Genomic DNA, 56,347 nt, shown 5'->3' with positions numbered 1-56,347 from the left:
AGCGCATGTCGCTGATCGGATAGTTCTGCCGCTCCTCGCCGTTCAATACGGTGCGCACCACCAGCGTGGCGGGATCGAGGCCGGTGGCGATGGCCGGGCCCATGGGGCAGAAGGTGTCGAAGCCCTTGGCGCGCACCCACTGCGCGAACGAGGCGTCGCGGTTGAGGATGTCGGCCACGGTGACGTCGTTGGCGCAGGTGTAGCCGAACACGTGCTCGAGCGCGCGCTCCTCGGAGACGGCGGTGGCGGTCTTGCCGATGACGATGCCAAGCTCTCCCTCGAACACGACCTTGCCGTCGCACAGCGGCTTGCGGATCGGCGCCTCGTGCGCCGAGAAGGAGTTCGGTGCCTTCAGCAGGTACAACGGCTCCTCGGGCACGGCGAGCTTGAGCTTCTCGCCGAGCGCGTGGAAGTTGTTCCACAGCGCGATGACCTTGGTCGGCTCGCTCGGCGACAGCAGGCGCAGGCCGGCCAGCGCGAACACGCGGCCGGTGGGCTCGGGCGTGCCGTACATGTCGCCGCGGTACTCGCGCACGGCGTCGTCCTCCAGGGTGCCGAAGGCGGCTTCTCCGGCGTGTTCGAAACGGACCCAACGTTGTGGCATGTTGTGCTTTCTTTTGATGCTGTGAATGCGGGTGGGTCGACAGGCGCTGCGCGGGTGCGAGGCCTAGTCGAACGGCAGGTAGTCGGGGACGACCAGCGAGGCCAGCAGCTTCCCCATCTCGGCCGGGTTGTCGGTCACGTGGATGCCGCAGGCCTTCATGACGGCGAGCTTCTCCTGCGCCGTGCCCTTGCCGCCGGAAATGATGGCGCCCGCATGGCCCATGCGCTTGCCGGGCGGCGCGCTGGCGCCAGCGATGAAGCCGACCACGGGCTTGCGCATGTGGGCATGGATCCAGCGCGCGCACTCTTCCTCGGCATCGCCGCCGATCTCGCCGACCATGATGACGGCGTCGGTGCGCGGGTCGTCGTTGAACATCTTCAGCACGTCGATGTGCCGCAGCCCGCCGACCGGATCGCCGCCGATGCCGACCACCGTCGACTGGCCAATGCCGAAGCGCCCGAGCTGGCTCGCGGCCTCGTAGGTCAGCGTGCCCGAGCGCGAGACCACGCCGATGCGGCCGCGCTGGTGGATGTGGCCCGGCATGATGCCGATCTTGATCTCGTCGGGCACGATGAGGCCGGGACAGTTGGGCCCGAGCAGCAGGGTCTTGCGCCCTTCCATGCGGCGGCGGGTACGGATCATGTCGCGCACCGGAATGCCCTCGGTGATGCAGATCACGAGGTCGAGCTCGGCATCCACCGCTTCATCGATGGCGGCGGCGGCGAAGGCCGGGGGCACGTAGATGACCGACACGGTGGCGCCTGTGCGGGCCTTGGCTTCCTTGACGGTGCCGTAGATGGGAATGCCGGCCATGGCCTGGCCGGCCTTCATGGGATTGACGCCGGCGACGAAGCAGTGGCGACCGTGGCCGTACTCGAGGCAGGCCTGGGTGTGGAACTGGGCGGTCTTGCCGGTGATGCCCTGCGTGATGACGCGGGTGTGGCGGTTGATGAGGATCGACATCTTGTTGTTCCTTTACCGCTCTGTTGGGTACGTTCTCGATGCGTTGGGGGCGCGTGCACAGGACAGCGGGTACTTCCCTCCGCGAATGTCCCCCGCCTTCGGCTCCTCCTTTATTTCGCTGCGGGAAGCACCCACTGCCCTGTGCACGGAGGCGCTCGGGTCGTGCCGGCCGATCAAGCGCAGCGCGTCTGGCGCGCGCCGATGGGGTGCTCCCCGCAGCGAAATAAAGGAGGAGCCCGAAGGGCGGGGGACATTCGCGGAGGGGAGTACCCCGTCGGCGCGAGCCCGCAACGAACGACAAAAAGCCCGTTGAAAAAAGCAGCAGCAATTCATCGCTGCCCCTTAGGAACCCGAGCCACGACAACCGCCTGCCGAGCCGCCTCGCCGATATCCTCGGCCCCGATGATCTGAAGCTCCGACTGCGCGAGGATGGTCCGCCCCAGGTCCTCGTTCGTGCCCTTCATGCGCACCACCAGCGGCACCGACAGGGCCGTTTCGCGTGCCGCTGCGACGATGCCGTGGGCGATCACGTCGCAGCGCATGATGCCGCCGAAGATGTTGACCAGCACCGCCTTCAGCCGCGGATTGCGCAGCATCAGCTGGAAGGCCGCAGTGACCTTCTCCACGCTCGCGCCGCCGCCCACGTCGAGGAAATTGGCCGGCGATCCACCATAGAGCTTGATCGCGTCCATCGTCGCCATCGCGAGGCCCGCGCCGTTCACCAGGCAACCGATGTCGCCGTCGAGCGAGATGTACGACAGGTCGAACTTCGAGGCTTCGATCTCCGTCGGATCCTCCTCGTCGAGGTCGCGCATCGCTGCGATCTCGGGCTGGCGGAACAGCGCGTTCGGATCGAAGCTGAGCTTGGCGTCGAGCGCCATCAACCGACCGTCGCGCGTGCGCACCAGCGGGTTGATCTCGGCCAGCGAAGCGTCGCTCGCATCGAAGGCCTGGTAGAGCTTCTGCATGAACTCGCGCGCCTGCACCACGTCGCGGCCCGCGAGCCCGATCGAGCGTGCGAGCGCATCGGCCTCGGTCGCCTTGATCCCCGTCTCGGGGTCGATGAACAGCGTGTGGATCTTCTCGGGCGAGCGCGCGGCCACCTCCTCGATGTCCATCCCGCCTTCGCTCGATGCCATCAGCGCCACGCGCCGCGCACCGCGGTCGACCACCATGCCGAGGTAGAACTCCTGGTCGATCTCCACCCCCTCCTCGACCAGCAACTGTCTCACCACCCGGCCCTCGGGTCCCGTCTGGTGCGTGCGCAGCGTCATGCCGAGCAGCGCCTGCGCATGGCGGCGCACCTCCGCGCCCGACCAGGCCAGTTTCACCCCGCCGCCCTTGCCGCGGCCGCCCGCATGGATCTGCGCCTTCACCACCCACGAACGCCCGCCGAGCCGGGCCGCGGCGTCGGCCGCCTCGTCGCTCGTGCGGCAGACGAAACCGCGCGGCGTCGCCACGCCATGGCGGCGCAGCACTTCCTTGCCCTGGTATTCGTGGATGTTCATCGAATCAGCCGTCGGTTTAATTGTTCAATTGCAATTCAGGCGCCGAGTTCGGCACCGCGGCATTCGGCCCAATTGAAATGGCGCTTCGACAGCGGCGCGGAACCTTCGCCTTCGCGGCGCTTGTAGGCTTCCTTCTTCTGTTCGATCGCATCGGCCAGGAATGCCGCGTCGTAGGCGCGCAGCAGATGCGGATGATTCGCCTCGAGATAATGGCCAATGCGCTTTTCGGGTTCCTGCGCCGTGCCCATCAGGTCGCAATAAGTTTGACGGTCCCAGTGCCAGCGCAGCCCCAATTCGTAGAAGGCGGCGTTGTAGGCATTGCGTTCGGTTTCATCGAGCCAGTATTGAACGGGCGTGAGGTTCTGCATGGTCTGCTCCTTTCGAATGACTGCCGTGCGGTGAATTGAATGACTTGCCGGCATGTTCAAACTGTAGAAGTGCAGAACGATAAATAACAGTCAAACTATTTTATTGAGAGCATTCATTTGGAGTTATGCATGACTCCAATTCAATTCAAAGAAAGAAGACGAACGAATCCCTTCGCCGCCGGCCATGCCATTGGCAAATCGATTACGGATTCGTTCGAATTGGCGCGGAATTACCGCGCCGCGTTCTTCGTTGTCAGATCACGCGTTCGGCGCGCAGCGCCGCCACGTCTTCCAGGCCGTAGCCCAGCTGCATCAGCACTTCCTCGGTGTGCTCGCCCAGGAGCGGCGAGCGCTTCACCTCGGTGGGGCTGTCCGACAGCTTGATCGGATTGCCCACCGTCAGGTACTTGCCGCGCGTGGGATGGTCGACCTCGACGATGGTCCCGGTCTCGCGCAGCGATTCGTCGGCGGCGATCTCCTTCATCGAGAGGATCGGCCCGCACGGAATGTCGTACTGGTTCAGGATCTCCATGGCCTCGAACTTGTCCTTGGTCATGGTCCATTGCTCGATGCGCGCGAAGATCGGCTTCAGGTGCAGCAGGCGCGCGGCCGGCGTGGCGTAGGCCTCGTCGGTGATCCAGCCTTCCTCGCCGATCACCTTGCACACCGCCGGCCACACGGCCGCCTGCGTGATGAAGTAGATGTAGGCGTTGGGGTCGGTCTCCCAGCCCTTGCACTTGAGGATCGAGCCGGGCTGGCCGCCGCCCGAGGCATTGCCCGCGCGCGGCACCGCGTCGCCGAACTTGCCGTCGGGATATTGCGGGTATTCGTGCATGGTGCCCGTGCGTTCCAGCCGCTGCTGGTCGCGCATCTTCACGCGGCACAGGTTGAGCACCGCGTCCTGCATCGGCGCCAGCACCTTCTGGCCGCGGCCGGTGCTGTTGCGCTGGAACAGCGCCGCCAGGATGCCGAGCGCGAGATGCAGGCCGGTGCCGCTGTCGCCGATCTGGGCGCCCGTCACCATCGGCGGGCCGTCCTCGAAGCCGGTGGTCGACGCCGCGCCGCCAGCGCACTGCGCCACGTTCTCGTAGACCTTGCAGTCGGCGTACTTGCCGGGGCCGAAGCCCTTGACCGAGGCCACGATCATGCGCGGGTTGAGCTTCTGGATGTGTTCCCAGGTGATGCCCATGCGGTCGAGCGCGCCGGGCGCGAAGTTCTCGACCAGCACGTCGCAGGTCTTGATCAGCTCGTCGAGCACCTGGCGCCCCTTGGGGTTCTTGGTGTCGAGCGTGATCGAGCGCTTGTTGTGGTTCAGCATCGTGAAGTAGAGGCTGTCCACACCGGGAATGTCGCGCAGCTGGCCACGCGTGGCATCGCCTTCGCCGGCGCGCTCGACCTTGATGACGTCGGCGCCGAACCAGGCCAGCAGCTGCGTGCAGGTGGGGCCGGATTGCACGTGGGTGAAATCGAGGATGCGGACACCCTCCAGCGCTTGACTCATCGACTGTCTCCTTCTTTGATCGTGGTTTCCGCTTCTAGCAGACGAGCGCGCAGTTTGCGCTCTTCCGCAAATCGGGCTGTCTCGTCGCGGACGATGGCGACGATGCCCGAGACCTCGCGTTGTGGCGAAAACAGCATCGACACCGTGAAGGCGATCGACAAGGTGCGGCCGTCCTTGTGCAGGGCCGGCACGCGCAGCAGATCGGCACCGTATTTGGTGATGCCGGTGTCCATGGTCTTGTGGTAGCCGTCCCAGTGGCGCTGCCGCTGGCGCTCGGGAATGATGAGGTCGAGCGAGCGACCCAGCGCCTCGGCTTCGGTGAAGCCGAAGATGCGTTCGGCCGCGGGGTTCCACAGAACGATGGCCCCGGCCGCATCGCACACCATGATGGCATCGCCCGCCCCTTCGACGAGCTGCCTGAAATCCACTGAAGCTTGCATGCTGGCCTCCCGCCTCGACGCATCCGAAATACCGCGCCCCCCGGCGCTTCGTGGACTGGAAAAGCCCCGGGGGAACGCCTGGGTCAGACTGCCTTCGCTTCGTGCAGCGCGGCGATCTGCTGTTGGCTGTAGCCGAGTTCGGCCAGCACGTCGTCGGTGTGTTCGCCCAGCAGCGGCGAACCGGTGATCTCGGGCTTGAGGTCCGAGAACTTGATCGGGCTGCCCACGGTGAAGTAGGTGCCGCGCTCCTTGTGCGGCACTTCCACGATCGAGCCGCTCTTGCGCAGCGATTCGTCGTTGAGCAGTTCCTTCATCGTCAGCACCGGCGCGCAGGGGATGTCGAACTTGCGCAGGATGTCGACCGCCTCGAACTTGGTCTTGTCCTGCAGCCAGCCCTCGATGGTTGCGAAGATGTCGGTGATGTGCGGCTGGCGTGCCTTGGCGGTCATGTAGTCGGGATCGGTCTTCCACTCGGGCTTGCCGATGGCGTCGCAGATCGGTGCCCAGGCATGGCCCTGCACGGTGAAGTAGATGTAGGCGTTCGGGTCGGTCTCCCAGCCCTTGCACTTGAGCACCCAGCCCGGCTGGCCGCCGCCGCCGGCATTGCCGCCGCGCGGCACCACGTCGCTGAAGGTGCCGTGCGGGTACTGCGGGTATTCCTCGAGGTAGCCCAGGCGATCGAGGCGCTGCTGGTCGCGCATCTTCACGCGGCACAGGTTGAGCACGGCGTCCTGCATCGAGCAGGCCACGCGCTGGCCCTTGCCGGTCTGCTCGCGGCCGATGATGGCCGTGAGGATGCCGATCGCCAGGTGCATGCCGGTGTTGCTGTCGCCCAGCGCCGCGGCGCTCACGGTCGGCGGGCCGTCCCAGAAGCCGGTGGTGGAGGCGGCGCCGCCCGCGCACTGCGCGACGTTCTCATACACCTTCAGGTCGTCGTAGTGGTGGCCGTCGCTGAAGCCCTTGACCGAGGCGACGATCATCTTCGGGTTCAGTTCCTGGATGCGTTCCCAGCTGAAGCCCATGCGGTCGAGCGCACCGGGGCCGAAGTTCTCGACCAGCACGTCCGATTCCTTGATCAGCTTCTCGAGCACCACCTTGCCCTCGGGCTGCTTGGTGTCCAGCGTCAGCGAGCGCTTGTTGCTGTTGAGCATGGTGAAGTACAGCGCGTCCACGTCGGGGATGTCGCGCAGCTGCGAGCGCGTGACGTCGCCGGCGCCGGGGCGCTCGACCTTGATCACGTCGGCGCCGAACCAGGCCAGCAGCTGGGTGCAGGCCGGACCGGCTTGCACGTGCGTGAAGTCGATGATCTTGATGCCGTTGAGAGGTTTGTTGCTCATGTCGAATCTCCTGGAATGAAAGGAATCACTTCTTCTTGGCCGTGGCCGGATTGAGACTGGTGATGCGGCCGCTCTCGGTGCCCGCGGTCTCGTCGATGACGGCATTGATCAGGGTCGGGCGGCCCGTGGCGACGGCCTCGGTCAGCGCCGCCTGCAGCTCGTCCGCGGTGGTCGCATGCACGCCCACGCCGCCGAAGGCTTCCATCAGCTTGTCGTAGCGCGCGTTCTTCACGAACACGGTGGGCGCCACGTCGGGCGTGCCGCTCGGGTTCACGTCGGTGCCACGGTAGACGCCGTTGTTGTTGAACACGATCACGCAGATCGGCAGGTTGTAGCGGCAGATGGTCTCGACCTCCATGCCGCTGAAGCCGAAGGCGCTGTCGCCCTCGATCGCGATCACCGGCTTGCCCGTGACCACGGCCGCGGCCACCGCGAAGCCCATGCCGATGCCCATGATCCCCCAGGTGCCCACGTCGAGGCGCTTGCGCGGCTCGTACATGTCGACGATGCTGCGCGCGAAGTCCAGCGTGTTGGCGCCCTCGTTGACGACGATCGCATCGGGCCGGGCCTTGACCTGGTCGCGGATCACGCTGAGCGCGCTCTGGAAGTTCATCGGCGAGGGACGCGCGGCGAGCGTGGCGGCCATCTTCGACAGGTTCTTGTCCTTGCGCTCGGCGATCGCGCCGGTCCACTCGGTCGGCGGCTTGGCCCACTTGGCGTCGATGCCCGCGAGCAGCGCGGCCACGCAGGAGCCGATGTCGCCGATCACCGGCGCGGCGATCGCCACGTTGCTGTCGATCTCGGTCGGCGCGATGTCGATCTGGATGAACTGCTTGGCGCCCTTGTCCTGGCCCCAGGTCTTGCCCTTGCCATGCGAGAGCAGCCAGTTCAGGCGCGCGCCCACCAGCAGCACCACGTCGGCCTCCTGCAGCACGTAGGAGCGTGCGGCGGCGGCCGATTGCGCATGCGTGTCGGGCAACAGGCCCTTGGCCATCGACATCGGCAGGTAGGGAATGCCGGTCTTCTCGACCAGCGCGCGGATGTCGGCATCGGCCTGGGCGTAGGCGGCGCCCTTGCCCAGCAGGATCAGCGGGCGCTTCGCGCCCTTGAGCAGATCGAGCGCGCGCTGCACGGCATCGGCGGCCGGGATCTGGCGCGGCGCGGGGTCGATGACCTTGATCAGCGAGTTCTTGCCCTTGATGGCGTCCATCGTCTGCGCGAACAGCTTGGCCGGCAGGTCGAGGTACACGCCGCCGGGGCGGCCCGAGACGGCCGAGCGGATGGCGCGCGCGATGCCCACGCCGATGTCCTCGGCGTGCAGCACGCGGAACGCGGCCTTGCACAGCGGCTTGGCGATCGCCAGCTGGTCCATCTCCTCGTAGTCGCCCTGTTGCAGGTCGACGATCTCGCGCTCGCTGGAGCCGCTGATCAGGATCATCGGGAAGCAGTTGGTGGTGGCGTTGGCCAGCGCGGTCAGGCCGTTGAGGAAGCCGGGCGCCGACACCGTGAGGCAGATGCCGGGCTTCTGCGTGAGGAAGCCGGCGGCAGCGGCGGCATTGCCGGCGTGCTGCTCGTGGCGGAACGAGATCACGCGCATGCCCTCGGCCTGCGCCATGCGGGTCAGGTCGGTGATCGGGATGCCCGGCAGCGCGAAGATGGTGTCGATGTCGTTCAGCTTCAGCGCATCGATCACCAGGTGGAAACCATCGGTGGTTTCCGCTTCCGGCGCTTCCTGCGTCATCTGCTGGAGGGCGCGCGCGACGAGTTGCTGATCGTCGGCGGCGCCGTTGGCTGGCCGACTCTTGGGCTTGATCGCCTCATCGAGCGTCGTGGCCGCCTCTTTGGCTGTGCTAACTGAAGACATGTCTCTCCTTCTGCTGGGGTGAATGGCCGAGGCCCGAGCCGCGACTATGATTCGGGCCATCCTTTCGGCCGTTGACCTCGGTCAACTTTCCCGAAAACGGCGCCGACCCCCGATGAAGCGGCGCCGCAGGCGACGAAATCGAGCAAGACGGTGACCATGACGTTGTTGGAAAACCACCCGGAGAAGAACATCATTCGCGCCCAGCTCCGGCAGAACATCCTGCTCAAGGACCTGAACGAGGGCGAGCGCGCGGAGCTCGAGGCTCACCTGGTGATCGTCGACGGCAACAAGGGCGATTTCCTGCTGCACCAGGGGGTGCGGGAGATGGAGCAGTACTTCATCCTCGACGGCATCCTCAAGCGGGTGGTGAGCAACCCGGAGGGCAAGGAGATGATCCTGCGCTTCGCCGACGAGAACGACATGGAGACCAGCTACGCGGCCATGCGCCTGGGCACGCCCACGCCCTACGGCATCGTCTGCGTCACCAAGGCCCGCGTGGCGAGCCTGCCGCTGAAGGAATGGACCGCCTTCCTGGCGAGCCATCCCCAGACCAAGGAACTGTTCGAGTTCCTCGTGATGCGCGGCATGAGCGAGATCATGGCGCACACCATCACGCTGCACCTGCTGGACGCGCCGGGCCGGGTGCACCGTTTCCTGCGCAAGCACCCCGAGCTCGTGGACCGCATCCCGAGCAAGGAGCTCGCGTCCTACCTCAATCTCTCCGCAGAAACCCTGAGTCGGCTGCGCAAGCGCGGGAAGATCTGAGGCCGTCCAAGACCCCCTAGGTCTGCTTCGCCGACGCGAAGCGCCGGGTGGTCGCCATCAGCCGCAGCTGGTTGTCCACCGCGCCCACGCCCTCCACCGCCGCCGTGACGGCCTCGGTCTGCGCGCGCTCGTCCGCGTCGAGCACGATGCCGCGCAAGCTCACGCGGCCGTGGTCGGCCTCCACCGTGACCCGGATGTCGGCCGTGGCTGCGCCGTCCTTGAGCGCCGCCTTCACGCGCGCCGCCAGCGCCATGTTGGCCAGCAGCGCACGCGAACGCGCGGTCTCGGCAAACTCGGGCCGCGCCGCCAGCGCGCGGATCTGCGCCACGCAGCTGTCGACCGTGAGCCGGTCGGTGTTGAGCACCAGGTCGTAGAGCACCGGGTCGCCCCAGGTCACGCCGAACTGCGCATGCATGCGCGCGGCGTGCGCCTCGTCGCTGCGCCGGATCTCGGCCTCGGCGAACTCGGCGTCGTCGGTCTCCAGGTGCGTCATCAGCCAGTCGATGCGCTTCTTCAGCGAGCGCGTGATGCGCACGCACACCACGTGCGGCACCGGCCGCAGCAGGCAGGTGGCGCCCCAGCCGCGCAGCACCACGTTGCCGCGGTCGGCCAGCGCGAACAGTTCCTCGGCCGTGTAGAGCGCGAGGCTGCGCCGGTCGGCGGTGAGCCGCTCGACGAAACCGGCCTTGCCGCCGCGCAGGCGGCCGATCAGGCTGGTCGAGACCTGCATGCGGTCGGCGACGCGCTCGATGACCTCGTGGCGCATCGATTCCAGCCCCATCTCCTCGGCGAGCTGAACCGACACGTCCTTGGCGAGCGATCCCATTTCCTGGGTCAGTGCGATGACGGGCATGGCGTGGCCTCCGGGTTCAATCGACCGGCCGCTCGACGGCGAACTCGTCGGGCTTCTTCGGCTTGAAGAGCGCCAGCAGCTTGGAGATCAGCGGCCAGAACAGCAGCGTGAGCGCCAGGGTGGTGATGCCGCCGACCAGCGGGTTCGAGAACATGATCATCACGTCGCCCTGCGACACCAGCATGGCCTGGCGGAACGAGTCCTCGGCCTTGTCGCCGAGCACCAGCGCCAGCACCAGCGGCGCGAGCGGGAAGTCGAGCTTCTTGAACAGGTAGCCGATGACGCCGAAGCCCAGCATGAACCAGATGTCGAGCATCGCGTTGTGCACGGTGTAGGCACCGATCGCGCAGATCACGATGATCACCGGCGCGATGATCGAGAACGGGATGCGCAGGATCGAGGCGAACAGCGGCACCGTGCTCAGCACCACGATCAGGCCGACGATGTTGCCCAGGTACATGCTGGCGATCAGGCCCCAGACGAAGTCCTTCTGCTCGACGAACAGCAGCGGCCCGGGCTGCAGGCCCCAGATCAAGAGGCCGCCCAGCAGCACCGCCGCGGTCGGCGAGCCCGGGATGCCGAGCGCCAGCATCGGCAGCAGCGCGCTGGTGCCGGCCGCGTGCGCCGCGGTCTCGGGCGCGACCACGCCCTCGGCCTCGCCGGTGCCGAACTTCGAGCCGCGCTTGGACATCTTCTTGGCCAGGCCGTAGGCCATGAACGAGGCGGGCGTGGCGCCGCCCGGGGTGATGCCCATCCAGATGCCGATCAGCGAGCTGCGCAGCGAGGTCATCCAGTACTGCGGCAGCTGCTTCCAGGTCTGCAGCACCACCTTCGGATCGATCTTCGCGCTCTTGCCCGAGAACTTCAGGCCCTCTTCCATCGACAGCAGGATCTCGCCGATGCCGAACAGGCCGATCACCGCGATCAGGAAGTCGAAGCCGCGCATCAGCTCGGGCTGGCCGAAGGTCAGGCGCAGCTGGCCCGTGACCGTGTCCATGCCCACGCTGGCGAGCGCGAAGCCCAGCGCCATCGAGGCCAGGATCTTGAACGGCGAGCCCTTGCCCATGCCCACGAAGCTGCAGAAGGTCAGCAGGTAGACCGCGAAGAATTCGGGCGAGCCGAACTTCAACGCGAACTTGGCCACCAGCGGCGCGAGGAAGGTGATCATCACCACCGCGAGGAAGGCGCCCACGAACGACGAGGTGAAGGCCGTGGTGAGCGCCGCGCCCGCGCGGCCCTGCTGCGCCATCGGATAGCCGTCGAAGGTGGTGGCCACCGACCACGGCTCGCCCGGGATGTTGAACAGCACCGAGGTGATGGCGCCGCCGAACAGCGCCCCCCAGTAGATGCACGACAGCATGATGATCGCCGAGGTCGGCGACATCGTGAACGTGAGCGGCAGCAGGATCGCGACGCCGTTGGCGCCGCCCAGTCCGGGCAGCACGCCGATCAGCACGCCCAGGATGATCCCGACGAACATCAGGCCGATGTTGGTCGGTGTCAGGATCACCGAAAAGCCCTGCATCAGGGCACCGATTTCTTCCATTTCGCTTGTGCTCCGTGAGGTGTCAGTAGCCGAGGAACGAGAGCGGATCCAGGGCGCCCTTGAACAGCGGCACCTTGAACCAGACCTCGAACATGAAGAAGAACAGCGTGTTCACGGCCAGCGCCGCGATCGCGGCCTTGACCCAGGAGTACTTGCCCAGGATCACCATGAACAGCGCGATGTAGACCGCCGAGGCCACATACAGGCCGAGCAGCGCGATGCCCAGCACGTAGACCACCGCCGGCAGCAGCACCGAGAGCACGCGCTTGAGCTGCTCGCGGTCGACGAAGACCTCGGTATTGCGGTTCTTGCCCAGCAGCGACTGGTAGAGGATGCCGATGCCCGAGATCGTGATGATCAGGCCGATGAAGAACGGGAAGTAGCCCGCGCCCGGGCCGTCGCTGGTCCAGCCCGCGCCGAGCCGGCGGCTTTCGAAGATCACCACCAGGCCGATCGCCAGCAGCAGCAGTGCCACCACCGCCTCGACCTTGTTCGTGGCCACGCCCGTGCGCGCGGCCGGGTCGGATACGTTGTCGTCGTGCTCCATGGAGCCCCCATCGTGTTGTTGTCGAGAGAGAAAACCGGGCGCGACGCCACGCGCCCGCGCGGGCGCATGCTCACGTCGTCCGATGCATCGCGGCGGCGCGCCCGGCCGCCGGTGCCTTCTTGCCTGTTACTTGCTGGCGGCCAGGAAGCCGGCTTCGGTCATCAGCGTCTTGTGCGTGATTTCCGCGCTGGCGAGCCACTTCTCGAAATCGGGGCCGGTCATGAAGGTCGGGTTGAAGGCGCCCTTCTCCATGTATTCCTTCCACTCGGGCGTGGCGATCACCTTGGTCAGCAGGTCCTTGTAGAAGGCCAGCTGTTCGGGCTTGACGCCCGGTGCCATGAAGATGCCGCGCAGCATCGTGTACTTGGCCGGCACGCCCGCTTCCTTGCAGGTGGGCACGTCGTTCCACGACTGCGTGTCGGTGACCTTGGCCTTGAACGGCATGCGCTCGTCGTCGAACACGCACAGCGCGCGCAGCTTGCCCGCGCGCCACTGCGCCACCGCCTCGATCGGGTTGTTCACGGTGGAGTTCACGTGGCCGCCCACCAGCTGCACCGCGACTTCGCCGCCGCCCTTGAAGGGCACGTAGATGAACTTGGTGCCCGTGGCCTTCTCGAGCGCGACCGTGATGATCTGGTCTTCCTGCTTCGAGCCGGTGCCGGCCATCTTGAACTTGTTCGGGCCCGCCGCCTTCACCGCGGCCACGTACTCGCCCGCGGTCTTGTAGGGCTGCTCGGCGTTGGTCCACAGCACGAACTGGTCGAGCGCCAGCATCGCCACCGGCGTCATGTCCTTCCAGTTGAAGGGCACGCCCGTGGCCATCGGCGTGGTGAAGAGGTTCGACAGCGAGATGATGATCTTGTGCGGATCGCCCTTGGCTTCCTTCACCGAAAGAAAACCTTCGGCGCCCGCGCCGCCCGACTTGTTGACCACGATCAGCGGCTCCTTCATCAGCTTGTACTTGATGACGATGCCTTGCAGCAACCGACCCATCTGGTCGGCGCCGCCGCCGGTGCCGGCGGGGATCACGAACTCGACGGGCTTGGCGGGTTCCCAGGCCCATGCGGGGGTGGCGGCTGCCATCACCGCGGCGGCGGCGGTGGCGACCAGGACTCGTGCGCGACACGCGCCGAGGCGCGGAATGAAATGCTTCATCTGTTGTCTCCTGCTGTAGAGGGTGCGCTCTTTTTTTTCGTGAGTCTGAGCCGGATCCGAACAGCGCAGATGGTGCGCGTGCGCGAAACGCGCCGGCTTGATCGCGGTCAATTTTTTGAAGATTCCGTATCGGGGTAAGCCCACCCCGCGATCGGTCGCGGCGATGCGCGCGCGGGCCCTGCGCAGCGCCTCGCGCGCCGCTCGCGCGATGCGTTCGGCGCGCTGGCGAGAGGCGGTTTCGCAGGCCCGACCCCGCCTTCTCAGGGGGTTCGGGTTAACCCTATAAAATCGACGCCCCCCTTCACTTTCCATGCCCAGGAGCTTCCCGCCATGCCCAGCCTCGACCGATCGTCCGCCCCCGCGAAGCTGCTGCGTCGCGCCACGGTCGTCCTCAAGAGGCTGGCCTTCGAGGCCGACATGCTGCTGGGCACCCTGCTGAGCCCCAACAAGGTCATCGCCGAGGTCGAGCAGATGCGCGCCCTGCAACGCCGCGCCGACCGCATCGAAGCCACCGACCCGGCCCGCGCCGCCGCCCTGCGCTGGCACGCCTCGCGCGTGGGCCTGCGCTGAACCAGGCTCCATCGTCATAGGAAGGAGCGGCCGAACTGGTAAAGTCCAGCCGCCCAGCGTCTTCGTAGTTCAATGGATAGAACGGGGTCCTCCTAAGACTCAGATACAGGTTCGATTCCTGTCGAAGGCACCAGCAAGCCGTTGATGTTCAACGGCTTTTTTTTGGCTGGGACCCGCTGGGACCAGGGTGGGACAGGACGCCCGCGCCGCGGCGGCCCGTCTCCCGGACGCCGCTCACTTCAATTCGCCGAGCGAACTGGACGCGGCCTGGCCGCGGCCGCGGCCGCGGCCGCTTCTGAACGGTGCAATGAAGGGCCCCGCCCACTGCGGCCAGAGGCGATTGGATTCGACACCCTCCACGCCCGTCGGCTGGTCGCAAGGACCCGGGCAGTAGTGCGTGCCGAACAGGCGGTCGAACACCGAGAACACCGATGCGAAGTTCGTCCCGACGCCCGGCCCTTCCTTGACGTGATGCCAGCGATGCATCGCCGGCGAAACGAGGACCCAGCCGAGCGGCCCCAGGGTCCAGGGAACGTTGGCATGCACGAAGATGCCGTACACGTGACGCACCACGGAACTGGTGAGCACGACGGAGGCCGGAAACCCGATCGCGAACAGCGCCGCCATGTCGATCGCCACCGTCGAGAGCCGGTTGATCGGATGGAAGCGCAGGGTCGTCAGCACGTTCATCGACTCGTCGCTGTGATGCAGCGAGTGGCTGGGCCACAGCCAAGCCGCGTGCTCGAGCCGGTGCCGGAAGTAGGCGATGCCGTCGCCGACGAAGACCGCCAGCGCGATCACGGCCCACAACGGCCAGGCCGCGAACCACTCCGAGGGGAACAGCGTCCACGCGTGGCGTTCGATGAGCGTTCGGCAACTCACGATCAACAGCGACAAGGGGCCGACGACGATGAGCAGATCGATGGCATAGGTCTGCAGATTGACCCGGGTGCTGGGCTGAAAAACACGCCGGAGGACGGCGGCAAATTCGCCGCGGTTTCTCAGGAGCTCGATCAACAGGATCGGCAGACCGACCAGCGCAATCGTCGTGGCTTGCGTCGACGCTCGATCGATCAATGCCCAGAGGTAGTCCATGGTGTCCGGAATCCAGAAGAACCTGGATTGTGACCAGATGCTTCGGGTTCGGAAAGAGAGGGTTGGGTGTTTGGCGACTTCAAATCTCTCCAACCCAATCCGGACGAACACCGGATGCAAGCGATCGACGCTTCACCTCCGGTGAGCGTCCCAGCCCCGCATGCGCTCCCACGCCCCCCGCATGCCGTCAACCAGCGCATCCATCTGCTCGCCCACCGTGGTCTCCCGCTCGATGCCGAACACGCTCTGGCCGGCTGCCTCGTAGATCAGCCGCGCGTCGTCGAACTCGTGCATCGAGGCGAACACGTCGCCCGTGAGCGCCTGCTGCAACGGCATGCCCAGCGGCGCCGGCGCGCCGGGCTCGTTCCAGGCGTCGATCCAGTCGCTGCGCACCACGCGGCAGGGCTTGCCGCTGTGGGCCCGCGTGATCAGGGTGTCCTCGCTGCCGCTGGCGATGAGCCGTTGCAGCAGCGCGGGCGGCGTGTGGTTCTCCTTCGCGCCCATCCACAAGGTGCCGAGCCACGCGCCCTGCGCGCCCATGCTCAGCACACCGAGCACCTGCGCGCCGGTGGCGATGCCGCCGGCCGCCAGCACCGGCACCTCGCCCGCTTCGGCGATGACCTGCGGCAGCAGCGACAGCGTGCCGACCGTGCCGGTGTGGCCGCCCGCGTCGTAGCCCTGCGCCACCAGCACTTCCACGCCCATGTCGAGCGCCTTGCGCGCATGCCGCACCGAGCCGACCAGAGAGAAGGTGAGCTTGCCGCGCGCCTTCGCGCGTTCGATGAGGTCGGCGCGCAGGCCGATGGCCGTGGCCACGCCGCGCGCATCGGAGTCGAGCACGGCCTCGATCTGCGCGTCGAACAGCGCCCGGGTGCGCACCTGGCTCGTGAAGAAGCTGGGCCGCTGCGGCGGCTTCACCTGGAAGCGGTCGCGCAGGCCGTCGACGAAAGCCACGTGCGGCGCAGGCAGTTGCGCGCGCACGCTCTCGATGCTCGCGGCCTCGTCGGGCACCTGCGAGGGCAGCATCAGGTCGATGCCGTAGGGCAGGCCCGCCATGCGTTCGCTCGCCTCGGCCAGGATGTGCGGAATCTCGTGCGGCAGCTCGCGCGCGAGCCCCAGCACCGGAAAGCCGCCCGCCCGCGCGATGGCCGCGCACACGTCCACCGAGTGCGAGAAGCCGAAGATCGGATGGCGGATGCCCAGCCTGTCGCACAACGGCGGCCGCACGGGCGATTCGCTTGCGATGTTCATTGCGCCTCGATGCCCGCCGTCTTGATGACCTTGCTCCACTTGTCGTATTCGCTCGCGATGAAGGCGTCGAACTGCTTGGGGCCCTGCGGCGCCACCTCGAGGCCGAGCACGTCGAGCTTGGGCTTCATCGCAGGGTCGGCCAGGATCTCGGCCACGTCGGCCGACAGCCTGGCGACGATGGCATCGGGCGTCTTCACCGGCGCGACGAGGCCGAACCACGTGCCCACGTCGTAGCCCTTCAGGCCCGCGGCCTCCGCCACGGTGGGCGTGTCGGGCAAGGCGCTGGAGCGCTTGCTCGTGGTCACGGCCAGCGGCCGCAGCTTGCCGGCCTTGATGTGCGGCACGGCCAGCGCGACGGTGAGCGGCATCATCGTCACGCGGCCCGCGAGCAGATCGCCGAGCGCATCGGGCTGGCCGCGATAGGGCACGTGCGTGAGCTTGATCTCCGCGCTCTGCGCCAGCAGCTCGCCCGACAGATGGTTGGAGGTGCCCACGCCGGCCGTCGCGTAGGTCAGCGGCGGATTGGCCTTCTTCGCCATCGCGACCAGCTCCGCCATGGTCTTGGCGGGCACCTCGGTCGGCACCACGAACACGTTGGGGATCACGCCGAAGCCCTCGATGGCGCGGAAGTCGCGCACGGGATTCCACGCCACGCCCTTGATGAGGCTCGGCGTGACCGCGTGGCCGGGGCTCACGCACAGCAGCGTGTAGCCGTCGGGCGCGGCCTTGGCCACGTAGTCGGTGCCGATCGAGCCGCCGGCACCGGTCCTGTTCTCGACGATGACGGGCTGGCCGTACTTGGCCGACAGCCGCTCGCCCACCAGCCGCGCGATCGAGTCGACCACGCCCCCGGCGGTGAACGGCACGATGATGCGGATCGGCTTGCTCGGGTAGTTGCCCTGTGCGAATGCGGGCGCGGTCATTGCGAGGGACTGGACGGCGAAGAGCGCGGCCAGCAGGGTGCCTTTGAGGGTCATGTGTTGTCTCCGTTGATGATGGCTGGCGCGCGCCGCCGGCTCAGGTCTGGTGCCCGGCTCGTGCCATGGTGCGGCGCGCGATGTTGGTGAGGTGGATCTGGCTCGTGCCTTCGTAGAGGCGGAACAGCCGCACGTCGCGGTAGAAGCGCTCGGCCACGTTGTCGTTGATGTAGCCGCCGCCGCCGAAGACCTGCACCGCGCGGTCGGCCACGCGACCGCACATCTCGGAGGCGAACAGCTTGCACATCGAGGCCTCCATGGTCACGTCGGCGCCGTCGTCGCGCTTGCGCGCCGTCTCCAGCAGCAGCGCGCGGGCGGCGTGCACTTCGGTGTTGCTCTCGGCGATCATCTGCTGCACCAGCTGGAACTCGCCGATGGCCTGGCCGAACTGCCGGCGCGATGCGGCGCGTGCCACCATCTCGTCGACCAGCCGGATGGCCGGCCCGATGCACAGCCCCGCGAGGTTGATGCGCTGCTTGTTCAGCGCCTTCATCGCCGTCTTGAAGCCCAGGCCCGGCACGCCACCGACGATGGCCGATGCGTGCACGCGGCAGCCTTCGAGGATCACCTCGCCGACCGGCGAGCCGTGCTGGCCCATCTTGCGATAGCCCGCGGGCGCCGAGAGGCCGGGCGTGTCGCGCTCGACCAGGAAGGCCGTGATGCCGGCCGCGCCCCTGGCCTGCGGATCGGTGCGCGCAAACACGGTGAACAGGCCGGCAATGGGCGCATTGGTGATGAAGCACTTGCGGCCCGTGATGCGGTAGTGGTCGCCATCGCGCACGGCCACGGTCTGCTGCGCGGTGGCGTCGGAACCGGCTTCGGGCTCGGTGAGCGCGAAGCAGCCCGTGAGGCGGCCGCTGGCCAGCTCGGGCAGCCAGCGCTGCTTCTGCTCGGGTGTGCCGTCGACCACCAGCGACTCGGACGCGATGCCCGTGTTGCCGCCGAAGCGCGCGCGGAAGGTGGTGGCAGCCTGCGAGACCTCCATGTTCACCAGCGACAGCTCCTCGCTCGTGAGACCCGCGCCGCCGTACTGCTCGGGAATGCTGTGGCCGAACAGGCCCAGCGCGCGCATGCGCTCGACCACGGGCTCGGGGATGAGGTCGTCGCGGTCGACCTCGGCCTCGATGGGCATGCATTCGTTGCGGATGAAGTCGCGGACTTCGACGAGCAGGGCATTGAATTTTTCGGGGCTGCGGATCATGGGTTCGGGCTTCTGGTTTTCCGGTTCAGCGCAGGCCCTGCGCGGTTTCGAGCTGGCGCACGGCATCGAGCAGCAGCGGCGCGACCTTGCGTTCCATGCGCTCGCCGGGCGAGCGGTAGGTGGCGAGCGTGCAGTTCATCGCCAGCGGCGTTTCGCGCGGCGGCACGCGCACGGGCACGGCGACGGCGTGGATGTCCTTCTTCCAGTCGCCGCGCGAGTGGCAGAAGCCGCGCGCGGCGAAGAGCTTCTGGTCGGCTTCCCACGCGGGCCGCAACTGCTGGAACAGGGCCGCGTCCTGCAGCCGCAGCCGGTTGAGGATGGCCGAGCGTTCCGGCGCGGTGCAGGCCAGCATCAGCGCGCGGCCGATCGCCGCGGCCAGCAGCGGGCGCGTGCTGCCGATGTCGGGCATGTGGGTGTTGGTGTTGTCGGTGCGGATGGTGTCGACATAGACCACGTCGGAGCGGTCGCGCATGCCCAGGTTCACCGAGCAGCCCGTCTCGCGCGCCAGCCTTTCCATGATGGGTCGCGCGACCTGGCGCACCTGCATGCTGGCCAGCAGCGGGTAGCCCAGCGACAGCACGCCGGGCCCGAGCCTGTATTTCTGCGTGGCGCCGTCGCGGCTCAGGTAGCCGAGCAAGGTGAGCGTATAGGTGATGCGCGAGACCGTGGGCTTGGGCAGGCCGCTGCGGTCCGAGATCTCGCGGTTGCCGAGCACCGGGTCGGCGCTGGTGAACACGCGCAGCACTTCCATGCCGCGCGCCAGGTTCATCGAGAACTGGCGGTCGGCGGTGAGGTCGTGTGGATCGACGAGACCCGGGAGCGCGATGCTTGTCATGCGTGAGGAGGAGCGCGGTGGTGTGGGCATGATTGGCCGTTCGAAATGGGGCGTCAATGAAACGCGGAGGGTGTTTCGCTGTGCGAAACAGCGATTGTTGGCCCGCGTGGCGTCTGGCAAAACCGGCTCGTACCCGGAGCCCTTCGCCCCGGCTTGGAGCCACGTTTGCATTCCCCCGACGACACCCCACGACGACCCGCGCGCGGCGCCCTTTCGGGCGTGCGCATCCTCGACATGGCCACCGTGCTGGCCGCGCCCCTGGGCGCCACGCTGTGCGCCGACCAGGGCGCCGAGGTGGTGAAGCTCGAGCTGCCCGGCGGCGGCGACGCACTGCGTGGCCTGCAGCCCGTGAAGGACGGCAAGGCGCTGTGGTGGAAGATCGCCAACCGCGGCAAGCGCGGCATCACGCTCGATGTGCGCCAGCCTGCAGGCCGCGCGCTGCTGCTTCGGCTGGTGACGCAGTTCGACGTGCTGGTGGAGAACTTCCGCACCGGCACGCTCGACCGCTGGGGGCTGGACCTGGCCACGCTGCATCGCGCCAACCCGCGGCTCGTGGTGGTGCGGCTCACGGGCTTCGGCCAGACCGGGCCCTACAAGTCACGGCCGGGCTTCGCGCGCATCTTCGAGGCCATGAGCGGCTTCACCAACCTCACGGGCGAAGCGGGCGGCTCGCCGCTGCACAGCAATTTCCCGGTGGGCGATGCGGTGGCGGGGTTGTTCTGCGCCTTCTCCATCGCCTCGGAAATGGCGCGGCTGCGCGGCGACCCGCAGGCGCTCGGCTGCGAAGTGGACCTGGCCGCCACCGAGGCGCTGTTCCGCCTGCTCGACCCGCTGCCCGTGGAGCATGAGCAGCTCGGCACGGTCCGCATGCCCGCAGGCAACTGCGCGAGCTACACCGCGCCCTCGAACATGTACCGCAGCCGCGACGGCCTCTACTTCTCGGTGGTCGCGTCGTCGGACCCGATCTTCCAGCGGCTGTGCGCGGCCGTCGACAAACCCGAGTGGGCGAACGACCCGCGCTTTGCCAGCAACCCCGCGCGCGTGCTGAACCTCGTGGCGCTCGACGAAGGGCTCGGCGCGTGGTTCGCCGCGCACGACTACGACACCATCGAGCGCCGGCTCGAGGACGCCGGGATTCCCTTCAGCAAGATCTTCACCATCGCCGACATCGAGCAGGACCCGCACTATCGCGCGCGCGAGGCGATCATCCGGCTGCCCGACCCCGACTACGGCAGCCTGCCCGCGCCCTGCGTGGTGCCGCGCGTGCCGGGCCGTGAACTGCCGATCCCGCGCACGGGGCCCGACACCGGCGAGCACAACGCCGAGGTCTATGGCGAGTTCGGCCTCGACGCCGCAGCGCTGGCCGCGCTGCGTGCGGAAAAGGTGATCTGAGCCTTCAGTAGTCGGTGAGCGGCCCGTCGCGCAGGCAGGGGTTGCGCTCGGCCAGCGGCGCGCGGCGCATCAGGTCGCGGCCGATGACGGTCTTGTGCACCTCGCTCGCGCCCTCCCCGATCTGGTTGAGCTTGGCATCGCGGAAGAAGCGCTCGAGCGGAAAGTCGCGCAGGTAGCCGCGCCCGCCCGTGAGTTGCAGCGCATCGGTCACGACCTTCATGCACAGGTCGGTGGCCTGCAGCTTGGCCATGGACGCGAAGATCGACACGTCGCTCGCGCCCGCGTCGTACTTGTCGGCCGTGAGCGCGAGCAGGGCACGGCTGGCCTCGATCTGCGTGACCATGTCGGCCAGCATCCACTGCACGCCTTGATGTTCGCCCTCGCGCTTGCCGAACACGGTGCGGTCGCTGGCATAGCGGCTCGCGATCTCGACCGCGCCGATGGCACGGCCCAGCGCCATCGCGGCGTGCCCGATGCGCGCGCGCAGCAGCGCGTCCTGCGCGAGCGAGAAGCCATCGCCCTCCGCGCCGAGGCGGTGCGAGGCGGGCACCTCGACCGCATCGAATTCGAGCGAAGAGATCGGCACGCCGAACCAGCCGAGCTTGCCGGCCTCCGCGCCGATGTGGAAGCCCCGGGCGTCGCGCGGCATCAGCACCGCGATGAACACCGAGGGATCGTCCTCGGCGCGCCCCACCACCGCGAACCAGTCGGCCGTGCTCGCGCGCGTGATGAACTTCTTGCGGCCCGTGACGAGGTAGCGCCCGCCCTCGCGGCGGATCGTCGTCGAGAGGCCGCGCACGTCGGAGCCCGCGCCAGGCTCGGTCAGCGCGAAGGCCGCCTGCAGCTCGCCGGTGCACAGCCGCGGCACGATCTCGCGGCGCAGCGCCTCGCTCGCGCCCGCGACGATGGCGCGGCTCGACAGGTCGGTGCCCGTGATCATCGAGGCCGAGGTGCTGCACACGCGGCCCAGCTCCTCGATGAGGCGGATGCGCAGCGCCTGGCGCGCATCGGTGCCGCCGTACTCGCGCGGGAATGCGGTGGCGATCACGCCTTCGCGCGCGAGCGTGCGGAAGGTATCCCAGGCGAACAGGTCCTCGCGCGAGACGGCGTCGGCCTGCGGCCCGAGCGTGTCGCGGCACAGGTCGCGCACGTGTTGAACGGTGGCCTGCTCGTCAGGCTGCAGGCGTTCGAGAAAGTGATCGCCGAACAGTCGGGTGGCGCGGGTGCCTGTGGTCATCGGGTGGGTCTCCTGTTGAGGGCAGGCATGGTGGCGCCGCGCGGCGCGCGCGGTCGAGCCGTGTTTCGACAGGCGAAACACCGGCTTGCGGATGCGGTCCGGGGCTGGTCAGATGGCCCCATGCCCATTCCCCAGACATTCGAAGCCCTTCGCACGCACCAGAGCGCCGAAGGCCAGGTCCAGAGCCGGCTGGAGACCCTGCGGCTCGACGACCTGTCGGCCGGCGAGGTCGTGGTGCGCACGCGCTATGCGGGCGTGAACTACAAGGACTGCCTCTCGCTGCACGGCCGCGCGAAGATCATCGCGTCGTACCCGCGCGTGGCGGGCATCGAGCTGGTCGGCGAGGTGCTCGCATCATCGGTGGCGTCCTTCGAGCCCGGCCAGGCCGTGCTCGTGCACGGCTTCCAGACCGGCATCGCGTTCGACGGCGGCTTCTCCGCCTGCGTGCGCGTGCCCGCCGCACATGTGCAGGCCGTGCCGCAGGGGCTCACGCCGCACGAGGCGGCCGTCATCGGCGTGCCCGGCTTCACGGCCGCGATGGCGCTCGAGCGCTTCATCGAGCTCGGCATCGCCCCCGGCACGGGCAGCGTGGCGATGAGCGGCGCGGGCGGTGCGGTCGGCCTGCTGGGCACGGCCATCCTCGCGCGCGCCGGCTATCGCGTGGCGGCCATCACGCGTCGCATGGCGCAGGAGGAGCGGCTGCGCGCCATCGGCGCGCACGAGGTGATCGATGCCGCCGTGCTCGACGCGCCCCAACGCCCGCTGGAGAAGCCGCGCTTCGCCGCCGCCATCGACAACGTCGGCGGACCGATGCTGTCGTGGCTGCTGCGCTCGATGGCCGACGGCGGCGCCGTGGCGTCGGTGGGCAATGCGGCCGGCAACAGCTACGAAGGCAGCGTGCTGCCCTTCATCATGCGGCGCGCGCAACTGTTCGGCATCGTGGCGAATGCGCCCGTGGAGCAGCGGCGGCGCCTGTGGACGAAGCTCGCGGCCGAATGGAAACCCGACATGGCGGCCGTGCTGCCGCACGTGCAGCACATCCCGCTGGGCGCGTTGATGGCACACAGCGCGCGGCAGCTCGACGGCGCGACATCGGGCCGCGTGCTCGTCGATTTCTCGCGCTGAGGGAGCCCGGCCATGGGACCGCTGCACGGTCTTCGCGTGCTGGAGTTCGACGCCATCGGCCCGGTGCCCTGGGCCGCGATGATGCTCGCGGACATGGGCGCCGACGTGCTGCGCATCGCGCGGCCCGTGCCGGCCGGCATGAGCATCGCGCGCGACGCGCGGCACGAGACGGTGCTGCGCGGCCGGCGCAGCGTGACGGCCGACCTCAAGGACCCGGCCGCGCGCGATGCCGTGCTCGCGCTGGCGCGCAACGCGCACGTGCTGCTCGAAGGCCACCGCCCCGGCGTGATGGAACGACTGGGCCTCGGGCCCGAGGCCTGCCTCGCGGCATCGCCCACGCTGGTCTACGGGCGCATGACGGGCTGGGGGCAGCACGGGCCGCTCGCGCGGGCCGTGGGTCACGACATCAACTACATCGGCCTCACGGGTGCGCTGCATGCCACCGGCACGGCCGACAGGCCGATGCCCCCGCTCAACCTCGTCGGCGACTTCGGCGGCGGTGCGATGCTGCTGGCGCTCGGTGTCATGGCCGCCGTGCTGGAGGCGCGCAGCAGCGGCCAGGGACAGGTCGTCGACGCGGCGATGGTCGACGGTTCGCTGCTGCTGATGGCGCCGATCCTGGGCCGCGTGGCCACGGGCGAATGGCTGGACCGGCGCGAGGCCAACCTGCTCGACGGCGGCGCCCCGTTCTACGGCGTGTACGAGACCAGCGACGGCCGGCACCTGGCGGTCGGGGCCATCGAACCCGCGTTCTACGCGGCGCTGCTCGCGGGACTGGGCCTGGCGCCCGATGCGCTGCCGCCGCAGCACGACCGCGCTGCCTGGCCCGAAACGCGGCGCCGGTTCGCCGCCCTCTTCGCCACGCGCACGCGCGATGCATGGTGCGCGGTCTTCGACGACACCGAGGCCTGCGTGACACCCGTGCTGTCGCTCGGCGAAGTGCCGGGCCATGCGCACCACGTGGCGCGCGAGAACTTCGTGCCGGTCGGTGGCGTGCAGCAGCCCGCGCCGGCGCCGCGCTTCTCGCGCACGCCGAGCGTCACGGGCCGCGCGCCGGCCGACGCGCACGGCGGTGGCGACGAGGCCTTGCGCGACTGGGGTTTCGATCCCGAAGATCCGCGCCTGTCGGCCCTCGGCCGCGACGGCCTCACACCACCCGCCACTCCTCCACCACGAACGCCGTGATCTCCGCCAGGAAACTCTTCGCATGCGCCATCGTGCGCTGCCCCTGCGCCGAGCCGAAGGCGGCGTCCAGGGTGTCGGTGCTCTCGAACCAGAGCTCGACGATGCCGTCGATCGGCAGCGTCTCGTAGCCGCAGGGCGTGCCCTTGTCGAACTCGCGCGCGGTCACGACGTTCTGGCGGTAGCCGCCCACGCCGGGCATCCGGCGCACGTGGTCGGCGTGCACCTTCCACTCGCGGCGGAAGTCGTCCTCGGAGATGTCGGTGCGGCGGCGCAGGGTGGAGATGCGCTTGAGCAGGCGGTGCGGTTCGGCCGGCGGCGCGATGACGGTGCTCTGCGCGACGCTCACGATGTGCAGGCCGCCGAGGAAATGCCGCTCGTCCTCGCGGATGCGCGCGGCGAGCTCGCCGTCGGTGAAAGTGGCGTTCGCCTGCGCCGCGACATCGAAACCCAGTTGCGAGAAGCCGTCGAAGTCCCACGGGCCGCGCGCGAAGTCGATGCCGCGCTGCAGCCGGTCGGTCACGAGGTTCTGGCGATAGCCACGCAAGGTGGGCAGTTGCGCGACCAGCGGGCCGTGGCTGTGGCGCCAGTGATGGCGGAAGGCCTCGTCGGTCCAGTCGGGCTTCTTGCGGATCAGGCCCATGCGCAGGGGAAGGCTGGCGTCGGTCATGGTGCGGGTGTCTCCTTGTCGTTGGATGCGGCGGCCGCTTCGGCCCGCGCGCGTGCGAGGCCCGGCGCGCGCTTGGCGAGCCACACGCCGTGGCGCACGGGCCAGCGCCGGTAGGCGGGGTCGACGCCGAGCTCGGCGGCGGCGTGGTGGGCCCAGTAGGGATCGAACAGCGCCTCGCGGCCCAGCGCGATCAGGTCGGCATCGCCGGCGGCGAGCACGGCCTCGGCCTGGCGCGCGTCGACGATCATTCCCACGGCCTGCGTGGTCACGCCGGCCTCGCGGCGGATGCGTGCCGAGAACGGCACCTGGAAGCCCAGGCCGCGCGGCACGGGCAAGGCGCGCGTCTCCTCGGTGAGGCCGCCCGACGAGCAGTCGATGACGTCGACGCCGCAGTCACTGAGCGCGCGCGACAGCACCACCGAGTCGTCGAGGTTCCAGCCGTCGAGCGTGCCGTCGACCGCCGACAGCCGGCAGAACAGCGGCTTGTGCTCGGGCCAGGCGGCGCGCACGCGGCGCGCGATCTCGAGCGCGAGCGCCATGCGCTTGTCGCGGCTGCCGCCATAGGCATCGTCGCGCCGGTTGGCGTTGGGCGAGAGAAAGCTCGCGACCAGGTAGCCATGGCCGAAGTGCAGCTCGACCACGTCGAAGCCCGCTTCGTCGGCGCGCCGCGCGGCATCGACGAAGCGCTGCACCACGGCCTCGATCTCGTCGAGGCCGAGCGCGCGCGGCGCCGACCAGCCCGGGCCGGCCGCGAGCGCGCTCGGGCCCAGGCGCTCCCAGGGCTCGTCGTCGGCCGCTATGGTCTGCGCGCTCAAGGCCGCGCCGCCCTCCCACAGCGGCTCGCTGCCCGACTTGCGGCCCGCATGCGCGAGCTGCACGCCGATGGCGCCGCCCTGCGCGTGCACGAAATCGACCACGGCCTTCAGCGGCGCGACCTGGCTGTCCTTCCACAGGCCGAGGTCGGCGGTGCCGATGCGCCCGCGCGGATCGACCGCGGTGCTCTCGGTGAGGATCAGCGCGGCGCCGCCGAGCGCGAACTTGCCCAGGTGCACCAGGTGCCAGGGCGTGGCATGGCCGCGCTCGGCCGCGTGCTGGCACATGGGCGAGATCACGACACGGTTGGACAGCTCGAGCCCGCGCAGACGCAGCGGCTGGAACAGCAGGGGAAGCGGATCGGACATGGGTGACTCAGGAAGAAGGCTTGGCCGGCCGCGTGCCGAGCCAGGTGCCGCCCATCACGGCGGCGAAGCCGAACAGGTGCCAGACGGTCAGCGTCTCGCCCAGCAGCAGCGCCGCGAAGCCGACGCCGAACACCGGCACCCAGTAGAGGAACACGGCGGTGCGCGCGATGCCGATGACGGAGATCGACCGGTTCCAGATCAGGTTGCCGGCCGCGGTGGCGGCCACGCCCGAGAACAGCACCAGCACCCAGGGCCACGCGCCCGGAAAGAGTTGCGCCGCGCCCAGCGGCGAGGGCCCGAGCGCGGCATGCACGATCAGCATCGCGGTGCCGATCAGGTAGATGACCCAGCTCATCGACAGCGGATCGAGCTGCCGCGAGAGCCGCTGCACGCCGACGCCGCCGACCGCGAAGCTGATGACCGACAGCGCGAGCATCAGGTCGCCGAGGCCGGCATGCGAGAGCGTGGCACCCGGATGGCTCAGCACCACGGCCGCCACGCCCGCGAAGCCCAGCGCCACGCCGAGCAGGCGGCGCGGCGTGAGCGGCTCGCGGAACACCAGCGCGGCCATCAGCGCCGACACCAGCGGGCTCAGCGCCATGATCAGCGCGCCGTTGGTGGCGGTGGAGCGCTGCAGCCCATGCGCGAACAGGATCTGGTTGGCGTACACCATGAGGAAGGCGCAGCCGGCCATCGCCGCCAGCTGGCGCGCCCCGAGCAGCGGCAGCCCGCCGCGCCGCCACAGCACGACGGCGCTGAGCGCGACGCAGGCCACCGCCATGCGCAGCGCCGCCAGCGGCAGCGCCTCGAAGGAGGCGGTGAGCGCCTTCACGGCCGAGACGTTGACGCCCCACAGCACCATGGCCAGCAGCATCCAGCCCTGCACCGAGGCCGGCGTGGCGACCGGCGCGGCCGCGCTGCGCTTCACCTCAGCTTTCCAGCGCGTTCCACATCTCGATGTCGCGCTCCGCGGTCCAGATGCGCGGATGCACGTGGCCGGTGGCCTCGTCGTAGGCACGCGTCACGTCGAAGGGCATGCAGTGGTCGAAGATCACCCAGTGGCCATAGGTCGGGCGCAGCGCGGCCACGGTCTCCTTGTAGATGACGTTGAGCGTCTTGCCCTGCGCCACGCCGTTGTTGACCAGCGTGTAGACGTCGGAGATGAAGGCGCGCGTGGAGGCGATGGCCTTGCGCACGTCGGTGGCGTTCTCGAGCGCGGCGCCGCGGCCCGGCACCAGCTTCTCGAAGCCGAAGCCGGCCAGGCGGTCGAGCGTGGTGGGCCAGTCGCGGAAGTAGCAGTCGCCCGCGTAGGCGGTGCTCTGGTATTCGACCAGGTCGCCCGCGAAGCAGATCTTCTGGTCTTCCAGGTAGGCGATGGTGTCGCCCTTGGTGTGGCCGCGGCCGACCTGCGCGATCTTCACCTCGAGCTTCTTGCCGAGCCACACGCTCATGGTGCCGTCGAAGGTCATGGTGGGCCAGGTCAGGCCCGGCGGCACCGACTCGACGTTGCGGAACAGGCGCGGGAAGCGGCCGATCTCGCTGGCCTTGTCCTGCTCGCCGCGCTCGACGATCAGGTCGTAGGTGTCGCGGCTGGCGATGATCTGCTCGGCGCCTTCCTTGAAATAGGCCGAGGCGCCGAGCACGCGCACCGCGTGGTAGTGCGACAGCAGCACGTACTTGATCGGCAGCGGCGTGACCTCGCGGATGCGGCGGATCACGTCCTGTGCCATCGCGGGCGTGGCCTGGGTGTCGACCACCATCACGGCCTCGTCGCCGATGAAGATGCCGGTGTTCGGGTCGCCCTCGGCCGTGTAGGCATAGGCGTTCTCCGAGAGGCGCGTGAACGAGACCTTCTTCTCCTCGAGGTCGGCCTGGCTGGCGAATTTCTTGGTGGCGGGTGCGGTCATTGGTTTTCCTTGGGAAGGGTTGGACGTTGGGGTCAGTGCGTGCCGAGATAGGCCGACTTCACCTTGGGGTTGTCGAGCAGCTCGCGGCCGGAGCCCTCGAGCGTGATGCAGCCGGTCTCGAGCACGTAGGCGCGGTCGGCCACGCCGAGCGCCTGCTTGGCCATCTGCTCCACCAGCAGGATGGTGAGGCCCGAGCTGCGCAGCTGGCGGATGGCGTCGAAGATGTCCTTGATGATCAGCGGCGCGAGGCCCAGCGAGGGCTCGTCGAGCAGCAGCAGCCGCGGATCGCTCATCAGCGCGCGCGCGATCGCGAGCATCTGCTGTTCGCCGCCCGACAGGGTGCCCGCGGGCTGGTGCTGGCGTTCCTTCAGGCGCGGGAAGCGCGCGAACTCGCGCTCGATGGCGTTGTCGACGAAGGCCTTGTCGGCGCGGCGCGAGTAAGCGCCGAGCATCAGGTTCTCGCGCACGGTCTGGTCGGGGAACACGCCGCGGCCCTCGGGCGACAGCGCCACGCCCAGGCCCACGCGCTGGTGCGGCGGCACCTGCGTGCAGTCCTTGCCGTCGATCAGCACGCGGCCCTGGGCCACGGGCTCCAGGCCGACGATGCTCTTGAGCAGGGTGCTCTTGCCGGCGCCGTTGGCGCCGATGATGGTGACGACCTCGCCCGCGCGCACTTCGAGGCTCACGCCCTTGACGGCCTCGATGGCGCCGTACGAGACCTTCACCGATTCGATCTTCAACATGATGGTGGGGGTCCTTTCGCTCAGGCGGGCTGCGGCTGCAGGCCGTGCGGCGCGCGATCGGCCTCGTCGTCGTCGACGCCCAGGTAGGCCTCGACCACGCGCGGATTGGCCTGCACCTCGGCCGGCCGGCCCTCGGCGATCTTGATGCCGTAGTCGAGCACGATGACGTGGTCCGAGATCGACATCACCAGGTCCATGTGGTGCTCGACCATCAGGATCGAGACGCCGCACTTGCCGATGCGCAGCAGCAGCTCGCCGAGCTCGGCGGTCTCCTGCGGATTGAGGCCGGCGGCCGGTTCGTCGAGCAGCAGCAGCTGCGGCTCGGTGGCCAGCGCGCGCGCCAGCTCCACGCGCCGCTGCAGGCCGTAGGGCAGGCTGCCCGCGGGCCAGTGCGCGAGATGGCCGAGGCCGACCAGGTCGAGCAGCTGCAGCGCGCGCTCGCGCGTCTCGCGTTCCTGCTTGCCGGCCGTGGGCCAGGCCACGAGCGACGACAGGAAGCCGTTGCTCATGCGGCTGTGCCGACCGAGCATCACGTTGTCGAGCACCGAGAGCTCGGCGAACAGCCGCAGGTTCTGGAAGGTGCGGCCCATGCCGAGGCAGCAGATGGTGTGCGCGGGCCGGCCCACGATGTTCTCGCCGAGGAAGCGGATCGCGCCGGCATCGGGCTGGATCACGCCCGTGAGCATGTTGATCATGGTGCTCTTGCCCGCGCCGTTGGGCCCGATCAGCGCATGGATGTGGCCGCGCTGCAGGCTGAACGACACGTCCTGCGCCGGCTTCACGCCGCCATAGGACTTGGTCACGCCCTGCACCACCAGCAGCTCGCCCTCGCCGCCCGGGCCGATCTGCCCCGGCACGCCCTGGCCGCCGGCGCCTTCGCCGCGGTGGCGCGAGCGGCTCACCCACTTGTCGACCAGCCCCACCACGCCGCCGGGCATCACGTAGAGCGCGAACAGCAGCAGGAAGCCATAAAGGAAGTGCTGCGCCGAGGGCCAGCGCGCGAGCAGCGCGTCGGTCAGCGTGAGCAGCACCGCGCCCACGATCGGTCCGTACATCGAGCCCGCGCCGCCGAACAGCACCAGCAGCAGGATGAAGATCGACAGGTGGAAGGTGATGAAGTCGGAATTGATGTACTGGTTCTGCTGCGCCACCAGCGCGCCCGCGATGCCGCAGGTGACGGCCGCGACCACGAAGGCCATGACCTTGGCGCGGTACACGCGCACGCCCACCGACGACGACGCGATCTCGTCGGCCTGCAGCGACAGCAGCGCGCGGCCGAAGCGGCCCTGCAGCAGGTTGCGCAAGAGCAGGTGCAGCGCGGCGCTCAGCACGATGCCCAGCACCACCCACTGCGTGGTGTCGAGCGGCGCGCCCTTCCAGGTCAGCGGGCGGATGCCGTAGATGCCCTGCGCGCCGCCGAACACCTCGGTCCATTCGCCGACCAGCTTCTCGACCACGATGCCGAAGGCCAGCGTGACCATCGCGAGGTAGGGACCCTTCACGCGCAGCGAGGGCAGCGCGATCAGCACGCCGCACAGGCCCGAGATCACGGCCGCGAGCAGCAGCGCGAGCCAGGGGTCCATGTCGGTGCGCGAGGTCAGCAGCGCGACGCCGTAGGCGCCGGCCGCGAACAGGCCGGCCTGGCCCAGCGATTTCTGCCCCGCGTAGCCCACCAGCACGTTCATGCCGGCCGCGCACAGGTAGTAGACGCACATCATGAAGGCGATGCGCAGGTAGTAGTCGTTGCCGAACAGCGAGACGATGCCGATCAGCGCCGCGGCGACCGCCACCACGGCCAGGGGATGGACCAGCCGCTTCATACCTTCTCCACCGCGCGGCTGCCGAACAGGCCCGTGGGCCGGAAGGCCAGCACCAGGATCACGAGCGCGAACACCGCCACCTCGCGCCACTGCGCCTGCCAGAGATTGACCATCGACTCGAGCACGCCGAGCAGGAAGCCGCCGATGACGCAGCCGCGCGGGTTGCTGAGGCCGCCGATCATCGCGCCCGAGAAGCCCTTGAGGCCGACCGTGAGCCCCATGAACAGCGAGGCCTGCGCGATCGGCGCGAGCAGGAAGCCCGACAGGCCCGCCAGCGCCGAGCTGACGACGAAGGCGCCGATCATCATGGCGTTGGTGTTGATGCCCATGAGGCTGGCCACGTTGCCGTTCTGCGCCACCGCGCGCATGGCCTTGCCGACCATGGTGCGGTTCATCACGCGGTCGAAGCCGAGCATCACGACCACGGCCACGCCCAGGGTCAGCAGTTCCTGCGGCCGCACGCCGACGCCGAACATGCGGATCACGGTGTCGCCCACGGGCGCGGGCACCACCACCGGCTTCGGGCCCCAGATCGCGAGCCCCACGCTCTGCAGGATCACGCCGAAGCCCAGCGTGCTCATCACCCAGGCCATGCCGGGGCGGCCCGCGAACGGGCGCACGCCGAGCACGTAGAGCAGCCAGCCCAAGAGGCCCATCACGCCGAGCGCCGCCAGCAGCGCGAACAGCTGCGCGCCAGCGCCGGGCACGGCGTCGCCGAAGGTGGTGGAGGCCAGCGGCTTGCCCAGGACCAGGAACAGGGCGCTCATGCCGATGAAGGCGCCGGCCGAGACGAACTCGCCGTGCGAGAAGTTCAGCGTCTTGGTGGTGGTGAACGTGATGCTGAATCCCAGTGCCACCAGCGCATAGGCACCGCCGACGGCGAGCCCGCTGATGAGCGCCTGCAGGAGCGCTTCAACCATGTGTGTATCTCCGTTGCGAGGCGAGGCCGGGCACCGCGCGGGCGCGCCGGCCTCGCTTCCTTTTTTGCTCTTACTGCTTGAAGTCGGCCGGGTTCAGGCCCTGGATCAGCGCGTCGCTGTAGGGCAGCAGCTTGCCGTCCTTCCAGCGGATCCAGACCAGGTCCTTGGCGGTCAGTGCCTCGTGGTTGGTCTTGCTGAAGGGCTTCTCGTAGGTCTTGAGCACGCCCTGCACCGGGGTCTTGAGGTCTTCCAGCGCGGCGCGCACGGCGGCGCCGTCGGTGCCGTTGGCCTGCTTCATCGCCTGCGCGAGCAGCAGCACCGAGTCGTAGCCGTGCAGCGCGAACGAGAACGAACCCGGCGCCTTGAGCTTGCTGCCGATGCGGTCGAAGAGCTTCTGCTGCGCGGGCGTGCGGGTCTCGCTCACGGTGCGCATGAAGATCGGCTTCTCGGCCAGCGCCTTGCCGGCCGCGTCGTAGAAGGTGATGTTGTCGGCGGCCCAGGAGGTCAGCGTCAGCGGGAAGTAGTTGATCTTCTCCATGCTGCGCACCAGCTGCGCGATCGGCGTGCCCTGCGCCCACACCACCACGGTGTCGACGTTGGCGGCCTTCATCTTCGACAGCTGCGAGGTCATGTCGGTGTCGCCGACGCCGAAGCGCTCGGTGGCCGCGATCTTGATGTCCTGCAGCTTGGCGATCTCCTCCATGTCCTTGAGGCCGCCCTGGCCGTAGCCGGTGGTCTCCGCCATCAGGCCCACCACCTTCGAGGCGGCGGTGTTCTTCTTCACGTAGGCCATCAGCGCCGCGACCTGCTCGCGGTCGACCATCGAGACGCGGAACATGTAGTTGTCGGCGCCCGCGCTCATCGGCTTGGTGATGTCGGTGCCCGAGCCCACGTTGCCCAGCACCGGGATCTTCTTCTGGTTGGCGATGTGCTTCCAGGCCATGGCGTTGCCCGAGTTGGTGGGGCCGAACACCGCCACCACCTTCTCGTTGTCGATCAGGTCGCTCATGTTCTGGATCGACTTGGGCGGTGCCGACACGTCGTCGCGCGTGACCAGCGTGAACTTGCGGCCGAGCACGCCGCCGGCGGCGTTGAGGTCGGCGATCGCGGCTTCCATGCCGAGCACCGCGGCCTGGCCGCTCTGCGCCGAGGGCGAGGCCGAGAGGTCGCCGTTGTAGCCGAGCTTGATGTCCTGCGCCGAGGCACCGGCGGCGAACGCGCAGAAGGCGGCGCTCGCGAGCAAGGTCTTGTACAGACGGAAGGTCTTCATTCTTTGTCTCCTGGAGGATTGACGGTCGGGAAAGCGAAAAGCGGCGGAAGGCTCAGACCGCGAGGAAGCCGCCGTCCACCGGCAGCGTGATGCCGGTGACGTAGCGCGACATGTCGCTCGCGAGGAAGATCACCGGGCCCACGAGGTCCTCGGTCTGGCCGACGCGGCCCATCGGGATGCGCGTCATGAAGGATTCGAGGCGCTGCGGGTTCTCGCGCGTGGCGGCGGTCATCGGCGTCTCGATCACGCCGGGCGCGAGCGCGTTGACGCGCACGCCGAAGGGCGCGAGCTCCTGCGCGAGCGACTGCGTGAACATCTTGATCGCGCCCTTCGAGGGCGAATAGCCGAGGCTCGCGCCCTGCCCCGCGTAGGCGGCGATCGAGGCGATGTTGATCACCGCGCCCTGGGTCGACTTGATCGCGCCGAGCCAGGCGTGGGTGACGTTGAAGGTGCCGTGCACGTTGACGTCGAGCGTCTTCTTCCAGTTGGCCGCGGCATTGGGGCTGGCCGTGCCCTCGCGGATGATGATGCCGGCGTTGTTCACCAGCAGGTCGATGGCGCCGATCTCGTCGCCCACGCGTACCGCCAGCGCATGGCAGGCCTCGGGCGAGGTCACGTCGAGCACGAAGGACCAGGCCTGGCCGCCTTCGTCGCGCACCAGCTGCGCGGTCTCGCCCACGGTGGCCTCGTTCATGTCGGTGACGACGACGCGCGCGCCGGCCTGCGCCAGGCCCAGCGCGAGCGCGCGGCCGTTGCCCTGGCCGGCGCCGGTGATCAGCGCGAGGCGGCCTTCGAGCAGGCGCGGCGCGACGTGGGGAGGAAAGGCCATCGGAAAGGTTCCTTCTGATGAATGTGGGTGGTTGAAGGGAGGAGGTCTCAGGCGGTGTGGCGAACGGGCACCGCCTCGCGCTGCGCCACCTGCAGCGTGGCGGCGGCCGTGGCGCCCTGCGCCACCTGCAGGCCCGCGACGTAGCCGAAGGTCAGTGCCGGACCGAGCGTGATGCCGGCGCCCGGGTAGTTGCCGCCCATCACGCTGGCCGCGTCGTTGCCGACCGCGTAGAGGCCCTTGATCGGCTGGCGGTTGACGTCGAGCACGCGGGTCTTCTCGTCGACCACCAGGCCGGCGAAGGTGCCGATGTCGCCGACCACGAGCCTGATCGCGTAGTAGGGGCCATGCTCCAGCGGCGCGACGCAGGGGTTGGGCGTGACGTTGGCGTCGCCCTGGTAGCGGTTGTAGGCCTTGCTGCCCTTGCCGAACAGCGGGTCCTCGCCGGTGCGCGCGCCGTCGTTGAACTCCTTCACCGTGGCCTCGAGCACCGCGGGCGCGATGCCGATCTGCTTCGCGAGCTCGCCGATGCTGGCGCCGTGCTTGAGGTAGCCGCTCTTCAGGTGCCGGCCGATCGGCAGCGGCGCCGGTGCCACGCAGCCCAGGCCGTAGTCGCGCAGCGCCTTGTGGTCGCACAGCAGCCAGGCCGTGACCTCGGGCTCGCCGGCGCAGGCCTTGACCATGGCCTGCACGAAGTCGTGGTACGAGTTGCCTTCGTTGGCGAAGCGCCGGCCCTTGGGCGTGACCGCGATCACGCCGGGCTTGGCGCGGTCGATGAAATGCGGCATCACGCCCTTGGTGCCGTCGGGGCGCGTGGTGACCGAGGCCGGCACCCAGGCCGCGGCATGCGGGATGGTGCCGTCGACGCGGCCGCCGACCGCCTCGGCCAGCCGCAGGCCGTCGCCGGTGTTGGTCGAGGGCGAGGGCGAGTAGTGCTCCTGGCCCGTGGGCGCATGCGGGAACAGCTGCTTGCGCCGCTCGACGTCGTAGGGGAAACCGCCGCAGGCCAGCACCACGCCGCGCTTGGCGACCACGCGCACGGCCTTGCCTTCGTGCTGCACCACCGCGCCCGAGACGCCGTCGTACTCGACCACGAGCTTCTTCACGGGCGAGGAGAGCCACACGGGAATGTTCTGGTCCATCGCGGCCTTGGCGAGCCGGCCCGCGAGCGCGTTGCCGTTGGTCAGGGTCATGCCGCGGCCATGGCGCAGCACGTCGAGGAAGTGCCGGCTCAGCCGCCTGGTCACGTACCAGAACGAGGTCGGCGACTTGAAGGCCCGCATGAAGTGTTTGATCTCGGGGCCCGAGCCCAACATCATCCCGAACACCGTGAGCTCGGGCAGCGGCGGCGCGAGCTGCTTGATGCGCGGACCGAGCTCGCGGCCGTCGAAGGGGCGCGTGACCATCGAGCGCCCGCCCGGCTGGCCGCCGGGTGCCTCGGCGTGGTAGTCGGGGAACACCGGCGGCATGTCGAACTGCACGCAGGTGTTGCGCGTGAAGAAGTCGATCGCCTTCGGGCCCATCTCGAGGAAGGCGCTCACGCGCGCCGCGTCGAAGTGGGTGGTGGTCTCGTGCTTCATGTAGTCGAGCGCGGCGCCGGCCGGCTCGTGGATGCCCTGCTCCGTGGCCAGGCGCGTGCCCGGGATCCACAGCCAGCCGCCCGAACGCGCGGTGGTGCCGCCGAAGCGCGGTTCCTTCTCGACCACCAGCACCTTCAAACCCTGCGACGCCGCCGTGATCGCGGTCGCCATGCCCGAGGCGCCGCTGCCGACGACGAGCACATCGCATTCCAACGTGTTCTGTTCCATCTCTGCCTGTCTGCCTTGTTTCTGTAGGACTTAAGTTGCCGCGAAGTTTAGGCAGCGACATTGATATGGTCAAGTCGTTTAGTTACTATCAGATGATCAGTCATCGTCGATTGAACACGACAATATCAGTAGAAACCCTGATGGCTATACTCGCCCCCACTCTCAACCCCCACGCCGGGCGCCCCATGGAAAAGCCGAGACGTGGCATCCAATCCGTCGAAATAGGAACGCAGCTGCTCGTGGCTCTCGGGCGGCATGTCGCGCCCATGGCCTTGCGCGACCTCGGCAAGGCCGCCGGCGTGCCGGTGGGCAAGGCCCACCCGTACCTGGTGAGCTTTCTCAAGGTCGGCTTCGTGGTGCAGGACAGCGCGGGCCGCTACGAACTGGGCCCGCTGGCGCTGCAGCTCGGGCTGGCCAAGCTGCAGCGGCTCGATCCGATCAAGGAAGCCTCGCCGCTGATCGAGGCGCTGGCCTCGGAAACCGAGCAGAGCATCGCAGTCGCGGTCTGGGGCAACTTCGGGCCGACCGTGGTGCGGCTCGAGGAACCGATCCATCCGCTGCACGTGAACCTGCGCACCGGCACCGTGATGTCGCTGGCCTACACGGCCACGGGCCGGCTGTTCGCGGCCTACCTGCCGCCCAAGGTGGTCGAGAAGATGATGGTGGACGACCTCGCGCGCCTGCGCGGCCCGGCCGGCGGCCGCGGCACCGAGGAGCTGTCGCAGTCGCAGCTCGAGGCGCTGCTGGTGGAGACGCGCATGCACGGCATGTCGCGCACCCTGGGCCAGCCGATCCCGGGCATCGACGCCTTCTGCGCGCCAGTGTTCGACTCGACCCACAACATCGTGCTGGGCATCACCGCGATGGGCCCCGAGGCCACCTTCGACAGCGACTGGGAAGGCCGCGTGGCGGTGCCGCTGCGCGCCTGCGCGCTCGAGATCTCGCGCCGGCTCGGCTACGTGCCGCCCGAAGCGCCTGCCGCGCGCGGCTGAAGATGTAGGCACCTGCCCACGCACGGTGCCTCGGTTCTCTTGCAGGGTGTGGCCGCAGCCGCATGCGAATCTGCAAGCCACTCACAACACAGGAGAACCTTCATGAAAAGCCTCATCCTCTGGGCCTGCGGCGTGCCGATCACCGTGATCATCGGTCTCAAGATCTTCGGGATTCTCTGACCCGCGCTCGTCTCTTTTACGTTTGCTCTTCCTCTACTCCTCCGGTGCCTCGTGCACCGATGCGCGTCCCTCGGGGCGCGCTTTTTTTTGGGAGAGTGCACGGCGCATCCGTCAATCTGGCAAAGGCCGTGCGGGTACTGAGCGGGTGCCGGCCGCATCCGGCCTAGACTCCGCCGCATGCACGCTCACTCGCTGTTCCACACCCCGGCGTTCCGCTTCGGCGGCTGCACGCTGGCGCGTGCGTGGATGACGGCGGCGGCTCGGCCAACGCCCGCACATTCCTGAGCCCGGCGGCCCACCTCCTTCCCTTCACCTTCAACGCAAACCATCGACCGCCGGGCCCTCGCCCTGCGTGACTGCGCCCCCGTCATCAGGGGCGCATTCGAATGGAGTGCGTCATGCATCACCCCCAGGTTCAGCGGGAGCACGTGCGTCCCGACGGCAACGCCGCATCCGGCACGCCTTGCTTTCAATCCATCCTCGCCCTCACCGATCTGTCGGCACGCAGCCAGCACGCAGTCGAACGCGCCGCCCGGCTCGCGGCGGACCACGGCGCGCTGCTCAAGCTCATGTACGCGCCCGCGAGCCTCGCACCGCTCGCGCACGCCGAAGCGGCCACCGCGCTCGCGGCCCTGGCCCGCGCCATGGGCGCGCGCTTCGATGTGCTGGTCAAGCAGGTCGCGATATCGAGCGGCGGCCTCGCGCAGATCGTGGATGAAGCGCGCCACGCCGACCTCGTGGTGCTGCGGCACGAGCGCGACCGTTCGCCCGGCGCCTTCTTCACGGGCCAGCCGGTGGAGCGCCTGCTGCGGCAGCTGCGCTGCCCGGTGCTCGTGACGCGGCTGGCCGCGCGGCCGCGCTATGGCCGCATCCTGGTGGCCGTGGACTTCACGCCCGCATCGCACGAACTCGTGAGCCTGGCCCATGGCCTCGACGCCAACGCCGCGCTCGAGCTGTTCCATGCGCTCAACACCATGCACGAAAGCAAGCTGCGCTATGCCGAGGTCTCGGACCACGCCATCAGGACCTACCGCCACGACTGCCAGCGACAGGCGCGCGAGCGGCTGTTCTCGCTGACCGATTCATCGAGCGCGCGGCGCAACCGCGTGCTGTCGACCATCGGCCGCGGCGACCCGGCGCGGCAGGCCACGGTGCAGCAGCAGCACGCACGCGCCGAGTTGCTCGTGGTCGGCAAGCGGCGTGCCCATCCGCTCGCCGATTTCTTCTTCGGCAGCGTCGCGCAGCGCGTGCTGTGCTGGGCCACGGGCGACGTGCTGGTGGTGCCCACCGATCGGCGCGGCTACAGCCCGTCGGCCGTCATGCCACGGGCGCTGCAGCCGGCTCGCTGAAGACCCGCTCAGTGCGTGTCGCGGCGCAGTTGCTGCACGTCCTCGTGCAGCGTCTGCGCCCAAGTGCGACGCTCGCGGCTGTACGAGGACTGCGGCTCGCCGAAGCGCACGATGGCCAAGAGCGGCGGCGCGCGCAGCGTGTTCCACAGCGAGGTGGCGAGGTTGTCGTCGTCGATGTAGCGCGGCGCCTGGCTGGTCTCGCCGGTGGCGGCATCGGCGAAGCGCAGCGCGGCCGGCACCACGGGCGCGCCCGAGGAGATCGCGGCCTGCAGCAGGTTGGCGTGGAACGGCAGCAGGCCGCGGCCGTCGCTGGTGGTGCCCTCGGGGAACACCGCGATCATGTCGCCGTTGCGCAGCGCGTCGGTCATGTGGTGCACCACGCGCAGCGCGTCGCGGCGGCGCTCGCGCTCGATGTAGAGCGTGCCCGCGCCGCTCGAGAGCGTGCCGATCAGCGGCCAGTGCTTGACGTCGGACTTCGACACGAAGCGCACGTGGCGCGCTGCGTGGATCACCGTGATGTCGAGCCACGAAAGGTGGTTGCAGATCAAGAGCACCGGCCCGTGCGCGGGCGGCGTGCCCTGCACGCGCAGCGTGATGCCCATGATCTCGAGCATGCGCGCGGCCCAGGCCTGCACGCGCGCGTTGCGCTCGGCCTGGTCGAGGCCCGGGAAGGTGAAGCGGATGGTCCACCAGCCGGCGACGGCATGCGCGATCGCATGCAGCAGCCGGCGCAGTGCCTTGAGTGAATGCAGCATCGGCCCGACCGCCTTCTTCCTGTTGTTGTCGTCGTCGTCGCGCGCCGGAACGCGGCTCAGCCGTGGACCACGCGTCCGGCCACGAGGGTGTGGCGCGCGCGGCCCTGCATGGCGTAGCCGCCGAACGGCGTGTACTTGCCCTGGCTGCGCAGCGCCTCGGGCGTGACCTGCCATTCGAGGGACGGATCGAAGACGCACAGGTCGGCCGGACCGCCGACGGCGAGGCGGCCGATGCCGGCGCAGGCTTCGGTGCCGGGCAGCAGCCGCGCGGGCGCGCTCGTGATCGCCTCGAGCGCGCGCACGAGGCCGGCGCCGCTGCGCTCGCCCCATTGCAGCGCCAGCGGCAGCAGCAGCTCGAGGCCGGTGGCGCCGGGCTCGCTCTCGGCGAACGGCAGGTTCTTGGCATCGGCCTCGACCGGCGTGTGGTCGGACACCAGCGCGTCGATGGTGCCGTCGGCCAGCGCGGCCGAGAGCGCGTCGCGGTCGCCCTGCTGGCGCAGCGGCGGGCTCAGGCGCGCGCGGCTGTCGAAGTAGCCGATGTCGGTGTCGGCCAGGTGCAGCGAGTTGATGCTGACGTCGCAGCTCAGCGGCAGGCCCTCGGCCTTGGCGGCGCGCACCAGCGCGAGCCCCGCGGCGCTCGAGAGGCGGCACAGGTGCACGCGCGCCTTGGTGCTGCGCATCAGCTCGACGATGGTGAAGATGGCGATGGTCTCGGCCGCCACCGGCACGCCGGCGAGGCCGAGCCGGGTGGCGAGCGCGCCGCTGGCGGCCACGCCCTTGCCGAGGTCGCGGTCCTGCGGGCGCAGCCACACGGTGTAGCCGAAGGTGCTCGCATAGAGCATCGCGCGCTGCAGCACCTGCGTATCGGCCAGCGGCACGTCGGCCTGGCTGAAGCCGACACAGCCGCGCTCGGTGAGCTCGGCCATCTCGGTCAGCACGCCGCCGGCCAGGCCGCGCGTGAGCGCGCCGAGCGGGAACAGCCGCGCGCCCGGCAGCTTGCCGGCGCGGAAGGTCAGCATCTCGACCAGGCCGGGCTCGTCGAGCACGGGGTCGGTGTCGGGCGGGCACACCAGGCTGGTGACGCCGCCGGCCACGGCCGCGGCCATCTCGCTCTCGAGCATGCCTTCGTGCTCGTAGCCGGGCTCGCGCAGCCGCGCGGCGAGGTCGACCAGGCCGGGCGCGACGATGCAGCCGGTGGCGTCGAGGGTGCGCTCGGCCTTGAAGCCGGCGGGGATGCTGTTGCCGATGCCGGCGATCTTTCCGTCGGCGACGGCGATGTCGGCCTTCTCGTCGGTGCCCGATGCGGGGTCGACCACGCGGCCGTTGGTGATGTGGATGTTCATGCTTCGTTACCTGCGACGATGCTCATTACTGCCATCCGCACGGCGATGCCGAAGGTGACCTGCGGGAGGATGACGCTCTGCCGGCCGTCGACCACGGCCGAGTCGATCTCGACGCCGCGGTTGATCGGGCCCGGGTGCATCACGATGGCGTCGGGCTTGGCGAGCTGCAGCTTCTCGGGCGTGAGGCCGTAGGTCTTGAAGAACTCCTGCGACGAGGGCAGCATCGCGCCGCTCATGCGCTCGTTCTGCAGCCGCAGCATGATGACCACGTCGCAGTCCTTGATGCCCTCCTCGAGCGTGTGGCACACGCGCACGCCCATGCCGGCCATGTCGCCGGGCACCAGGGTCTTGGGGCCGACCACGCGCACCTCGGCGCAGCCCAGCGTGGTCAGCGCGTGGATGTCGGAGCGCGCCACGCGCGAATGCACCACGTCGCCGACGATCGCCACCGTGAGGTTGGCGAAGTCCTTCTTGTAGTGGCGGATGGTGTACATGTCGAGCAGCCCCTGCGTCGGGTGCGCGTGGCGGCCGTCGCCGGCGTTCACCACGTGCACGTGCGGCGCGACGTGCTGCGCGATCAGGTAGGGCGCGCCCGACTCGCTGTGGCGCACCACGAACAGGTCGGCCGCCATCGCGCTCAGGTTGGCGATGGTGTCGAGCAGCGACTCGCCCTTGCTCGCCGAGGAGCGCGCGATGTCGAGGTTGATGACGTCGGCCGACAGCCGCTTGGCCGCGATCTCGAAGGTGGTGCGGGTGCGCGTGCTGTTCTCGAAGAACAGGTTGAACACGCTCTTGCCGCGCAAGAGCGGCACCTTCTTCACTTCGCGGTCGCTCACGCTCGTGAAGTTGGCGGCGGTGTCGAGGATGTGGGTGAGGATGTCCCTGGGCAGGCCCTCGATCGACAGCAGGTGGATGAGCTCGCCGTTCTTGTTGAGCTGGGGATTGCGCTTGTAGAGCATGGCTTACTTGCTTTCCTCGACCTGGAGGCTGAAGGCGCCGTCGTCCGCGCGCGCCAGCGCCAGCGACTGCGAATGGGGCAGCGCGAGCGTGGTGGCGGCGAAGTCGGCCGCCACCGGCAGCTCGCGCCCGCCGCGGTCGACCAGCACCGCCAGGCGCACGCAGCCCGGACGGCCGAAGTCGAACAGCTCGTTGAGCACGGCGCGGATGGTGCGGCCGGTGTAGAGCACGTCGTCGAGCAGCAGCACGTCGGCGCCGTTGACGTCGAAGGGCAGCGCGGTCTGCGCGCTGGCCGCGAGGCCGCGGCGCGCGAAGTCGTCGCGGTGCATGGCCGAGGAGATCACGCCGGGCGCACCGGCCAGACCCAGGTCCTTCTGCAGCCGCTCGACCAGCCAGGCGCCGCCCGAGGTGACGCCCACCAGCCGGGTGTCGGGGCGCAGCAGCGCGCGGACGCCGGCCAGCAGTTGCGTGTAGAGCGCCTCGGCGTCGGGAATGGCGGGGGTGGAACTCACGGAAGACTCCTCAAGAATTGCTCCAGGATGATGCAGGCCGAGGCGGCATCGGCATCGCGCGCGCCCTGGGAGAGCGCCTCGGTGGTGCTGTAGCGCTCGTCGACCTCGAACACCTGCAGGTTGAAACGGCCGCGCAGCTGGCGCGCGAACTTCTGCGCGCGCCGGGTGTTCTCGTGCGCGGCGCCGTCGGGATGGAAGGGCACGCCCACCACCAGCGCATCGGGCTGCCACTCGCGGATGCGCGCCTCGACCTGCGCGAAGCGGGCATCGGCACCCTCGGCCTTGATGGTGGCCTGCGGCGTGGCGCTGCGCAGCAGCCGGTTGCCGCTCGCCACGCCGGTGCGCTTCTGGCCGAAATCGAAGGCCAGGAAGCTCTGGAAATGGGCGGGAACGGGAAGGGAAGCGGGGCTGGAAGGGGAAGCTGGCGCGTCAGGCATGGCCGTGGCGTTCACGCATGCCCCGCGTCGGGCGAGAGCTTCCAGGCCTCCAGGCCCAGCAGCAGCAGCGCCTTGTCGTAGCGCTGGTCGATGGGGGTGTCGAAGATCACGGCCGGGTCGGCGCCCACCGTGAGCCAGCTGTTCTCGGCCAGTTCGGACTCGAGCTGGCCCTCGCCCCAGGCCGCGTAGCCCAGCGAGACCAGCACCTTGCGCGGGCCGGCGCCGGTGGCCAGGGCCTCGAGCACGTCCTTCGAGGTGGTCATCTCGAGGCCGCCGGGGATGGTCATGGTCGAGGCGTAGACCGATTCCTCGGGTTTGTCGGCCTCGGTGAAGACCGGCTCGTGCAGCACGAAGCCGCGCTCGGTCTGCATCGGGCCGCCCTGGAAGACCGGGGCTTCGCCGAGCTCGGGGCGCGCGAGGTGCAGCTCGATCTTCTCGAACAGCACCTTGAGGTTGATGTCGCTGGGTTTGTTGATGACCAGGCCCAGGGCGCCGCGCTCGCTGTGCTCGCACAGGTAGACGACGCTGCGGTTGAAGGTCTTGTCTTCCAGGCCCGGCATCGCTATCAAAAAGTGATGCGTCAGGTTCATCGGGGCAGAATCGGAAGCCATATGCCTCCGATTTTACTGGCCGTCGACAAGACCTACCCCAAAGGGCTCATGTGGTTCCGCCGCGACCTGCGCGTGGACGACAACGCGGCCCTCTACCACGCCCTGCGAAGCTGCCGCCAGCTGGTCTGCGTGTTCGTGTTCGACACGGCGATCCTCGACCCCCTGCCGCGGGTTGACCGGCGGGTGGAATTCATCCGCGAATCGCTGCTGGAGCTCGACGAGGAGCTGCGCGCGCTCGGCGGCGGGCTGATCGTGCGGCATGCGGCGGCGGCCGAGGAGATCCCGGCGCTGGCGCGCGCGCTCGAGGTGCAGGCGGTGTTCGCCAACCGCGACGACGAGCCCGAGGCGCTGGCGCGCGACGCCGGCGTGTTCGGCGCGCTGGCCAATGCGGGCGTGAGCTTCCACACCCACAAGGACTCGACGGTCTTCGAGCGCGACGAGCTGATGACCAAGACCGGCCAGCCCTACACGGTCTTCACGCCCTACAAGCGGGCCTGGCTGGCCAAGGTCGACGACTTCTTCCTCAAGTCCTACCCGAGCCGCGGCCATGCCGACGCCCTGGTGCCGCCGCCAGAAGGCTGGCGCGCGCCGGTGCCCTCGCTCGAGACGCTGGGCTTCGCCAAGAGCAACCTCGGCACGCTCGAGATCCCGACCGGCACGCGCGGCGCGGCGATCCTGTTCGAGGACTTCTTCGAGCGCATCGAGCGCTACGAGGCGGCGCGCAACTACCCGGCGGTGCGCGGGCCCAGCTACCTGGGCGTGCACCTGCGCTTCGGCACGGTGTCGATCCGGCAGGTGGCGGGCGTGGCGCGCCAGCTCTCGCTGCGGGGCGACGCGGGCGCCGCGACCTGGCTCAGCGAGCTGATCTGGCGCGACTTCTACTTCCAGATCCTGGCCCATTTCCCGCACGTGCACGCCAAGGGCGAATCGAAGAGCTTTCGCCCCGAGTACGACAAGATCCAGTGGCACCACGGCAAGCACGCCGACCAGCTGTTCGAGGCCTGGTGCCAGGGCCGCACCGGCTATCCGCTGGTCGACGCGGCCATGCTGCAGATCAACCAGAGCGGCTACATGCACAACCGGCTGCGCATGGTGGTGGCGAGCTTCCTGTGCAAGGACCTGGGGCTCGACTGGCGCCGCGGCGAGGCCTACTTCGCGCTGCACCTCAACGACTTCGAGCTGGCGTCGAACAACGGCGGCTGGCAATGGGCCAGCTCGAGCGGCTGCGACGCGCAGCCCTACTTCCGTATCTTCAACCCGGTGACGCAGAGCGAGCGCTTCGATCCCGACGGCAAGTTCATCCGGCGCTACCTGCCGCAGCTCGCGGGGCTGTCGAACGGCGCGATCCATTCGCCGTGGACGGCGACGCCGGTGGAACTGGCAGCGGCCGGCGTGAAGCTCGGCGAGAACTACCCGGTGCCGGTGGTCGACCATGCCGAGGCGCGCGAGCGCACGCTGCAGCGCTACGCGGTGGCGCGCAGCAAGACGCTGGCGAAGAAGTAGCGCCGGCCGTCCGCCCAAAGAAAAAGCCCGGAGGCGCGTCGCCGTCCGGGCTTTTTCGTGCGGCGCGCCTCAGGCCGCCGCGAGCGTCGCCGTGTCGCTGGTATAGGCCCGCACCAGCCGCAGCAGCTCTTCTTCGGAGTAGGGCTTGCCGAGGTAGTGGTTCACGCCGAGGTCGCGCGCATAGTCGCGGTGCTTCTCGGCGATGCGCGAGGTGATCATGATGATCGGCAGCTCGGCCAGCGCCGCGTCGCCGCGGATGTTGCGCGCGAGGTCGAAGCCGTCCATGCGCGGCATCTCGATGTCGGACAGCACGACCGCCGGGCGTTCCTGCTGCAGCCGCTCGAGCGCCTGCAGGCCGTCGGCCGCCAGCGAGACCCGGTAGCCTTCGCGCTGCAGCAGGCGCTGCGTGACGCGGCGCACGGTGATGGAGTCGTCGACCACCAGCACCAGCGGGATCTGCGGGACCACGGGCGCCAGCGCCGCGGCCGGGTCCTGGCCGTGCGGGCCGCGCGGCTCGTCGGCCGCCGCCACCGGCTGCGCCAGCGCCGCGGCCTGGCGCGCGCGCGCCTGTTCGCCATGCACCGCGGCCAATGCCACCGGGTTGTAGATCAGCGCCACCGCGCCCGAGGCCAGCACCGAGATGCCCGCCAGGCCCGGCAGCCGCGCGAGCTGCGGCCCGAGGTTCTTGACCACCACTTCCTGGTTGCCCAGCACTTCGTCGACGTGCAGCGCCACGCGCTGCGCCGCGCTGCGCACGATCACGAGGGTGTTGGTGCGGCCCGCGATGTGCTCGCTGCGCGGCGAGGCCTGCAGCAGCGCGCCGCCCCAGTAGAACGGCACCTGTTCGCTGCCGAACGGATGGGTGTCGTGCAGGTAGGCCGACTCGAGGTCGGTGGCGTTCACGCGCTGCACCAGTTCGACCAGGTTCGACGGCACGCCGATCGACACCTCGCCGAAGCGCAGCATGACCACGTGCGTCACCGCGGTGGTCAGCGGCAGCACCAGCTTGAAGGTGGTGCCCTGCCCCGGCTGGCTGCGCGTCTCGATGCGGCCGCCGAGCGCGGCGACCTGCGCGCGCACCACGTCCATGCCGATGCCGCGGCCCGCGAGTTCCGACACCTGGCCGGCCGTGGAGAAGCCGGGCCGGAAGATCAGCTCGGTGGCCTCCTCGGGCGTGAGCGGCTGGTCGGCCGCGAGCAGGCCCAGCGAGCGGGCCCGCTCGGCGATGCGCTCGTGGTCGAGGCCGGCGCCGTCGTCGCGGAAGCTCACCGACACGTCGTTGCCCTCGTGCGCGAGGTCGATCACGATCAGGCCGCTGGCGTCCTTGCCCGAGGCCTCGCGCCGCGCGGCGTCCTCGATGCCGTGGGCCACGCAGTTGCGCAGCAGGTGCTCGAAGGCCGGCGTCATCCGGTCGAGCACGCCGCGGTCCATTTCGATCGAGCCGCCGGTGATGTCGAGGCGCACCTGCTTGCCGGTGTCCTTCGAGGCCTGGCGCACCACGCGGTAGAGGCGGTCGGAGATGCCCTCGAACTCCACCATGCGCGTGCGCAGCAGGCCGCGCTGCAGCTCGCGCGTCTGGCGCGCCTGCACGCTGAGGTCGTCTTCCGTCGCCTGCACCGTCTTCTGCAGCGTGCGCTGCACGGTCGCCACGTCGTTCACCGACTCGGCCATCATGCGCGTGAGTTCCTGCACGCGGGTGAAGCGGTCGAACTCCAGCGGGTCGAAGCCCTGCTGCGAATCCTTGGCCTGCGCCAGCCGCGACTGCATCTGGCTCTCGGCCTGCACCTCGATGTCGCGCAGCTGCTGGCGCAGGCGGTCGAGGTTGCCCGTGAGGTCGGCCAGCGAGCCGCGCAGCGAACCGATCTCGGCCTCGAGCCGCGAGCGCGTGATGATGACCTCGCCGGTCTGCGCCATCAGGCGGTCGAGCAGCTGGGTGCGGATGCGCACGGCCTGGCCGACCGGCGCGCGCAGCGGCGCGAGCGTGGCGGGGGCCGGGCGCACCGGTGCGGGCACGGCGGCCGTCGGTTCAGCGTCGGTGTCGGCATCGACCGCGGCGATGGCGTCGTTGGCGGGCTCGGCGCGCAGCTCCGGGTGTTCCACGGGCGTGGGCGCGGATGCCGCGGTGGCTTCCGCCACGCGCTGCGCCAGTTCGACCTGGGTCGCGTCGTCGGCCGCGCGCAGCGCGTCGAAGGTGGCCTGCAGCGTGTCGAGCCGTGCCAGCAGCTTCTCGATGTCGGAACGGTCGACGTGGCCCTGCGTGCCCAGTAGTTCGATCTCGGATTCCATGCGGTGCGCGCGCTCGCCCAGGCGCATGGCGCCGGCCAGCCGGGCACTGCCCTTGAGCGTGTGCAGCGTGCGCAGCACCGAGGTGCGCGGCGCGCCGTCGTCGGGGTGGTGCGACCACTGGCGCAGCGCCTCGCCGAGCTGCGGCAGCAGTTCGGCCGCCTCTTCCTCGAAGATCGGGAACAGGTCGACGTCGACCGCGTCGGCCAGGTCGATGGCGTCCTCGGAGTCGTCGAGCGCCACGTCGGCGCCGCCCTGCGGCGACACCACCTGCAGCGGCGCGCGCGGCTCGTCGCGTGCCAGCTCCTCGGCATAGGGCGAGGGCATCGGCGAGGCCGCGATGTCGCGCAGCGCCTGCAGCGTCTGCTGCGAAGGGTCGCGCAGCAGGCCGACCGCGAACTGGTGCAGCAGGCGGCGCAGCTCGTCGGCCGCGGCGACCAGCACCATGCCCTGCTCGCGCGTGCCGCTGCCCTGCATCTGCAGGTGCTGCAGCGCGGCCTCGAAGTAGCGCGCCATGCCCGACAGGCTGTGGAAGCCGACCGTGGCCGAGCTGCCGGCCAGCGAATGGGCCAGCGCGATGGTCGAGTCGGCCACGCGTTCGTAGGGCTGCAGCGCCCACTCGCCGACCTCGGTGGCGAGCTGGCGCGACCATTCGTCGGCCTCGTTGAGGTAGACGTTGTAGAGCGCGATGCCGATGCGCAGCGGGCCGATCACCTTGACCTGGTCGTCGGCGCTGCCGGCGGCGGTCACCTCGACGGTGTCGACGGATTCGACGGGCACGGGCTGCGGCTCGGCAACGGCCGGCGCCTCCGCGGCGGGCGCGGCCTCGGACTGCACCGTTTCCTCGGGCTCGGCCGGTGCCTCCAGCGGCAGTGCTTCGGCCGCGACATCGAGCAGCGCGGCGGTCTCGGGCGCGGCCGGTTCGGGCGCGACCACGGCGGCCTGGGCGAACTCGGCCGGGGCCTCCACGGGCTCGAGCTGGATCTCGGGGAAGTCGATCGGCACGGCCGTGCCGGCATCGCTGGCTTCGCGCAGCGGCAGCGGCTCGGGCGTCCAGTCGAGGTCGGGCAGCGCGGGCGCGGTGGCCTCGGCGCGCTCGGCCGAGGCTTGCGCGGCGTCGATCGACAGCGCGGAGGACGGCAGCTCGGCCAGGCCGGCGGCCTCGATCGCGGCCTCCTCGGCCGGCTGGCTCGCCTTCGCGGCAGCGCCGATCGGCGCCAGGAAATCGAAGTCGATGCCGTCGCTCAGCGCGGTCGGCAGCGGTGCCGGCGCGGTGGACGAAGGCTCGCGGGTCTCGAAGTCGAGGAAGTCGGTGGAGACGAAGTCGTCGTCCTCCGGGCCCACGGTGCGCGACGCGGCCTGCGGCACGTCGGAGGTGTCGGAGGCGTCGGCCGGTTCGAGCGACAGGTCCGGCAGCTCGGGCAACTCGGGCAGCGCCTGCGCGGCCGCGGCCGGCAGCGCGAACTGCGGTGGCAGCTCCTCGAGCGGGGCCGGCGAGGTGGGCAGGGGATCGGCCGCGATCTGGCGCGCCGCGATCGCAAGCGCCTCGGCATCGGCCACGCGCGGCGGCGCGGTCGGCACCGGCTCGCCGGCCAGCAGGGCTTCGGCGAGGCGGCTGAACGGGGCGGACTGCCAGCCGTGCGGCGCCGAGGCCGCGATGTCCTCGACCCACAGGCCGAAGTCGCGCAGCGCCTGCTGCGTGCCGGCCAGCAGCTCGGGGGTGGCGGGGCGCTGGTCGGCCAGCCAGGTGTTGACCACCTGCTCGAGCGACCAGGCGGCATCGCCGAAGTCGGTGAGGCCGACCATGCGCGAGCTGCCCTTGAGCGTGTGGAACGCGCGGCGCAGGATCGTGAGCTCGTCGGTGTCCTCGGGGCGGCTGCCGAGCGCGACGATCGCGTTCTGGCCGTTGTGCACCACCTCGCGCGCCTCGTCGAGGAAGATGTTCTGCAGGTCGTCTTCCTCGAGCTCGGTGACCTCGGTGTCGGGCAGCGCGCCGGGGCCGACGATCTTGGCGGTCCAGCTGTCGGCCTTGCGGCTGAATTCCTCGATCGGCGAGGGCTTGGCCTTGCGCGCCGGCGTGGCCAGCGCGGCCAGCTTCGACGCGATCTGGGCATCGACTTCCTCGATGCTGAGCAAGGGCTCGGCGGCCGGCGCGGCCACGCTCTCGGCGTCCTCGGCATCGGCGGCCTGGCGGCCCATCAGCGGCTTGAGCTCGCCGACCTCGGCGTCGAAGACGAACAGGCGCTTGGCCAGCGCCGGCTGGTAGCCCAGCATGTCGATCAGGAAGCCCAGCGCGCCGAGGTTGTTGCCCAGCGCGTCGAAGCCGGCCATCTCGTCGGCCGGCGAGGCGCTGCCCACCATGGCCTCCACGTCGTCGCGCATGCGCTGCACGGTGTGGGCGGCCTGGTCGAGGCCGAGCACCGAGAACACGCCGCGCATCTGCTGCAGCTGGCTCGGCACGGTGCGCAGCAGGCCCTTTTCGCCCGGGCGGCGGAAATACTGGTCGAGCGACTTCTCGAGTTCGCTCAGGTGGCTGCGCAGCTCGTCGACCACGGTGCCCATGGTCTGGCGGTCGCTGACGCGGCGGTACAGGTCCTCCATCCAGGGCTCGAGCGGCTCGGAATGGCCGCCCGCGCGCACGCGCTCGATGCGGCCGGCGAGCTTGAGCATGCGCTGGGTGAGCTGCGGATCGCTGGGGTCGAGGTCCTCGAGCGCGGCCTCGAGGTAGAGCACCGAGGTCGCGACTTCCATCGCGAGCTCGGTGTCGGGCGGCTGGCCGCTGCGCACCGAGGCGTCGACCGCATGCGCGAGCGCCTGCACCATCGGCTCGCTCGGCGGATGCAGCCGGTGCAGCGATTCGCCGAGCTGGGCGAAGGTGTCGGCCACCTGGCGCGTGCGCGTGATGTCGCCGCCCGAGAGGCCGGACCACATCTCCTTGGCGGTCTCGATGCGCTTGCGGGCCTGGGCCAGCACCAGCGGATCGAAGCGGCCGAACTGCTCGACCGTGTAGTCGACGCGTTGTTCATGCGCGATGCCCCAGGCCGTGCGCACGCTGCGCAGGGTGGTGGCTTCGTCGCGCGCGGTGGGCATGGCCTGGGCGCAGAAGAACAGCAGGTCCTGGCCGAGCCGGTCGGACACCACGCTGTCGCCGCGCGCGAGCGTGGCGTACTGCAGCAGCACGCGCGAGGCGGCGCGCTTGACGTAGCTGTCGGCGGGCACGAGGCCCAGCGCCAGCGCCTCGAAGAAGCCGGCCGCCAGGGTCCAGAAGCTGGCCACGCGCGGCAGCAGCGCGCCGCGGCCGAGCCCCAGGCACAGCGCCTGCAGGCGGCGCGCGGCCTGCGTGTCGCCGGTCTTGACCAGCTGCAGCACCTCGCGGTCGAGCCGCGAGCGCACCGAGGGGTCGTAGGCCAGCGAGGCCTGCGTGAGCGCGGGACGGATCTCGACCCAGCGCCAGCTGGCGCTCCAGAGATCGGCCGGATGCACGCGCTCGTTGCCGACCAGTTCGAGCACGTCGCGGTACTGCGGGAACAGCGCGATCGAGGACACGTTCTTGCCGGCCAGCAGGGCCTGCAGGAAATCGGTGACGGCGAAGCCGGCGCGCTCGATCTTGAGCGCGGCGCTGTCGGTGCAGCGCTGCGGTTCGGCCACGAAGCCCTGCACCGCGAACTCGATCGAACCGAGCACCAGCGCGGGCGCGTTGTGGCCCACCATCTGCAGCGCGCCGACGGCCTGGTGCAGCTGCTGGCGCGCCATCTGCAACGGGCCGCTCTCGATCTCGGCCGCATTGCCGACGTCACGCGCGAAGCGGCGCAGCGACTTGCCGACGTTCTCGAGCGACTTCTGGATTTCTCCGAGCACCCAGGCCAGCGGCCCGAGGTCTTCGGTGGCCGGCGGATTGCCGGCGAGGGGGGCCGCGACGGGGGATTGGATAGCCACCTTGGATGCTCGCCGTTCTTCTGTGTCAGGCAATCTTGAAACGGGCCACCGAACGACGCAGTTCCTCGGCCATCTGCGACAGTTCGCGCACCTGCTGCGCGGTGGTCCGCGTGCCTTCGCCGGTCTGCTCGGTCACGGCGAAGATGTGCTGGATGTTGGCGGCCACCACGTTGGCCGAATCGGCCTCGCGGGAAGCGGACTGCGAGATCTGCTCGATCAGCTCGGCGAGGCGGCGCGACACGCGGTCGATCTCGGACAGCGCGGTACCCGCGTTGTCGGACAGCTTGGCCCCCTCGACCACGCCCTGCGTGGAACGCTCCATGGCGCCCACCGCGTCCTGCGTGTCGGTCTGAATCGCCTTCACCAGCGCCGAGATCTGGCGCGTGGCGTCCGCGGAGCGTTCGGCCAGCCGCTGCACTTCTTCCGCCACCACCGAGAAGCCGCGACCGGCTTCACCGGCCGACGCGGCCTGGATGGCGGCGTTCAGTGCCAGCACGTTGGTCTGTTCGGTAATGTCCGAGATCAGCTCGGTGATTTCGCCGATCTCCTGCGAGGATTCGCCCAGCCGCTTGATCCGCTTGGAGGTTTCCTGGATCTGGTCGCGGATGGCGTTCATGCCGCCGATGGCGTTCTGCACGGCCTGCAGGCCCGAGGACGCGGCCTGCAGCGACTGGCGCGCCACCGTGGCGGATTCCTGCGCTTGCGAAGACACGCCGTTGATTCGCTCCGCCATGGTCAGCACCGACTGGCCGGTTTCGCGAATCTCGCGCAGCTGTTCGGTCGAGGCCGCCAGCAGCTCGGTCGAGGTGCTTTCCACCTGCGAGGTGGTCAGCGCCACGCGCGTGGCCGTGTTCTGCACGTTGCCCACCAGCAGCCGCAGTTCTTCCACCGTGTAGTTCACCGAGTCGGCGATGGCGCCCGTGATGTCCTCGGTCACGGTGGCTTCCTGCGTCAGGTCGCCTTCGGCCACCGTCTGCAGTTCGTTCATCAGCCGAAGAATGGCGGCCTGGTTGGCGTTGTTGATGCGGCTGGCTTCCTCCGAAGCCTGTTCGGCCGAGAGACGTTCGCGCTCGGCGTTGGCGGCGCGTTCGCGGCCTTCGCGCACCTGCACGAAACCGATGGCGCCGGCCAGTGCCAGGGCGGCCAGCGAGAGCACGAACAGCAGCACGATGGTGCCGGCGCCCAGGCCGGTGCGCGCCGACAGCTTGTCCTGCAGCTCGCCGAGCGATTTGCGCAGCGGTTCGCTGTCGGTCAGGATCGACGCCTGCGCTTCGCGCGCCGCCACCAGGCCCTGCAGGTTGCCCAGGATGGCCGAGGCCTGCGTGCGCATCTGCTCGTAGGTCTTCAGGATGGCTTCGAGCTGCTGGCGCGTCTGCGGGTCCTTCGAGCCGGGGAAGCGCTGCTGCGCATTGCCGTCGAGCAGGCCGCGCGTGGTTTCCTGGAAGGTGTTCAGGTCCTTGCCGAGCAGGAACACGGCGTCGGGGTTCACGCCCTCGACCGTGAAGAACTCGTTGGTCGACTTGCCGATGCGCTGCGTCAGCATCACGAGCTGGCCGGCGGCCGAGATCTCGGGCAGCGTGGCGTTCTGCTGCATCTTGAGCGAGGCGACGGTCTCGGTCATCTCGAGCAGCGTGGACGACTGCTGGTTGATGTCGCGCAAAGCGGCACCCACCTGGGTCAGGATCTGGCGCTGGGCCAGCACGGCCTTGGCGCTCGCGTCGGCGCGCGCGACCAGCGGGCCGATCTTGCCCATGTCCTCGCCGTAGGCCTCGCCCACGGCTTCGAGGCGCAGTGCCTCGTCGCCGTTGGTCAGGCCGTTGACGCGGCGCGTGAGGTCGTCGGCGCTGTCCTTCACTTCGGTGAAGGCCGGCGCGCTGCCCACCAGGGCCTGCGAGATCGACTTGGCGAGGCGCTGCGACTGCATCAGCGACTGGCCGGTGGCCGCCACCTGCTGCGCCAGCCGTTCGGCGCGCAGGATGGCGAGGCCGGCGACCAGCAGCAGCGCCAGCACCACCACCGCCAACAGGATCGCGAGCACGCGCTGCTGGCGCGCGGGGCTCTGGCCGGCGCGGCCATCGTCCGCGAGCAGGTCGGCGGCATCGGGCCGGCCCGGTTCGTTGGCGGCCTCGCCGCCATCGACCAGTGCACCGCCTTCGCTGAACGAGCCGGCGGCCGGCGCGCCGCCGAACGAACCGTCGCCCGGCGCGCGCGCGATGCGCACGGTTTTCTCGTCGGGGACCTGCACCGTGTCGACGTTGTCGATCGCGAGCGAACCCGAACCATCGACGCGGGCCTTGTCGTTGCCGCTGGCGGGCAGTAATTTCTTGAACTTGTCGGCGATCGAGCTCACGGTCGGTCCTTCAGGTGGTGGTCGGGTGCAGAGGCGCCTGTGACAGCTAGGCGCCGATACTCAGAAACTGGGGCTGCTGCGACAGCGCCTGCAGGTTGACTTCCTGCCAGCGTTCGCCGGCGGCGTCGATGTAGAGGTGCCCGGCCCAGGGCGGCGCATCGGCGCCCGGGGGCTCGGAGGCCGCGAAGGCCTCGACGCCGCGCAGCCCCGCCAGCCGGTCGACCAGCAGCGCGCAGTTGACGTCGAGCAGCTCGTTGAGCGCGACCAGCCGCGACTGGATGCGGGCCGCTTCGCTGGCGGCCGGACCGCTGGGCGCGCCGCTGGCGAAGGCCGACAGCTGCACCACGCCGTAGAGGCCACCGCGCAGGTTGGCCACGCCGAGGAACCACGGCGCCGTGTAGGGCACGGGTTGCGGCGGCGTCCAGGGAAAGATTTCGCCGGCATGGCCGAGCGGGAACAGGTACTTGCCCTCGCCCGCCTCGACCGCGAGCCAGGTCGCGGCCACGCCGGTGGTGCGCGCGGCCTGCAGGCGGCTCGCCAGCCGGGACTGGAAGGCTCTCAGTGCGTCGCGATTCGCCATGGACTCGGCAGATCCGCGCTCAGTTCAGCGCGCTGATCTTCGACATCAGCTCCTGCGCGTTCACCGGCTTCACGATGTAGTCGCGCGCGCCCTGGCGCATGCCCCAGACGCGGTCGGTTTCCTGGTTCTTGCTCGTGCACAGGATGATCGGGATCGCGGCGTACTGCGGATCGCGGGCGATCGCGCGCGTGAGCTGGAAGCCGTTCTGGCCTGGCATGACCACGTCCATGAGGATCAGGTCGGGCTGGTCTTCCTCGAGGCGGCGCATGGCGTCCTCGGCGTTCTCGGCAGTCTTCACGGCGAAGCCGTTCTTGTGGAGCAGGTCGGACAGGAACACCAATTCAGTCTTGGAGTCGTCGACGACGAGGATTTTTCGAATGGGCATTTACTGCACTTCCTGTGAAACGTTGCCGAACTGCTGCACGGCCTGCAGCAGTTGGTCTTTGGTGAATGGCTTGGTCAGGTAGTCTTGCGAGCCGACCATGCGGCCGCGCGCCTTGTCGAACACGCCGTCCTTCGACGACAGCATCACGACCGGGACCTTGGAGAAATGAGCGTTGCGCTTGATGATGGCGCACGTCTGGTAGCCGTCCAGCCGCGGCATCAGGATGTCGCAGAAAATCAGGTGCGGCTTGTGGTCGTTAACCTTGGAAAGCGCGTCGAAGCCGTCTTCGGCGAGGAGAACCTCGTGACCACCCTGCTTCAGAAAAATCTCGGCACTGCGCCGGATGGTGTTGCTGTCGTCGATGACCAGCACCTTGTAACCTGATCCATTCGGGCCCATTGCAAAAGCTCCTGCTCATGAGACTTGGATGCCCGCCGCGCCGTACACCGGCGCAGATCGCGTAGCTCTATGCCATGCTTTTCAGATTTCAACCATTTCGAAGTCTTCCTTGCGCGCACCGCACTCGGGACAGGTCCAGTTCATCGGGACGTCGGCCCAGGCCGTGCCTGCCGCAATCCCGTCCTCCGGTACACCTACAGCTTCGTCATAGATCCACCCACAAATCAGGCACATCCAAGTTTTCGTATTCATCGGAGCTTAAAGTCCTTGTTCATTAAATGCAACGAGTGTATCTATGCGTATCTCACTGGCGCCGTGTAAACGTCGCGCCCATGCCACCATCCAGCGGATTCCGCCCGGCGTATGACCTTCCACTTACATCCAGCAGACAGCGTTGACAAACCGGGCGATCTTAACGATCCGCTGCCCGACGACGATCCATTGGCGGATCAGGACCTGAATCCCCCTTGCGTCCTGGTGTTCAATGCCAGCGACCCGAGCGGCGCCGGCGGCCTGGCCGGCGACGGGCTGGCCATGGGATCGGTGGGCGCCCACATGCTGCCGGTGGTGACCGGCGCCTACGCGCGCGACACGGCCGAGATCTTCGACCACTTCGCGTTCGACGAGGAGGCCATCGCCGAGCAGACCCGCGCCATCCTCGAGGACGTCGAGGTGCAGCTGATCAAGGTCGGCTTCGCGGGCACGCCCGAGGCGCTGAGCACCATCGCCGAGACCGCCGCCGACTACCCCGAGGTGCCGGTGGTGGCGTACATGCCCAACCTCTCGTGGTGGGACGAGAACGAGATCGACGCCTACCTCGACGCCTTCCGCGACCTGGTGCTGCCCCAGACCACGGTGCTGGTCGGCAACCACAGCACGCTGTGGCGCTGGCTGCTGCCCGACTGGAGCGGCGAGCGCCCGCCCGGCGCGCGCGACATCGCGATGGCGGCCGGCGAGTTCGGCGTGCCCTACACCCTGGTCACCGGCCTGGTGCTGCCCGACCAGTTCATCGACAACGTGCTGGCCTCGCCGCAGTCGGTGCTGACCAGCGAGAAGTACGAGCGCCTCGAGGCCGTGTTCTCGGGCGCCGGCGACACGCTGTCGGCCGCGCTGGCCGCGCTGCTGGCCAGCGGCACCGACCTGGTGGCCGCCACCACCGAGGCGCTGGCCTACATGGACCGCTGCCTCGACGCGGGCTTCCGCCCCGGCATGGGCCACGTGCTGCCCGACCGCCTGTTCTGGGCCGAACCCGAGCCCGAGGAGGACGACGGCGAGCCCGGCGACGACGTGCCCGACTTCGCCCTGCCGCCCCACGACACCCGCCACTGATTCCACTTCCCCCGTTCCAGATGCCCAATTCCGATCGCAACGACATCCTCTTCGAGCGCGCCCGCGCCGTGATTCCCGGCGGCGTGAACTCGCCCGTGCGCGCCTTCAAGGCCGTCGGCGGCACGCCCCGCTTCATCCAGCGCGCCCAGGGCGCCTACTTCTGGGACGCCAACGACAAGCGCTACATCGACTACATCGGCTCCTGGGGCCCCATGATCCTGGGCCACGGCCATCCGGCGGTGGTCGAGGCGGTGCAGAAGGCCGTGCTCGAGGGCTTCTCGTACGGCGCACCGACCGAGCGCGAGATCGAGCTGGCCGAGGCCATCCTGGCGCTGGTGCCGTCGATGGAGATGGTGCGCCTCGTGAGCTCGGGCACCGAGGCCGCGATGAGCGCACTGCGGCTGGCGCGCGGCGCCACCGGTCGCAAGACCATCGTCAAGTTCGAGGGCTGCTACCACGGCCATGCCGACGCGCTGCTGGTCAAGGCCGGCTCGGGCCTCGCCACCTTCGGCAACCCGACCTCGGCCGGCGTGCCGAGCGAGGTGGTGCAGCACACGCTGGTGCTCGAGTACAACAACCTGCAGCAGCTCGAGGAGGCCTTCGCGCTGCACGGCAACGACATCGCCTGCCTGATGATCGAGGCCATCGCCGGCAACATGAACTTCGTGCGCGCCACGCCCGAGTTCGCGCAGCGTTGCCGCGCGCTGTGCACGCAGCACGGCGCCCTGCTGATCTTCGACGAGGTGATGACGGGCTTTCGCGTCGGCCTGCACGGCGCGCAGGGCGTGCTGGGCATCCGGCCCGACCTCACGGTGCTCGGCAAGGTCATCGGCGGCGGCATGCCGCTGGCGGCCTTCGGCGGGCCGCGCGCCATCATGGAACAGCTCGCGCCGCTGGGCCCGGTCTACCAGGCCGGCACGCTCTCGGGCAACCCGGTGGCCACGGCCTGCGGCCTGGCCACGCTCAAGGAGATCGCCAAGCCGGG

At 69.4% G+C, this 56,347-nt stretch carries 50 protein-coding genes and 1 tRNA gene (2 of these 51 only partly in view); 11 read left to right on the top strand and 40 right to left on the bottom strand.

The window, feature by feature from the left end; all coding sequences use genetic code 11:
* The 8 genes from AC07PU_RS37760 to oxc form a co-directional block, all read right to left on the bottom strand.
* Positions 1–604, bottom strand: partial view of a fumarylacetoacetate hydrolase family protein gene (locus tag AC07PU_RS37760; RefSeq protein WP_057590861.1) — the 5' portion only. 164 nt of this gene lie to the left of the window's left edge; 604 of the gene's 768 nt are visible here — the first part of the coding sequence; its start codon is at positions 602–604; its stop codon lies off the left edge, out of view.
* A 63-nt stretch (positions 605–667) separates the two neighbouring features.
* A complete protein-coding gene (sucD, locus tag AC07PU_RS37755) occupies positions 668–1,567 on the bottom strand; it encodes a succinate--CoA ligase subunit alpha (protein WP_495323081.1) in 900 nt (299 codons plus the stop codon).
* Between the two features lie 329 nt (positions 1,568–1,896).
* Positions 1,897–3,075: an ADP-forming succinate--CoA ligase subunit beta gene (gene sucC, locus AC07PU_RS37750; protein WP_093347809.1), complete on the bottom strand. Its 1,179-nt coding sequence runs from the start codon at positions 3,073–3,075 to the stop codon at positions 1,897–1,899.
* Positions 3,076–3,110: 35 nt separating this feature from the next.
* A complete protein-coding gene (locus tag AC07PU_RS37745; RefSeq protein WP_057590858.1) occupies positions 3,111–3,443 on the bottom strand; it encodes an HAD family hydrolase in 333 nt (110 codons plus the stop codon).
* A gap of 253 nt (positions 3,444–3,696) precedes the next feature.
* Positions 3,697–4,944 carry a formyl-CoA transferase gene (gene frc, locus AC07PU_RS37740; protein WP_093347812.1) on the bottom strand — a complete coding sequence of 416 codons (1,248 nt, stop codon included), beginning with the start codon at positions 4,942–4,944 and terminating at the stop codon, positions 3,697–3,699.
* On the bottom strand, positions 4,941–5,384 hold the full coding sequence (locus tag AC07PU_RS37735; protein WP_203202883.1) for a PAS domain S-box protein: 444 nt from the start codon (positions 5,382–5,384) through the stop codon (positions 4,941–4,943). Before AC07PU_RS37735 ends, frc (AC07PU_RS37740) begins: the two co-directional genes overlap by 4 nt.
* A gap of 83 nt (positions 5,385–5,467) precedes the next feature.
* Positions 5,468–6,721, bottom strand: a complete 1,254-nt coding sequence (frc, locus tag AC07PU_RS37730) for a formyl-CoA transferase (RefSeq protein WP_296781790.1) — start codon at positions 6,719–6,721, stop codon at positions 5,468–5,470.
* Between the two features lie 25 nt (positions 6,722–6,746).
* Entirely contained in the window at positions 6,747–8,585 is a 1,839-nt protein-coding gene (gene oxc, locus AC07PU_RS37725; RefSeq protein WP_209543639.1) for an oxalyl-CoA decarboxylase, read from the bottom strand.
* Positions 8,586–8,741: 156 nt separating this feature from the next.
* Between oxc and AC07PU_RS37720 the strand changes: the two genes are divergently transcribed.
* Positions 8,742–9,350 (top strand): Crp/Fnr family transcriptional regulator, encoded by a 609-nt coding sequence (locus AC07PU_RS37720; RefSeq protein WP_093347817.1) that lies wholly within the window; start codon positions 8,742–8,744, stop codon positions 9,348–9,350.
* A 16-nt stretch (positions 9,351–9,366) separates the two neighbouring features.
* On the opposite strand, the gene AC07PU_RS37715 is transcribed toward AC07PU_RS37720, so the two are convergent.
* The 4 genes from AC07PU_RS37715 to AC07PU_RS37700 form a co-directional block, all read right to left on the bottom strand.
* A complete protein-coding gene (locus tag AC07PU_RS37715) occupies positions 9,367–10,203 on the bottom strand; it encodes a cytidylate kinase family protein (protein ID WP_495323079.1) in 837 nt (278 codons plus the stop codon).
* 16 nt (positions 10,204–10,219) lie between these two features.
* The gene (locus AC07PU_RS37710) at positions 10,220–11,749 is read right to left on the bottom strand and encodes a tripartite tricarboxylate transporter permease (RefSeq protein WP_093347823.1); all 1,530 of its coding nucleotides are present in this window, start codon (positions 11,747–11,749) and stop codon (positions 10,220–10,222) included.
* Between the two features lie 22 nt (positions 11,750–11,771).
* On the bottom strand, positions 11,772–12,296 hold the full coding sequence (locus tag AC07PU_RS37705) for a tripartite tricarboxylate transporter TctB family protein (RefSeq protein WP_093347826.1): 525 nt from the start codon (positions 12,294–12,296) through the stop codon (positions 11,772–11,774).
* 126 nt (positions 12,297–12,422) lie between these two features.
* A complete protein-coding gene (locus AC07PU_RS37700; RefSeq protein ID WP_093347829.1) occupies positions 12,423–13,451 on the bottom strand; it encodes a Bug family tripartite tricarboxylate transporter substrate binding protein in 1,029 nt (342 codons plus the stop codon).
* Between the two features lie 330 nt (positions 13,452–13,781).
* Here AC07PU_RS37700 and AC07PU_RS37695 point away from each other — a divergent pair, with 330 nt between their 5' ends.
* Positions 13,782–14,021 carry a hypothetical protein gene (locus AC07PU_RS37695; protein ID WP_093347832.1) on the top strand — a complete coding sequence of 80 codons (240 nt, stop codon included), beginning with the start codon at positions 13,782–13,784 and terminating at the stop codon, positions 14,019–14,021.
* A gap of 58 nt (positions 14,022–14,079) precedes the next feature.
* A tRNA-Arg gene (locus AC07PU_RS37690) sits at positions 14,080–14,154 on the top strand.
* A 101-nt stretch (positions 14,155–14,255) separates the two neighbouring features.
* Here the strand turns inward: AC07PU_RS37690 and AC07PU_RS37685 are convergent.
* The 5 genes from AC07PU_RS37685 to AC07PU_RS37665 all read right to left on the bottom strand — a co-directional run bounded on the left by AC07PU_RS37685 (position 14,256) and on the right by AC07PU_RS37665 (position 19,380).
* On the bottom strand, positions 14,256–15,116 hold the full coding sequence (locus AC07PU_RS37685; RefSeq protein ID WP_495323077.1) for a sterol desaturase family protein: 861 nt from the start codon (positions 15,114–15,116) through the stop codon (positions 14,256–14,258).
* A gap of 132 nt (positions 15,117–15,248) precedes the next feature.
* The gene (locus AC07PU_RS37680; RefSeq protein WP_495323076.1) at positions 15,249–16,367 is read right to left on the bottom strand and encodes an NAD(P)H-dependent flavin oxidoreductase; all 1,119 of its coding nucleotides are present in this window, start codon (positions 16,365–16,367) and stop codon (positions 15,249–15,251) included.
* On the bottom strand, positions 16,364–17,344 hold the full coding sequence (locus AC07PU_RS37675; protein WP_495323075.1) for a tripartite tricarboxylate transporter substrate binding protein: 981 nt from the start codon (positions 17,342–17,344) through the stop codon (positions 16,364–16,366). The genes AC07PU_RS37680 and AC07PU_RS37675 overlap by 4 nt, the downstream gene beginning before the upstream one ends.
* Positions 17,345–17,384: 40 nt before the next feature.
* A complete protein-coding gene (locus AC07PU_RS37670; protein WP_495323074.1) occupies positions 17,385–18,545 on the bottom strand; it encodes an acyl-CoA dehydrogenase family protein in 1,161 nt (386 codons plus the stop codon).
* Between the two features lie 25 nt (positions 18,546–18,570).
* Positions 18,571–19,380, bottom strand: a complete 810-nt coding sequence (locus tag AC07PU_RS37665; RefSeq protein WP_203202896.1) for an IclR family transcriptional regulator — start codon at positions 19,378–19,380, stop codon at positions 18,571–18,573.
* 234 nt (positions 19,381–19,614) lie between these two features.
* On the opposite strand from AC07PU_RS37665, the gene AC07PU_RS37660 reads away from it, so the two are divergent.
* Positions 19,615–20,772, top strand: coding sequence for a CaiB/BaiF CoA transferase family protein (locus tag AC07PU_RS37660; RefSeq protein ID WP_495323090.1), 1,158 nt, complete (start codon positions 19,615–19,617; stop codon positions 20,770–20,772).
* 4 nt (positions 20,773–20,776) lie between these two features.
* On the opposite strand, the gene AC07PU_RS37655 is transcribed toward AC07PU_RS37660, so the two are convergent.
* Positions 20,777–22,009, bottom strand: coding sequence for an acyl-CoA dehydrogenase family protein (locus AC07PU_RS37655; RefSeq protein ID WP_495323073.1), 1,233 nt, complete (start codon positions 22,007–22,009; stop codon positions 20,777–20,779).
* A gap of 120 nt (positions 22,010–22,129) precedes the next feature.
* Between AC07PU_RS37655 and AC07PU_RS37650 the strand changes: the two genes are divergently transcribed.
* Together AC07PU_RS37650 and AC07PU_RS37645 are read left to right on the top strand one after the other, a co-directional pair.
* The gene (locus AC07PU_RS37650) at positions 22,130–23,134 is read left to right on the top strand and encodes a YhdH/YhfP family quinone oxidoreductase (RefSeq protein ID WP_495323072.1); all 1,005 of its coding nucleotides are present in this window, start codon (positions 22,130–22,132) and stop codon (positions 23,132–23,134) included.
* Positions 23,135–23,146: 12 nt separating this feature from the next.
* Positions 23,147–24,319 carry a CaiB/BaiF CoA transferase family protein gene (locus tag AC07PU_RS37645; RefSeq protein WP_495323071.1) on the top strand — a complete coding sequence of 391 codons (1,173 nt, stop codon included), beginning with the start codon at positions 23,147–23,149 and terminating at the stop codon, positions 24,317–24,319.
* On the opposite strand, the gene AC07PU_RS37640 is transcribed toward AC07PU_RS37645, so the two are convergent.
* The 10 genes from AC07PU_RS37640 to AC07PU_RS37595 form a co-directional block, all read right to left on the bottom strand.
* On the bottom strand, positions 24,282–24,986 hold the full coding sequence (locus tag AC07PU_RS37640) for an EthD domain-containing protein (RefSeq protein WP_495323070.1): 705 nt from the start codon (positions 24,984–24,986) through the stop codon (positions 24,282–24,284). The two genes, AC07PU_RS37645 and AC07PU_RS37640, sit on opposite strands and share 38 nt — an antisense overlap.
* Positions 24,983–26,167: an NADH:flavin oxidoreductase/NADH oxidase gene (locus AC07PU_RS37635; protein ID WP_495323069.1), complete on the bottom strand. Its 1,185-nt coding sequence runs from the start codon at positions 26,165–26,167 to the stop codon at positions 24,983–24,985. Before AC07PU_RS37635 ends, AC07PU_RS37640 begins: the two co-directional genes overlap by 4 nt.
* A gap of 7 nt (positions 26,168–26,174) precedes the next feature.
* The gene (locus AC07PU_RS37630) at positions 26,175–27,095 is read right to left on the bottom strand and encodes a DMT family transporter (RefSeq protein WP_495323068.1); all 921 of its coding nucleotides are present in this window, start codon (positions 27,093–27,095) and stop codon (positions 26,175–26,177) included.
* Between the two features lies 1 nt (position 27,096).
* A complete protein-coding gene (locus tag AC07PU_RS37625) occupies positions 27,097–28,074 on the bottom strand; it encodes an MBL fold metallo-hydrolase (RefSeq protein ID WP_203202902.1) in 978 nt (325 codons plus the stop codon).
* A gap of 32 nt (positions 28,075–28,106) precedes the next feature.
* On the bottom strand, positions 28,107–28,817 hold the full coding sequence (locus AC07PU_RS37620) for an ABC transporter ATP-binding protein (RefSeq protein ID WP_093347870.1): 711 nt from the start codon (positions 28,815–28,817) through the stop codon (positions 28,107–28,109).
* Between the two features lie 20 nt (positions 28,818–28,837).
* Positions 28,838–30,637 (bottom strand): branched-chain amino acid ABC transporter ATP-binding protein/permease, encoded by a 1,800-nt coding sequence (locus AC07PU_RS37615; protein ID WP_495323067.1) that lies wholly within the window; start codon positions 30,635–30,637, stop codon positions 28,838–28,840.
* Positions 30,634–31,557 (bottom strand): branched-chain amino acid ABC transporter permease, encoded by a 924-nt coding sequence (locus tag AC07PU_RS37610; protein WP_296797079.1) that lies wholly within the window; start codon positions 31,555–31,557, stop codon positions 30,634–30,636. Before AC07PU_RS37610 ends, AC07PU_RS37615 begins: the two co-directional genes overlap by 4 nt.
* Before the next feature lie 70 nt (positions 31,558–31,627).
* A complete protein-coding gene (locus tag AC07PU_RS37605) occupies positions 31,628–32,827 on the bottom strand; it encodes an ABC transporter substrate-binding protein (protein ID WP_093347876.1) in 1,200 nt (399 codons plus the stop codon).
* Between the two features lie 52 nt (positions 32,828–32,879).
* A complete protein-coding gene (locus AC07PU_RS37600) occupies positions 32,880–33,656 on the bottom strand; it encodes an SDR family NAD(P)-dependent oxidoreductase (protein ID WP_208508683.1) in 777 nt (258 codons plus the stop codon).
* A gap of 47 nt (positions 33,657–33,703) precedes the next feature.
* Positions 33,704–35,461: an FAD-dependent oxidoreductase gene (locus AC07PU_RS37595; RefSeq protein ID WP_495323066.1), complete on the bottom strand. Its 1,758-nt coding sequence runs from the start codon at positions 35,459–35,461 to the stop codon at positions 33,704–33,706.
* Between the two features lie 185 nt (positions 35,462–35,646).
* Here AC07PU_RS37595 and AC07PU_RS37590 point away from each other — a divergent pair, with 185 nt between their 5' ends.
* Both AC07PU_RS37590 and AC07PU_RS37585 read left to right on the top strand, forming a co-directional pair.
* Complete coding sequence (locus tag AC07PU_RS37590) at positions 35,647–36,453, top strand: IclR family transcriptional regulator (RefSeq protein WP_093347885.1); 807 nt, start codon at positions 35,647–35,649, stop codon at positions 36,451–36,453.
* A 578-nt stretch (positions 36,454–37,031) separates the two neighbouring features.
* Complete coding sequence (locus AC07PU_RS37585) at positions 37,032–37,982, top strand: universal stress protein (protein WP_495323065.1); 951 nt, start codon at positions 37,032–37,034, stop codon at positions 37,980–37,982.
* Positions 37,983–37,990: 8 nt separating this feature from the next.
* Here the strand turns inward: AC07PU_RS37585 and AC07PU_RS37580 are convergent, their stop codons facing one another.
* From AC07PU_RS37580 to AC07PU_RS37555, 6 genes are read right to left on the bottom strand one after another with little or no spacing between them, the layout of a single operon-like run.
* The gene (locus AC07PU_RS37580; protein WP_208508680.1) at positions 37,991–38,737 is read right to left on the bottom strand and encodes a lysophospholipid acyltransferase family protein; all 747 of its coding nucleotides are present in this window, start codon (positions 38,735–38,737) and stop codon (positions 37,991–37,993) included.
* 56 nt (positions 38,738–38,793) lie between these two features.
* Positions 38,794–40,080, bottom strand: a complete 1,287-nt coding sequence (locus tag AC07PU_RS37575) for a dihydroorotase (protein ID WP_495323064.1) — start codon at positions 40,078–40,080, stop codon at positions 38,794–38,796.
* Positions 40,077–41,039: an aspartate carbamoyltransferase catalytic subunit gene (locus AC07PU_RS37570; protein WP_208508678.1), complete on the bottom strand. Its 963-nt coding sequence runs from the start codon at positions 41,037–41,039 to the stop codon at positions 40,077–40,079. The genes AC07PU_RS37575 and AC07PU_RS37570 overlap by 4 nt, the downstream gene beginning before the upstream one ends.
* A gap of 3 nt (positions 41,040–41,042) precedes the next feature.
* A complete protein-coding gene (gene pyrR, locus AC07PU_RS37565; RefSeq protein ID WP_093347898.1) occupies positions 41,043–41,549 on the bottom strand; it encodes a bifunctional pyr operon transcriptional regulator/uracil phosphoribosyltransferase PyrR in 507 nt (168 codons plus the stop codon).
* Positions 41,546–41,986 (bottom strand): Holliday junction resolvase RuvX, encoded by a 441-nt coding sequence (gene ruvX / locus AC07PU_RS37560; protein WP_495323063.1) that lies wholly within the window; start codon positions 41,984–41,986, stop codon positions 41,546–41,548. Before ruvX ends, pyrR begins: the two co-directional genes overlap by 4 nt.
* Before the next feature lie 11 nt (positions 41,987–41,997).
* Positions 41,998–42,597 carry a YqgE/AlgH family protein gene (locus AC07PU_RS37555; RefSeq protein WP_093347901.1) on the bottom strand — a complete coding sequence of 200 codons (600 nt, stop codon included), beginning with the start codon at positions 42,595–42,597 and terminating at the stop codon, positions 41,998–42,000.
* Between AC07PU_RS37555 and AC07PU_RS37550 the strand changes: the two genes are divergently transcribed.
* Positions 42,598–44,100: a cryptochrome/photolyase family protein gene (locus AC07PU_RS37550; RefSeq protein WP_495323062.1), complete on the top strand. Its 1,503-nt coding sequence runs from the start codon at positions 42,598–42,600 to the stop codon at positions 44,098–44,100. It abuts the gene before it with no gap.
* A gap of 69 nt (positions 44,101–44,169) precedes the next feature.
* On the opposite strand, the gene AC07PU_RS37545 is transcribed toward AC07PU_RS37550, so the two are convergent.
* The 6 genes from AC07PU_RS37545 to AC07PU_RS37520 form a co-directional block, all read right to left on the bottom strand.
* Positions 44,170–50,319 carry a hybrid sensor histidine kinase/response regulator gene (locus AC07PU_RS37545; protein ID WP_495323061.1) on the bottom strand — a complete coding sequence of 2,050 codons (6,150 nt, stop codon included), beginning with the start codon at positions 50,317–50,319 and terminating at the stop codon, positions 44,170–44,172.
* A gap of 25 nt (positions 50,320–50,344) precedes the next feature.
* Positions 50,345–52,669, bottom strand: a complete 2,325-nt coding sequence (locus AC07PU_RS37540) for a methyl-accepting chemotaxis protein (protein ID WP_093347910.1) — start codon at positions 52,667–52,669, stop codon at positions 50,345–50,347.
* A gap of 46 nt (positions 52,670–52,715) precedes the next feature.
* On the bottom strand, positions 52,716–53,249 hold the full coding sequence (locus AC07PU_RS37535; protein WP_093347913.1) for a chemotaxis protein CheW: 534 nt from the start codon (positions 53,247–53,249) through the stop codon (positions 52,716–52,718).
* Positions 53,250–53,268: 19 nt separating this feature from the next.
* On the bottom strand, positions 53,269–53,634 hold the full coding sequence (locus AC07PU_RS37530) for a response regulator (RefSeq protein WP_057590818.1): 366 nt from the start codon (positions 53,632–53,634) through the stop codon (positions 53,269–53,271).
* Entirely contained in the window at positions 53,635–54,033 is a 399-nt protein-coding gene (locus AC07PU_RS37525) for a response regulator (RefSeq protein WP_057590817.1), read from the bottom strand.
* A gap of 81 nt (positions 54,034–54,114) precedes the next feature.
* The gene (locus tag AC07PU_RS37520) at positions 54,115–54,285 is read right to left on the bottom strand and encodes a rubredoxin (protein WP_007838397.1); all 171 of its coding nucleotides are present in this window, start codon (positions 54,283–54,285) and stop codon (positions 54,115–54,117) included.
* Positions 54,286–54,396: 111 nt separating this feature from the next.
* Between AC07PU_RS37520 and thiD the strand changes: the two genes are divergently transcribed.
* Both thiD and hemL read left to right on the top strand, forming a co-directional pair.
* Complete coding sequence (thiD, locus tag AC07PU_RS37515; RefSeq protein ID WP_495323060.1) at positions 54,397–55,362, top strand: bifunctional hydroxymethylpyrimidine kinase/phosphomethylpyrimidine kinase; 966 nt, start codon at positions 54,397–54,399, stop codon at positions 55,360–55,362.
* 20 nt (positions 55,363–55,382) lie between these two features.
* A protein-coding gene (gene hemL / locus AC07PU_RS37510) for a glutamate-1-semialdehyde 2,1-aminomutase (protein ID WP_495323058.1) crosses the window boundary here: on the top strand, positions 55,383–56,347 show its 5' portion. It continues 322 nt past the right edge of the window; only the first 965 of its 1,287 coding nucleotides appear in the window; its start codon is at positions 55,383–55,385; its stop codon lies beyond the right edge, outside the window.

Source organism: Variovorax sp. GW821-FHT10D07, assembly GCF_059415325.1.
Note: the sequence above shows the minus strand (reverse complement) of the source record. Positions and strands in the feature narration are given on the sequence as shown.

Coding starts and splice junctions, on each gene's coding strand:
- sucD (WP_495323081.1), bottom strand. CDS start 1,567: ATGTCGATCCTCATCAACCGCCACACCCGCGTCATCACGCAGGGCATC.
- sucC (WP_093347809.1), bottom strand. CDS start 3,075: ATGAACATCCACGAATACCAGGGCAAGGAAGTGCTGCGCCGCCATGGC.
- AC07PU_RS37745 (WP_057590858.1), bottom strand. CDS start 3,443: ATGCAGAACCTCACGCCCGTTCAATACTGGCTCGATGAAACCGAACGC.
- frc (WP_093347812.1), bottom strand. CDS start 4,944: ATGAGTCAAGCGCTGGAGGGTGTCCGCATCCTCGATTTCACCCACGTG.
- AC07PU_RS37735 (WP_203202883.1), bottom strand. CDS start 5,384: ATGCAAGCTTCAGTGGATTTCAGGCAGCTCGTCGAAGGGGCGGGCGAT.
- frc (WP_296781790.1), bottom strand. CDS start 6,721: ATGAGCAACAAACCTCTCAACGGCATCAAGATCATCGACTTCACGCAC.
- oxc (WP_209543639.1), bottom strand. CDS start 8,585: ATGTCTTCAGTTAGCACAGCCAAAGAGGCGGCCACGACGCTCGATGAG.
- AC07PU_RS37720 (WP_093347817.1), top strand. CDS start 8,742: ATGACGTTGTTGGAAAACCACCCGGAGAAGAACATCATTCGCGCCCAG.
- AC07PU_RS37715 (WP_495323079.1), bottom strand. CDS start 10,203: ATGCCCGTCATCGCACTGACCCAGGAAATGGGATCGCTCGCCAAGGAC.
- AC07PU_RS37710 (WP_093347823.1), bottom strand. CDS start 11,749: ATGGAAGAAATCGGTGCCCTGATGCAGGGCTTTTCGGTGATCCTGACA.
- AC07PU_RS37705 (WP_093347826.1), bottom strand. CDS start 12,296: ATGGAGCACGACGACAACGTATCCGACCCGGCCGCGCGCACGGGCGTG.
- AC07PU_RS37700 (WP_093347829.1), bottom strand. CDS start 13,451: ATGAAGCATTTCATTCCGCGCCTCGGCGCGTGTCGCGCACGAGTCCTG.
- AC07PU_RS37695 (WP_093347832.1), top strand. CDS start 13,782: ATGCCCAGCCTCGACCGATCGTCCGCCCCCGCGAAGCTGCTGCGTCGC.
- AC07PU_RS37685 (WP_495323077.1), bottom strand. CDS start 15,116: ATGGACTACCTCTGGGCATTGATCGATCGAGCGTCGACGCAAGCCACG.
- AC07PU_RS37680 (WP_495323076.1), bottom strand. CDS start 16,367: ATGAACATCGCAAGCGAATCGCCCGTGCGGCCGCCGTTGTGCGACAGG.
- AC07PU_RS37675 (WP_495323075.1), bottom strand. CDS start 17,344: ATGACCCTCAAAGGCACCCTGCTGGCCGCGCTCTTCGCCGTCCAGTCC.
- AC07PU_RS37670 (WP_495323074.1), bottom strand. CDS start 18,545: ATGATCCGCAGCCCCGAAAAATTCAATGCCCTGCTCGTCGAAGTCCGC.
- AC07PU_RS37665 (WP_203202896.1), bottom strand. CDS start 19,380: ATGACAAGCATCGCGCTCCCGGGTCTCGTCGATCCACACGACCTCACC.
- AC07PU_RS37660 (WP_495323090.1), top strand. CDS start 19,615: ATGGCCACCGTGCTGGCCGCGCCCCTGGGCGCCACGCTGTGCGCCGAC.
- AC07PU_RS37655 (WP_495323073.1), bottom strand. CDS start 22,009: ATGACCACAGGCACCCGCGCCACCCGACTGTTCGGCGATCACTTTCTC.
- AC07PU_RS37650 (WP_495323072.1), top strand. CDS start 22,130: ATGCCCATTCCCCAGACATTCGAAGCCCTTCGCACGCACCAGAGCGCC.
- AC07PU_RS37645 (WP_495323071.1), top strand. CDS start 23,147: ATGGGACCGCTGCACGGTCTTCGCGTGCTGGAGTTCGACGCCATCGGC.
- AC07PU_RS37640 (WP_495323070.1), bottom strand. CDS start 24,986: ATGACCGACGCCAGCCTTCCCCTGCGCATGGGCCTGATCCGCAAGAAG.
- AC07PU_RS37635 (WP_495323069.1), bottom strand. CDS start 26,167: ATGTCCGATCCGCTTCCCCTGCTGTTCCAGCCGCTGCGTCTGCGCGGG.
- AC07PU_RS37625 (WP_203202902.1), bottom strand. CDS start 28,074: ATGACCGCACCCGCCACCAAGAAATTCGCCAGCCAGGCCGACCTCGAG.
- AC07PU_RS37620 (WP_093347870.1), bottom strand. CDS start 28,817: ATGTTGAAGATCGAATCGGTGAAGGTCTCGTACGGCGCCATCGAGGCC.
- AC07PU_RS37615 (WP_495323067.1), bottom strand. CDS start 30,637: ATGAAGCGGCTGGTCCATCCCCTGGCCGTGGTGGCGGTCGCCGCGGCG.
- AC07PU_RS37610 (WP_296797079.1), bottom strand. CDS start 31,557: ATGGTTGAAGCGCTCCTGCAGGCGCTCATCAGCGGGCTCGCCGTCGGC.
- AC07PU_RS37605 (WP_093347876.1), bottom strand. CDS start 32,827: ATGAAGACCTTCCGTCTGTACAAGACCTTGCTCGCGAGCGCCGCCTTC.
- AC07PU_RS37600 (WP_208508683.1), bottom strand. CDS start 33,656: ATGGCCTTTCCTCCCCACGTCGCGCCGCGCCTGCTCGAAGGCCGCCTC.
- AC07PU_RS37595 (WP_495323066.1), bottom strand. CDS start 35,461: ATGGAACAGAACACGTTGGAATGCGATGTGCTCGTCGTCGGCAGCGGC.
- AC07PU_RS37590 (WP_093347885.1), top strand. CDS start 35,647: ATGGAAAAGCCGAGACGTGGCATCCAATCCGTCGAAATAGGAACGCAG.
- AC07PU_RS37585 (WP_495323065.1), top strand. CDS start 37,032: ATGCATCACCCCCAGGTTCAGCGGGAGCACGTGCGTCCCGACGGCAAC.
- AC07PU_RS37580 (WP_208508680.1), bottom strand. CDS start 38,737: ATGCTGCATTCACTCAAGGCACTGCGCCGGCTGCTGCATGCGATCGCG.
- AC07PU_RS37575 (WP_495323064.1), bottom strand. CDS start 40,080: ATGAACATCCACATCACCAACGGCCGCGTGGTCGACCCCGCATCGGGC.
- AC07PU_RS37570 (WP_208508678.1), bottom strand. CDS start 41,039: ATGCTCTACAAGCGCAATCCCCAGCTCAACAAGAACGGCGAGCTCATC.
- ruvX (WP_495323063.1), bottom strand. CDS start 41,986: ATGCCTGACGCGCCAGCTTCCCCTTCCAGCCCCGCTTCCCTTCCCGTT.
- AC07PU_RS37555 (WP_093347901.1), bottom strand. CDS start 42,597: ATGGCTTCCGATTCTGCCCCGATGAACCTGACGCATCACTTTTTGATA.
- AC07PU_RS37550 (WP_495323062.1), top strand. CDS start 42,598: ATGCCTCCGATTTTACTGGCCGTCGACAAGACCTACCCCAAAGGGCTC.
- AC07PU_RS37535 (WP_093347913.1), bottom strand. CDS start 53,249: ATGGCGAATCGCGACGCACTGAGAGCCTTCCAGTCCCGGCTGGCGAGC.
- AC07PU_RS37530 (WP_057590818.1), bottom strand. CDS start 53,634: ATGCCCATTCGAAAAATCCTCGTCGTCGACGACTCCAAGACTGAATTG.
- AC07PU_RS37525 (WP_057590817.1), bottom strand. CDS start 54,033: ATGGGCCCGAATGGATCAGGTTACAAGGTGCTGGTCATCGACGACAGC.
- AC07PU_RS37520 (WP_007838397.1), bottom strand. CDS start 54,285: ATGAATACGAAAACTTGGATGTGCCTGATTTGTGGGTGGATCTATGAC.
- thiD (WP_495323060.1), top strand. CDS start 54,397: ATGACCTTCCACTTACATCCAGCAGACAGCGTTGACAAACCGGGCGAT.